Origin of the sequence: Stenotrophomonas sp. DR822, assembly GCF_019793815.1 — a bacterium.
Lineage (GTDB): Bacteria > Pseudomonadota > Gammaproteobacteria > Xanthomonadales > Xanthomonadaceae > Stenotrophomonas > Stenotrophomonas indicatrix.
Map to the genome: position 1 here is coordinate 800,369 of NZ_CP081826.1, position 57,075 is coordinate 857,443.

The 57,075-nt window shown below is 65.4% G+C and carries 53 protein-coding genes (2 of these 53 only partly in view); 21 read left to right on the top strand and 32 right to left on the bottom strand.

The features are described from left to right. The 3 genes in view from K5K93_RS03605 to K5K93_RS03615 are tightly spaced (at most 50 nt apart) and all read left to right on the top strand, a layout consistent with a single transcriptional unit that may run on beyond the window. Positions 1-303, top strand: the 3' portion of a protein-coding gene (locus K5K93_RS03605; RefSeq protein WP_222389816.1) for a quinone-dependent dihydroorotate dehydrogenase. The gene continues 753 nt to the left of window position 1, outside the view; 303 of the gene's 1,056 nt are visible here — the last part of the coding sequence; its start codon lies off the left edge, out of view; the stop codon is at positions 301-303. An 8-nt stretch (positions 304-311) separates the two neighbouring features. After that, positions 312-1,376, top strand: a complete 1,065-nt coding sequence (gene murB / locus K5K93_RS03610; protein ID WP_222389817.1) for a UDP-N-acetylmuramate dehydrogenase — start codon at positions 312-314, stop codon at positions 1,374-1,376. Between the two features lie 50 nt (positions 1,377-1,426). Then, positions 1,427-2,296: a DMT family transporter gene (locus K5K93_RS03615; protein ID WP_177177057.1), complete on the top strand. Its 870-nt coding sequence runs from the start codon at positions 1,427-1,429 to the stop codon at positions 2,294-2,296. A gap of 738 nt (positions 2,297-3,034) precedes the next feature. Here K5K93_RS03615 and K5K93_RS03620 read toward each other — a convergent pair. The 4 genes from K5K93_RS03620 to K5K93_RS03635 all read right to left on the bottom strand — a co-directional run bounded on the left by K5K93_RS03620 (position 3,035) and on the right by K5K93_RS03635 (position 6,708). Beyond that, positions 3,035-4,042 (bottom strand): aminoglycoside phosphotransferase family protein, encoded by a 1,008-nt coding sequence (locus K5K93_RS03620; RefSeq protein ID WP_093819729.1) that lies wholly within the window; start codon positions 4,040-4,042, stop codon positions 3,035-3,037. Between the two features lie 99 nt (positions 4,043-4,141). Further along, positions 4,142-5,176, bottom strand: a complete 1,035-nt coding sequence (locus tag K5K93_RS03625; protein WP_222389818.1) for a DUF418 domain-containing protein — start codon at positions 5,174-5,176, stop codon at positions 4,142-4,144. Next, positions 5,173-5,757 carry a TetR/AcrR family transcriptional regulator gene (locus K5K93_RS03630; protein WP_222389819.1) on the bottom strand — a complete coding sequence of 195 codons (585 nt, stop codon included), beginning with the start codon at positions 5,755-5,757 and terminating at the stop codon, positions 5,173-5,175. Before K5K93_RS03630 ends, K5K93_RS03625 begins: the two co-directional genes overlap by 4 nt. Positions 5,758-5,904: 147 nt before the next feature. Next, on the bottom strand, positions 5,905-6,708 hold the full coding sequence (locus K5K93_RS03635; RefSeq protein WP_222389820.1) for an APH(3')-II family aminoglycoside O-phosphotransferase: 804 nt from the start codon (positions 6,706-6,708) through the stop codon (positions 5,905-5,907). A 71-nt stretch (positions 6,709-6,779) separates the two neighbouring features. On the opposite strand from K5K93_RS03635, the gene K5K93_RS03640 reads away from it, so the two are divergent. Both K5K93_RS03640 and K5K93_RS03645 read left to right on the top strand, forming a co-directional pair. Further along, positions 6,780-7,496 (top strand): SDR family NAD(P)-dependent oxidoreductase, encoded by a 717-nt coding sequence (locus K5K93_RS03640; protein ID WP_222389821.1) that lies wholly within the window; start codon positions 6,780-6,782, stop codon positions 7,494-7,496. A 104-nt stretch (positions 7,497-7,600) separates the two neighbouring features. Continuing rightward, positions 7,601-9,541 (top strand): bifunctional diguanylate cyclase/phosphodiesterase, encoded by a 1,941-nt coding sequence (locus K5K93_RS03645; RefSeq protein WP_222390962.1) that lies wholly within the window; start codon positions 7,601-7,603, stop codon positions 9,539-9,541. Between the two features lie 7 nt (positions 9,542-9,548). Here the strand turns inward: K5K93_RS03645 and K5K93_RS03650 are convergent, their stop codons facing one another. Beyond that, positions 9,549-10,208: an O-methyltransferase gene (locus K5K93_RS03650; RefSeq protein WP_222389824.1), complete on the bottom strand. Its 660-nt coding sequence runs from the start codon at positions 10,206-10,208 to the stop codon at positions 9,549-9,551. A 103-nt stretch (positions 10,209-10,311) separates the two neighbouring features. Between K5K93_RS03650 and K5K93_RS03655 the strand changes: the two genes are divergently transcribed. Continuing rightward, complete coding sequence (locus K5K93_RS03655) at positions 10,312-10,944, top strand: TetR family transcriptional regulator (RefSeq protein ID WP_222389825.1); 633 nt, start codon at positions 10,312-10,314, stop codon at positions 10,942-10,944. Between the two features lie 15 nt (positions 10,945-10,959). Here the strand turns inward: K5K93_RS03655 and K5K93_RS03660 are convergent, their stop codons facing one another. Beyond that, positions 10,960-11,571, bottom strand: a complete 612-nt coding sequence (locus K5K93_RS03660) for a TetR/AcrR family transcriptional regulator (RefSeq protein WP_032976163.1) — start codon at positions 11,569-11,571, stop codon at positions 10,960-10,962. 103 nt (positions 11,572-11,674) lie between these two features. Between K5K93_RS03660 and K5K93_RS03665 the strand changes: the two genes are divergently transcribed. Further along, entirely contained in the window at positions 11,675-12,751 is a 1,077-nt protein-coding gene (locus K5K93_RS03665; RefSeq protein ID WP_140227073.1) for an MBL fold metallo-hydrolase, read from the top strand. A 21-nt stretch (positions 12,752-12,772) separates the two neighbouring features. On the opposite strand, the gene K5K93_RS03670 is transcribed toward K5K93_RS03665, so the two are convergent. The 3 genes from K5K93_RS03670 to K5K93_RS03675 all read right to left on the bottom strand — a co-directional run bounded on the left by K5K93_RS03670 (position 12,773) and on the right by K5K93_RS03675 (position 14,463). After that, positions 12,773-13,273, bottom strand: coding sequence for a DNA-binding protein (locus K5K93_RS03670; protein ID WP_049465731.1), 501 nt, complete (start codon positions 13,271-13,273; stop codon positions 12,773-12,775). Positions 13,274-13,306: 33 nt separating this feature from the next. Beyond that, the gene (locus tag K5K93_RS20235; RefSeq protein ID WP_261311917.1) at positions 13,307-13,549 is read right to left on the bottom strand and encodes a hypothetical protein; all 243 of its coding nucleotides are present in this window, start codon (positions 13,547-13,549) and stop codon (positions 13,307-13,309) included. Between the two features lie 116 nt (positions 13,550-13,665). Continuing rightward, entirely contained in the window at positions 13,666-14,463 is a 798-nt protein-coding gene (locus K5K93_RS03675; RefSeq protein WP_222389827.1) for an NAD(P)H-dependent oxidoreductase, read from the bottom strand. Positions 14,464-14,547: 84 nt separating this feature from the next. Here K5K93_RS03675 and K5K93_RS03680 point away from each other — a divergent pair, with 84 nt between their 5' ends. After that, positions 14,548-15,444, top strand: a complete 897-nt coding sequence (locus tag K5K93_RS03680; RefSeq protein ID WP_222389830.1) for a LysR family transcriptional regulator — start codon at positions 14,548-14,550, stop codon at positions 15,442-15,444. Between the two features lie 114 nt (positions 15,445-15,558). Next, a complete protein-coding gene (locus K5K93_RS03685) occupies positions 15,559-18,678 on the top strand; it encodes a discoidin domain-containing protein (RefSeq protein WP_222389832.1) in 3,120 nt (1,039 codons plus the stop codon). 195 nt (positions 18,679-18,873) lie between these two features. On the opposite strand, the gene K5K93_RS03690 is transcribed toward K5K93_RS03685, so the two are convergent. From K5K93_RS03690 to K5K93_RS03730, 9 genes are all read right to left on the bottom strand, one after another. Next, a complete protein-coding gene (locus tag K5K93_RS03690; RefSeq protein ID WP_222389835.1) occupies positions 18,874-19,848 on the bottom strand; it encodes an ABC transporter substrate-binding protein in 975 nt (324 codons plus the stop codon). A gap of 19 nt (positions 19,849-19,867) precedes the next feature. Next, positions 19,868-21,604 (bottom strand): amino acid ABC transporter permease/ATP-binding protein, encoded by a 1,737-nt coding sequence (locus K5K93_RS20315; protein WP_222389836.1) that lies wholly within the window; start codon positions 21,602-21,604, stop codon positions 19,868-19,870. Then, positions 21,601-22,161, bottom strand: coding sequence for a GNAT family N-acetyltransferase (locus tag K5K93_RS03700; RefSeq protein WP_222389838.1), 561 nt, complete (start codon positions 22,159-22,161; stop codon positions 21,601-21,603). Before K5K93_RS03700 ends, K5K93_RS20315 begins: the two co-directional genes overlap by 4 nt. Then, positions 22,158-23,378, bottom strand: a complete 1,221-nt coding sequence (locus tag K5K93_RS03705; RefSeq protein ID WP_222389840.1) for a M20 aminoacylase family protein — start codon at positions 23,376-23,378, stop codon at positions 22,158-22,160. Before K5K93_RS03705 ends, K5K93_RS03700 begins: the two co-directional genes overlap by 4 nt. Before the next feature lie 4 nt (positions 23,379-23,382). Next, positions 23,383-24,726: an LLM class flavin-dependent oxidoreductase gene (locus K5K93_RS03710; RefSeq protein WP_222389841.1), complete on the bottom strand. Its 1,344-nt coding sequence runs from the start codon at positions 24,724-24,726 to the stop codon at positions 23,383-23,385. 16 nt (positions 24,727-24,742) lie between these two features. Then, complete coding sequence (locus K5K93_RS03715) at positions 24,743-25,720, bottom strand: LLM class flavin-dependent oxidoreductase (protein WP_222389843.1); 978 nt, start codon at positions 25,718-25,720, stop codon at positions 24,743-24,745. Between the two features lie 14 nt (positions 25,721-25,734). Next, a complete protein-coding gene (locus K5K93_RS03720) occupies positions 25,735-26,097 on the bottom strand; it encodes a DUF3088 family protein (RefSeq protein WP_025874933.1) in 363 nt (120 codons plus the stop codon). A 148-nt stretch (positions 26,098-26,245) separates the two neighbouring features. Further along, positions 26,246-26,827 (bottom strand): FMN reductase, encoded by a 582-nt coding sequence (gene msuE, locus K5K93_RS03725; RefSeq protein WP_093819753.1) that lies wholly within the window; start codon positions 26,825-26,827, stop codon positions 26,246-26,248. A gap of 51 nt (positions 26,828-26,878) precedes the next feature. After that, on the bottom strand, positions 26,879-29,455 hold the full coding sequence (locus K5K93_RS03730) for a TonB-dependent receptor (RefSeq protein ID WP_222389845.1): 2,577 nt from the start codon (positions 29,453-29,455) through the stop codon (positions 26,879-26,881). Positions 29,456-29,703: 248 nt separating this feature from the next. On the opposite strand from K5K93_RS03730, the gene K5K93_RS03735 reads away from it, so the two are divergent. After that, a complete protein-coding gene (locus K5K93_RS03735) occupies positions 29,704-30,705 on the top strand; it encodes a helix-turn-helix domain-containing protein (protein WP_222389847.1) in 1,002 nt (333 codons plus the stop codon). Between the two features lie 93 nt (positions 30,706-30,798). Here K5K93_RS03735 and K5K93_RS03740 read toward each other — a convergent pair whose 3' ends face one another. After that, positions 30,799-32,568, bottom strand: coding sequence for an oleate hydratase (locus tag K5K93_RS03740; RefSeq protein ID WP_222389848.1), 1,770 nt, complete (start codon positions 32,566-32,568; stop codon positions 30,799-30,801). Between the two features lie 120 nt (positions 32,569-32,688). Further along, positions 32,689-33,783 carry an NAD(P)/FAD-dependent oxidoreductase gene (locus K5K93_RS03745; protein ID WP_222389851.1) on the bottom strand — a complete coding sequence of 365 codons (1,095 nt, stop codon included), beginning with the start codon at positions 33,781-33,783 and terminating at the stop codon, positions 32,689-32,691. Positions 33,784-33,865: 82 nt separating this feature from the next. On the opposite strand from K5K93_RS03745, the gene K5K93_RS03750 reads away from it, so the two are divergent. The 6 genes from K5K93_RS03750 (at position 33,866) to K5K93_RS03775 (ending at position 37,412) form a co-directional block, all read left to right on the top strand. Beyond that, positions 33,866-34,321 (top strand): MarR family winged helix-turn-helix transcriptional regulator, encoded by a 456-nt coding sequence (locus K5K93_RS03750; RefSeq protein WP_222389854.1) that lies wholly within the window; start codon positions 33,866-33,868, stop codon positions 34,319-34,321. Positions 34,322-34,522: 201 nt separating this feature from the next. After that, a complete protein-coding gene (locus tag K5K93_RS03755; RefSeq protein WP_032976137.1) occupies positions 34,523-34,978 on the top strand; it encodes an SRPBCC domain-containing protein in 456 nt (151 codons plus the stop codon). 9 nt (positions 34,979-34,987) lie between these two features. Further along, complete coding sequence (locus K5K93_RS03760; protein ID WP_222389858.1) at positions 34,988-35,302, top strand: metalloregulator ArsR/SmtB family transcription factor; 315 nt, start codon at positions 34,988-34,990, stop codon at positions 35,300-35,302. A gap of 2 nt (positions 35,303-35,304) precedes the next feature. After that, on the top strand, positions 35,305-35,763 hold the full coding sequence (locus K5K93_RS03765; RefSeq protein WP_222389860.1) for an SRPBCC family protein: 459 nt from the start codon (positions 35,305-35,307) through the stop codon (positions 35,761-35,763). A 75-nt stretch (positions 35,764-35,838) separates the two neighbouring features. Next, positions 35,839-36,378, top strand: coding sequence for a chemotaxis protein CheW (locus K5K93_RS03770; protein WP_222389863.1), 540 nt, complete (start codon positions 35,839-35,841; stop codon positions 36,376-36,378). 266 nt (positions 36,379-36,644) lie between these two features. Next, complete coding sequence (locus K5K93_RS03775) at positions 36,645-37,412, top strand: hypothetical protein (protein ID WP_222389866.1); 768 nt, start codon at positions 36,645-36,647, stop codon at positions 37,410-37,412. Here the strand turns inward: K5K93_RS03775 and K5K93_RS03780 are convergent. Next, entirely contained in the window at positions 37,409-38,191 is a 783-nt protein-coding gene (locus K5K93_RS03780) for a 3-hydroxybutyrate dehydrogenase (protein ID WP_222389867.1), read from the bottom strand. The two genes, K5K93_RS03775 and K5K93_RS03780, sit on opposite strands and share 4 nt — an antisense overlap. 209 nt (positions 38,192-38,400) lie before the next feature. On the opposite strand from K5K93_RS03780, the gene K5K93_RS03785 reads away from it, so the two are divergent. The 3 genes from K5K93_RS03785 (at position 38,401) to K5K93_RS03795 (ending at position 42,400) form a co-directional block, all read left to right on the top strand. After that, positions 38,401-38,748 carry a hypothetical protein gene (locus tag K5K93_RS03785; protein ID WP_261311919.1) on the top strand — a complete coding sequence of 116 codons (348 nt, stop codon included), beginning with the start codon at positions 38,401-38,403 and terminating at the stop codon, positions 38,746-38,748. A gap of 101 nt (positions 38,749-38,849) precedes the next feature. Continuing rightward, positions 38,850-39,191: a hypothetical protein gene (locus tag K5K93_RS03790; RefSeq protein WP_261311920.1), complete on the top strand. Its 342-nt coding sequence runs from the start codon at positions 38,850-38,852 to the stop codon at positions 39,189-39,191. 5 nt (positions 39,192-39,196) lie between these two features. After that, on the top strand, positions 39,197-42,400 hold the full coding sequence (locus tag K5K93_RS03795) for a zeta toxin family protein (protein WP_222389868.1): 3,204 nt from the start codon (positions 39,197-39,199) through the stop codon (positions 42,398-42,400). Positions 42,401-42,488: 88 nt separating this feature from the next. Here the strand turns inward: K5K93_RS03795 and K5K93_RS20250 are convergent, their stop codons facing one another. The 3 genes from K5K93_RS20250 to K5K93_RS03810 form a co-directional block, all read right to left on the bottom strand. Continuing rightward, positions 42,489-42,989: a hypothetical protein gene (locus K5K93_RS20250; RefSeq protein WP_261311921.1), complete on the bottom strand. Its 501-nt coding sequence runs from the start codon at positions 42,987-42,989 to the stop codon at positions 42,489-42,491. A 64-nt stretch (positions 42,990-43,053) separates the two neighbouring features. After that, positions 43,054-43,791, bottom strand: a complete 738-nt coding sequence (locus tag K5K93_RS03805) for a hypothetical protein (protein WP_222389869.1) — start codon at positions 43,789-43,791, stop codon at positions 43,054-43,056. 98 nt (positions 43,792-43,889) lie between these two features. Continuing rightward, positions 43,890-44,729 (bottom strand): type 1 glutamine amidotransferase domain-containing protein, encoded by an 840-nt coding sequence (locus K5K93_RS03810; protein WP_222389870.1) that lies wholly within the window; start codon positions 44,727-44,729, stop codon positions 43,890-43,892. A 96-nt stretch (positions 44,730-44,825) separates the two neighbouring features. On the opposite strand from K5K93_RS03810, the gene K5K93_RS03815 reads away from it, so the two are divergent. Continuing rightward, positions 44,826-45,749 (top strand): LysR family transcriptional regulator, encoded by a 924-nt coding sequence (locus tag K5K93_RS03815; RefSeq protein WP_222389871.1) that lies wholly within the window; start codon positions 44,826-44,828, stop codon positions 45,747-45,749. Between the two features lie 551 nt (positions 45,750-46,300). Then, positions 46,301-46,657 carry a hypothetical protein gene (locus tag K5K93_RS03820; RefSeq protein WP_222389872.1) on the top strand — a complete coding sequence of 119 codons (357 nt, stop codon included), beginning with the start codon at positions 46,301-46,303 and terminating at the stop codon, positions 46,655-46,657. A gap of 186 nt (positions 46,658-46,843) precedes the next feature. On the opposite strand, the gene K5K93_RS03825 is transcribed toward K5K93_RS03820, so the two are convergent. The 8 genes from K5K93_RS03825 to moeB form a co-directional block, all read right to left on the bottom strand. Beyond that, positions 46,844-47,761, bottom strand: a complete 918-nt coding sequence (locus K5K93_RS03825; protein WP_222389873.1) for a hypothetical protein — start codon at positions 47,759-47,761, stop codon at positions 46,844-46,846. A gap of 448 nt (positions 47,762-48,209) precedes the next feature. Continuing rightward, entirely contained in the window at positions 48,210-49,121 is a 912-nt protein-coding gene (locus K5K93_RS03830; RefSeq protein WP_222389874.1) for a hypothetical protein, read from the bottom strand. Positions 49,122-49,421: 300 nt separating this feature from the next. Next, positions 49,422-50,987: a glutamine-hydrolyzing GMP synthase gene (gene guaA, locus K5K93_RS03835; RefSeq protein ID WP_222389875.1), complete on the bottom strand. Its 1,566-nt coding sequence runs from the start codon at positions 50,985-50,987 to the stop codon at positions 49,422-49,424. Further along, a complete protein-coding gene (locus tag K5K93_RS03840; protein ID WP_261311922.1) occupies positions 50,984-51,382 on the bottom strand; it encodes a hypothetical protein in 399 nt (132 codons plus the stop codon). The genes guaA and K5K93_RS03840 overlap by 4 nt, the downstream gene beginning before the upstream one ends. Before the next feature lie 188 nt (positions 51,383-51,570). Continuing rightward, positions 51,571-53,028, bottom strand: coding sequence for an IMP dehydrogenase (guaB, locus tag K5K93_RS03845; RefSeq protein ID WP_032976170.1), 1,458 nt, complete (start codon positions 53,026-53,028; stop codon positions 51,571-51,573). Between the two features lie 297 nt (positions 53,029-53,325). Continuing rightward, positions 53,326-54,204 (bottom strand): bifunctional methylenetetrahydrofolate dehydrogenase/methenyltetrahydrofolate cyclohydrolase FolD, encoded by an 879-nt coding sequence (gene folD / locus K5K93_RS03850; protein WP_117310191.1) that lies wholly within the window; start codon positions 54,202-54,204, stop codon positions 53,326-53,328. Positions 54,205-54,596: 392 nt separating this feature from the next. Beyond that, a complete protein-coding gene (locus tag K5K93_RS03855) occupies positions 54,597-56,432 on the bottom strand; it encodes a monovalent cation:proton antiporter-2 (CPA2) family protein (RefSeq protein WP_059063917.1) in 1,836 nt (611 codons plus the stop codon). Positions 56,433-56,652: 220 nt separating this feature from the next. After that, positions 56,653-57,075, bottom strand: partial view of a molybdopterin-synthase adenylyltransferase MoeB gene (moeB, locus tag K5K93_RS03860; RefSeq protein ID WP_222389876.1) — the final stretch only. The gene runs 714 nt beyond the window's last position; only the last 423 of its 1,137 coding nucleotides appear in the window; its start codon lies beyond the right edge, outside the window — the gene reads right to left on this strand; its stop codon occupies positions 56,653-56,655.

Consider the following 57,075-nt stretch of genomic DNA (forward strand, 5'->3'; position numbering starts at 1 on the left):
AGCCGGGTTGCCGGCGATCCGCTGGCCAATGAAGCCGGCGGGCTGTCCGGCGCACCAGTGCTGGAACAGTCCACCCTGGTACTGCGTCGCCTGCGTGCACGCCTGCCCGAAGCGGTGCCGCTGGTCGGTGTCGGCGGCATCCTGTCCGGTGCCGACGCCGTGGCCAAGATGGCCGCCGGTGCGGCGCTGGTGCAGTGCTACAGCGGCCTGATCTTCAAGGGCCCGGCATTGGTCGCCGACTGCGTGGAGGCGATCCGCCGCCGACGCGAGGCGCCCAGCCGCGGCGCGGTGGCACCCCTGTGAGCACGCCCATGGACGACACCAACAACGCTGCAGCACCGCTGCGCTGGACCCTCACCCACAACGCGCCACTGCAGGCCCTGAACACGTTCCACGTGCAGGCCAGCGCAGCGCAGTTGCTGGAACTGCACGACGCCGCGCTGCTGCCGGAGGTTCTGGCCTTGCCGGAAGTGGCCAATGGCCCGCTGCTGGTGCTTGGCAGCGGCAGCAATGTGCTGATCGCAGGGGACCTTCCCGGCACCGTGCTGGTGTTCGGCAACCGCGAAATCAGTTTCCTCGAACACCGTGCCGACCATGCGGTGATCCGCGCCGGCGCCGGCGTGTCCTGGCACGGGCTGGTGATGTGGTCGCTGCAGGAAGGCCTGTCCGGCCTGGAAAACCTGGCGCTGATTCCCGGCACCGCCGGCGCATCGCCGATCCAGAACATCGGTGCCTATGGCGCGCAGGTCGGCGAGTTCATCCAGACCGTAGAGGCCTGGGACTGCCAGGAAAAAACCTGGGTACGGCTGGACAACGAACAGTGTGGCTTCGCCTACCGCGACAGCGTGTTCAAGCAGCAGCCGGACCGCTACCTGATCACCGCCATTGAACTGAAACTGCCGCTGCTGCACGACCTGCGCATGGGCTACGCCGGCATCCGCGAAGAGCTGCAGGCACAGGGCGTGGAACTGCCGAGCGCGGTGGACGTGGCCAATGCGGTGATCGCGATCCGTCGCCGCAAGCTCCCCGACCCCGACGTACTGGGCAACGCAGGCAGCTTCTTCAAGAACCCGGTGCTGCCGCTGGAACAGGTGGAGGTGCTGCTGCAGCACTTCCCCGAGCTGCCGGTGTTCCCGGCAGACCGCGATGACCGCCGCAAGGTCTCGGCGGCCTGGATGATCGAATCCTGTGGCTGGAAGGGCTTCCGCGAGGGTGATGCCGGCGTTGCGCCCAGCCACGCGCTGGTGCTGGTCAACCACGGCAATGCCACCGGCACTGAACTGCTGGCGCTGGCACGGCGGATCTCCGCCTCGGTACTGGAGAAGTTCGGCGTGCCGATCGAACCGGAGCCTCGCCTGCTCGGCGCACAGTGGTGAGCACACCCGCCCTACCCGCCAGCGCCACCCCATTGCGGGCGGCGCTGCTGATGCTCGGCAGCACCATGGCCTTCGGCCTGATGGCGGTGGCGATCCGCTACGCCACCCGCTACGTGCCGACCCAGGAAGTGGCGTTCTTCCGCAATGCCTTCGGCCTGCTCGCCCTGCTGCCGATGCTGCTGCGCCCCGGCCATGCACCGTTGAAGACCCAGCAGTTGCCGCGCTATTTCCTGCGCAGCGCGATCGGCCTGGGCTCGATGCTGTGCGCGTTCTGGGCATTGGGCCACCTGCCCCTGGCACAGGCCGTTTCGCTGTCCTACTCCACGCCGTTGTTCGTCACCATCGCGGCGGTGCTGTGGCTGGGCGAAACGGTACGCGTACGGCGCTGGGCAGCGGTGGTGGTCGGCTTCATCGGCGTGCTGGTGATCGTGCGGCCGGGCACGGCCGGCTTCACGGCCGGCAGCCTGATCGCCGTGGCCGCCGCCGTGCTCAGCTCGCTGGTGGCGATCCAGATCAAGCAGCTCACCCGGATCGACAGCGCCGACACCGTGGTGCTCTACACCTACGTGTTCTGGGTACCGCTGTCGCTGATACCGGCCCTGTTCGTGTGGGTGTGGCCCACCGGCATCGCCTGGCTCTGGCTGCTGGCCACCGGCGTGCTGGGCACCATCGGCCAGTTGCTGTGGACACGCGCACTGCGCCTGGGCGAAGTCTCCGCGCTGACCCCGATCAGCTTCCTGCAACTGCCGCTGGTGACCTTGTGTGGCTGGCTGTTGTTCGCCGAGACGGTGGATCGCTGGACCATCATAGGCGCCGGCATCATCCTCGCCGCCAACGCCTACATCGCCCATCGCGAAGCAGTGCTTTCACGGCGTGCAGCGAGCGTCGCCGCGAGCGCAGCGGCCAAGCCGGCAGAGTAAGGGTTCCGGCCGGGCTGCGCCCGGCATCCGTGGTAGTGCCGGCCGCTGGCCGGCAACCTCAACAGCAAAAGCAACAGCGGGCGTTCCGTGGGATGGCGGGGCGGTGTCGGATGGCGGGGACGCCGCAAGTACGTCCTTGTAGGCTTGGCCGCGGCATCCATGCCGCGGACACCCCGCAATCCGACACCGCCCCACCTTTGACAGTTTCCCGGTGTCTGGTAGATCCACGCCATGCGTGGATGAATCTCCATCGAAATCGAATATTTCGACAATTGATCAAATGATCGAAGAGCATCCACGCATGGCGTGGATCTACCGTGTCGACCAAGGTCGACAGCCACCAAGAGCAGGCCATGCCATCCCGACAGATTACGGAGATCTGTCGAAGGCGGGGTGGGTCCGGTTGTGGGGGCGTGAGCGCCATGGGCCCGAGGCATGCCTCGGGCGGGTTGGGCAGGACGCCCAACCCCGGCCTTGCTCGTGTGCGCAGGACAGCGCACACGAGCAAGGCGCGACCGAGCCTCCATGGGTGAGGGCGCTTTGATTGCGAAGCACTGCTTCGCAAGCGCCCGAACGCACAGCCGCCAGCGGCTGGGCCGGTCTGGGGATTCACGACGCCCCCCGCAACCGGACCCGCCCCGCGATCCCACGGAATGCCCGCTTTTGCCGTTGCTGTTGCTTCGGCTGTTGCAGTTGCTTCGGCCTCTGCAGGTGCCGGGCGCAGCCCGGCCGGCCCCCCTACAGCACCTGGTACGCGCGCTCGGCCGCATCGAACACATTGCCCGGCGCGAACTGCTCGCCCAGGTAATGCAGTGCTTGCCGGTGCTGCTGCAACGAGCGCTGCGCCGCGCCGGGGCCCAGCAGCATCTGCTCGAATTCGATCAAGTCCTGCAGGATGCGCCAGTGCCGATACCACGCAATCCAGCGCGGATCGCCCAGGTCGCTGCCATAGCCTTCGGCGAAGCCGAGTGGATGCTCACGCCCCCAGCGACCACCTACCGCGGCGCCGACAAACATCAGGTCGCGCTCGCGCGGGGCCAGTGCCAGGCCGTCCCAGTCGATCAGGTGCAGTGCATCGTCCTGCCCCATCAGCAGGTTGCCCGCGTGCAGGTCGGTGTGGCACAGGCGCAGCGCCGGTGCCTCACCCTGCAATTGGCGATGCAGCGCTTCGGCACGCTGGTGAAGTTCGGCGATGCGCGACCGCTGCTGCTGCCATAGCGCCAGGAACGCACCGCCGGATCGATCCTGCGCCTGCGCCAGCGTCGAGGGATCGCGCAACCACGTTCCCACCGTGTCGACCGCTGCGGTTTCAAGCCGCAGCGTCGGCAGGGCCTGGCGCAACGCGGGCGGGATCTCGGCCTCATGCAGGCGACGCAGCACTTCGCCCAGTTGGCGCCATTGCGCACGGCTCAGCGGCGCCTCGAAGCCCGACTGCCCTTCGATGTAGGGGAACAGCGTGAACTGCAGGCCCCAACGCTGCACCGACGCGCCGCCGCTCAGGGCCGGCCACGGCGCAACAATCTCTCCGATGCCCAAGGTGCCACGCAGCCAATGCAGGCTGTCCCACACCGCGGGCGCCACCTGGAAGTTGCGGCATTTCAACCACCAATGGTCGTGGCGGGCATCGATGCGAAACACGCACGCGTTGGCGTCGGCGCCCACCGGGCGCGGCACCACCGCCGTCGCGTTGATGTCGTAGGACTGCTGCAGGACTTCAACGATCTGCTGCGCCGAAGCGAATGACATGGATGCAGGCGTGCTTTGGTGACGACACCTACTATCGCAGATGGCCTTGCATCCGCACAGGCAAACTGGTCACAACATCGCTCTCCTGCGACAAAAGAACTAGCCGGCAATGCGTCGCATGACTGCTTCCAACGGACCGCGCGCGAACCGCCACGACCACAACCAGGCCGCCGCGGTCGCCAGCATCACGAACAACAACGCAGCCATCAGTACCCACGACAGGCTGGCACTGCCATCAAGCAGTCCAAGCGATTCCAGCACGCCCATGCCGATCAGGATGTGCGCCACGTACAGGCTCAGCGTCATCCGTCCGGCCGCAGTGAACGGTTCCAGCCAACCGCCAGGATGCAGCCGCACCAACCACAGGCATGCTGCGATCAGTGCACACGCCGCGCCTGCGCCGGTCAGCAGATAGGCCGGGCCGGGCGGCATCGGCTGTGTCGCCAGCCACACCTGCCACGGCGTGCCATGACCCCACTGCTGCAACACCTGGCCGGCCCCCATCAGCAGCAGGCCGAGCAGCAGCAAGGCACGCTGCACCCGGGGTTGCGACAGCGGCAGCTGCGCCAGCAGCATGCCCAGCAGGAAGAAGCACAGCCACGGCAACACCGGATGGAAGCCATTGAACAGCAGGTTGCGCATCGCCCCCGGCCATTGCCACAGCCCCTCGTAAGCCAGCGTCTGCCAGTTCCAGCCCTGGCTGTAGTCCCAGCGCAGCAGGGCCCAGAACCCGACCATCGCCAAAGCCACCATGCTGCCCAGCAGAACACGGGGCGACGCGCGCAGCCACAGCACCGCCAGCGCGAAGTACACCGCGTAGTAATGCAGGATATCGGCAGGAAACACGGTCAGGTTGAGCAGGCCGAGCACGGCCAGGAACACGGCCCGCCGCCAGGTCTGCACGCTTGCCTGCCACCACGCCAGTCGCTGCGAGGCCAGCATCAGGCCCACCCCGGCCAGCGTCACGAAGGTCGCCGAGGCCTTGCCTTCCAGCAGGTGGAAGCATCCGTCAAGCCAGCCGCCGCCGTTGGTCTCGACGGCCATCGCCAGGCGGAAGTTGACCAGCACCATGCCGGCCAGGGCGAGGTAGCGCGCCAGGTCCAGCCCGTGCAGGCGTCGATCGCCAGGGCTCACGCACGCGCCCCAAGCAGTGCTGCCAACAGAGAGGGATCAAGCACGTCGGCATCGCTCGCCTCGCCCAATCCCTGCCGCAGCGCATCGCTCTCGATCGCATCCAGCAGCACCTGCGCCTGCAGCGCGGGCGCCAGCACGGGCCGGCGGCGCTCACGACGTGCGACCTCCTGCAACGCCTCGGCCAGGCCGCGCTGCAACTGCGCGCGGTTGCCAGCGAATGCCGCTGCCACCGCCGGATTACGTGCGCTCTCGGCCAGCACCTCCACGCTCAGCAGCGCCCATTCCGGTTGCCGGCACAGGGCGTGGAAGTCCTGCAGGAGCCCCTGCACCTGCGCACGTTCGCCATTGCACCCCGCCAACCGCTGCAGCAACGGCTGCAGTTCGTCCTGTTCGGCCTCGGCCGTCGCCAGGATCAGCGCCTCCTTGCCGGGAAAGTGGTTGTAGAGATTGCCCAGGCTGACACCGGCCGCCTGCGCGATGTCGCGCATGCTGGTCTGGTGGAAGCCCTTGGACAGAAAGCACTGCAGGGCCGCCTGCAGGATCTGCGAAGCGCGTTGCTCATTGCGGTCGGTGCGGTTCATGCGGCAAACAATGAACGAACGTTCGTCCATTTGAAAGCCGAATCCAAGCCGTCGGCCAGTCACCATTCAGGCCGTCGCGCTTGACCTCAACCGCTGTTGAGGACCGATCCTGCCGCGCCCTGCTGCAACTGCGCACCCTGCATGCACCTAGAAGAACTCGTCCAGCAGGCGGTAGAACGCGAGTCGGCGTTCATCGGCACCCATGCCATAGCGGGCCAGCAAGGGCGCAACCCAGCGGGTGTCGTCATAGTTGTGGACCAGGCTGCGTGCGGCCAAGGCCAGATCCTGGCAACGATCAGCCACACCCAGCCGGCCACAATCGATGAAACCACTGAAGCGGCCGTTGACCGCCATCAGATTCGGCAGGCATGCATCGCCGTGCGCTACCACCAGATCCTCATCCGCCGGGCACGTTGCGATCAGCTCGGCAAGCACCTGCTCGGCGTTCTGGCCCAAGCGCTCATCGTCGAAATCATCCGCATCGATCAACCCTGCGGCAACGCGCGCAGCGACCTCCGGCAAGCGCGATGCAAGGCGATGATCGAACGGACAACCGGCAACCGGCAGTGCATGCAGGGCGCGCAGCGCGTCAGCCAGCAGCATGACCACCTGGGCGGGCGCCAGCGTCGGCGACGATGCCAGGTCATGGCCGGGCAACGCGCTCATCAGCAGCCAACGCCGGCCGCCCTCCTCCGTTGTGTCCAACACCGTTGGCACCGGCTGTCCCTGTGCCCGCAGCCAACGCAGGCGCAGGATTTCGCCCTCCAGTTCGCTGAAGGCATCGATCACTTCCGATTTCAGGAACGCATCCGGCAACCCCTGACGTCGCACCCGCGCTACATCGGCGCGCGACACGCCGATGCCCTGCATCTCGATATCTGCATCACGCAGCATGCTGCGCCAACGCGACGGCAAGGGCATGGCACCGCCATCGCTCGATCCTGCTTCCATCTTCGCCGCTCCGGCTCCGCTGACACCTTGGATTCTCTCCGAAGCGCACACTCCACAGCAAAGGACATCGCATGAAACTCATGATCATCGGCGCCAGCAAAGGTCTTGGCCGCGCCTTCGTGGAGGGCCTCTGCCGGCCCGGCGATACCGTCGTCGGCGTATCGCGTACGCGCCCCACGCAGCTGGACTGCGGCGAGGGCGTCGATGTGCACTGGATCGAGGCAGACCTGAGCCAGCCAGCACGGGCCGCCGCCAGCATCGCAGCGCAGGCGCCGCCGGATCTCGATGTGCTCATCCATAACCTTGGCATCTGGGAGGAGACCGCATTCAGTGACGACTACGATTTCCTCAACGAAACTGACAGCGCGCTGGCGCAGCTGGTGGACGTCAACATCACCGCCCCCCTGCTGCTGCTCAAGCAGCTGCTGCCGCGCGTGCTCGGCGGGCGCCGCCCGCAACTGGTGTTGACCGGCTCCACCTCGGCGCTGCCGCGCAGTGGCCGCCCCGAGGTGGCCTTCGGTGCGTCCAAGTTCGCGCTCAACGGCATTGCCGATGCCCTGCGCGAAGGCTTCCGCCAGCAGCGGCTGGCCGTGACGACGCTGCAGCTGGGCCACCTCAATACCGAAGATGCACTGTCGGTGCCGCTGCAGCAGGTGGCCGCACGCGGCAATGGCGAGTACGTGCCGGTGCACGACGTGGTGTCGATGGTGCGCGCCCTGCTGCAGCTGTCACCGTCCAGCTTCGTGCGCGAGCTGGTACTGCCCGCGATCGCCGATCCGCGTTACTAGACCAGCGCTCAGCACACACTGGCAGCCCCGGTTTGGCCATACACGCGGCCGTGGTTTACTCTGCGTCTACTGGCAGTTGGCCGCACACGAGACCGGCTATGGCTATCGATGCGCTATCGAGGCTCTCGACCCGGGTTCTGGACAGCGCCCTGCCCAGCCTGCCGCTGTACCTGCTGCAGGCCACTGCGGTGATCGGCATGATCGGCGTGTTCCTGATCGCCACCCGCCGCGGCGGCCATGCCATCGAAGGACGCCGCGTCTACATCGGCGCGATCCTCGGCCTGATCTACCTGTTCAATTCATGGTTCGTGGCCGGCTACGCGCAGGGCGTGGTCAAGCTCAACCTCGGCATCGACATCCTGCTGATCAGCGGTCTGCTGGGCGGCTGGCGCGGCGGCGTGACCTGCCTGCTGGCCAGCCTGCTGGCGCGCTACCAGTTCTCCGGCACGCAGTATTTCCTGCCCGCCAGCCTGGAAGCGGCGCTGCAGGTGCTGGCAGGCATCTTGCTGCGCGGGCGGATGTACCCGCGCATGCTCACCCACTTCTCGCTGCGGTTGATCCTGCAGGCCTGGGCGGTGCGCATCGCGGTGACCTTGATCGGGCTGGTGTTGGGCGTGGCGATCATCGGCAGCGCGCAGCTGCCCCTGCTGGAACTGGCCACCCAGCGCGTGCTGGCCCTGCCGGTGTCACTGCTGGTGCTGGTAGCCGTATTCGCGCTGGTCTACAACGATGCGCAGATCGATGCCCAGCGCCAACGCGAACATGCGTGGTTGCGCATCGACCCGGTGAGCGGCCTGCCCAACCTGCGCGCCCTCGACGAGCGTCTGCAGCGTCATTGGCGCAGCAGCGACGACCGCGGCAACGCGTGCCTGATCGTGACCGAGATGGGCAACCTGCAGGACCTGCTGCTGCGCTATGGCCCGCTCAATGACAGTGGCCTGTGGAACCGGCACAACGCCGAGGCCGTGCGCCGCACCCTGCTGCATGCGCGACCGACCGATGCGATGGAGATCTATCAGTTCGGTGACAGCGCGCTGGCGATCCTGCTGCCTGACGCAAGCCTTGCCGATCTCCGCGCGGACATCGAACTGCCTGCGTTGGCCGACCGCCTGTCCACGGTGATCGGCAATGACTGGCCGGGCTTCCGCCCGGTGTTCCGCTGCGCGGTGGTCGAGCTGCAGCCGCCCACGCAGGACGACAGCTCCATCCCGTTCCGCGCGGTCACCCTGGCCTTGAACGCGATCGAGTCAGGTGTTGTGTTCTTCGATGATCCGATCCAGCGCGACAGTGAAGTGGATGCCCTGATCGAGACCGCGCTGGACCACTGGCTGCAGCACGCCGATGCACCACTGTACTACCAACCCAAGTTCCGCCTGCAGGACCGCCACCTGGTCGGCGCCGAGGCGCTGCTGCGGATGCGCGATGGCGATGGCCACCTGATTGCACCGATGCGGGTGGTTTCGCTGCTGCGCCGTCGCGGACGCCTGGCCGAACTGGAATGGGCCACGCTGCAGGCGGCCACCGCCTTCCTTGGCCACTGCAGGGATGACGGGCATACGCTGACGATCGCAGTGAACGTGTCCGCCGAATCGCTGCGCCAACCCGGCTTCGGCGCACGCCTGTGCACCCTGCTGGAACAGCAGCGCATACCCGGCGCGATGCTGCGGCTGGAGATCGTCGAGTGGACCGAAATCGTCGAGCGCGACGTCGTCGATGCCAACGTCGTCGTTCTGCTGGCCGCTGGCATGAGCCTGTCGCTGGACGACTTCGGCGCCGGCTATTCGACCCTGATCCTGCTGTCGCAGCTGTCGGTGGCGGAAGTCAAGATCGAGCGGGCATTGATCGCCACGCTGTCCGATACCAAGTCGCAGTCCATCGTCCGCTTCATCGTGGAGGTAGCCCACCGCTGCGGTGCCATCGTCGTTGCCGAAGGCACCGAGACCCCGGCGCAGGAGCAGCTGCTGCGTGCGCTGGGGGTGGATGTGGGCCAGGGTTATCTGTATGCACGGGCCCTGCCACCGGAGCAGTTCCGGCAGCTGGCCTGAGCGGCCTTCAGGCCAGCCGCATCGACAGCTCCACATCGTCGGCGAAGGGCACAGACAGATAGCCTGCATTGCCCGAGCGCATGCGCTGCTGGTAGCGCGGGCTGTCGTCGGCGTTGTCGGCGATCACCACTGCGCCCGGGCGCAGCCGCTCGTGCAGCAGCTCCAGCACATCGTCGTACAGCACCTTGGCACCATCGAGCAGCACCAGATCGATCGTATCGGGCAGGTCCACCGCCAGGGTCTCCAGTGCGTCGCCCACGCGGATCTCGACCAGATCGTCCAGGCCCGCTTCACGCAGGTGGCCGGCGGCACGGCGCGCCTTCTCCGGTTCGAACTCGGTGGTGATCAGGCGGCCGCCGCCGTTGTCACGCAACGCCGCAGCCAGATGGATGCTGGAGATGCCGAACGACGTACCGAACTCAACGATGCTGCGCGCGCCACTGCTGCGCGCCAGCAGGTACAGCAGGCGGCCGGTGTCCGGCGACACCGGCAGCCACAGGTCCTTCAGCAGCTCGCCATACAGGCGCCGGTATTCGGTGCGGCTGCCCAGCAGGCGCTGCCGCTCTTCGGGGGAGACGGAGGTCAAGGCCGGGCTGAGCGCGCTGTCAGCTTCGATGAACAGGCGTGCCAGCAGGGGCGCGACCGGGGTTGAGATCAGGGTGGACATGGGCGGGTGTTCCTTGCGATGACGGGGTTAGAATGCGAATGATTCGTCGCAATCAAGAATACGGACGATCCCCGGCTCCGCCTATTCGCATTGGAAAAGCCCCATGTCCGAACGTCGTCCGCCGCAGATTTCCTCGAGAAAACAGCCTCGCCAGTCACGATCGAACGACCTGGTCGCGGCCATTCTCGAAGCCGCTGCTCAGGTTCTGAAGCACGAAGGCGCCCCCCGGTTCACCACCGCGCGGGTGGCCGAACGCGCCGGCGTCAGCGTCGGCTCGCTGTACCAGTACTTTCCCAACAAGGCGGCAATCCTGTTCCGCCTGCAGCGCGACGAGTGGCAGCAGACCGGCGCGATGCTGCGCGACATCCTGCAGGACACACGACAACCGCACCTGCAGCGCCTGCGCACGTTGGTGCATGCCTTCATCGTGTCGGAATGCGAAGAAGCGCAGACCCGTGGCGCGTTGAACGATGCCGCGCCGCTGTACCGCGATGCGCCGGAAGCGCAGGAAGCACGCAGCGAGACCGACGAAGCGATGCTCGTGTTCATGGCCGAGCTGCTGCCGCAGGCCTCGGCGGGCACGCGCCAGCTGGCGGTGGATCTGATCGATACCACGCTGGGTGCCACCGGTCGCGAATTTTCCAGTAAACCGCGCACTGCCGCCGAGATGCGCATCCATGCCGATGCGGTCGCGGATATGTTCTGCGCCTATCTCAGGCAGCTGGGCGCGCACTGACGTGCAGCCGCCGGCTTACACCGCGTAGAAGCCCAGGAACATCGCCACCGCCGACTCGGCCACGCGCGTGCGTTCGGCCTGCGCCAGCGGCGCCTGGCCCATCGTCACCTGCGGCCAGAACGCGAAGCTCTTCACCAGGCCCTGCAGCTGATGGCCGGCGAATTCCGGATCGACCTGGCGCAGCCGCCCATCGGCAATCGCCGCACGGATCCACGCGCTGACGCCGCTCTCCTTCTCGCCCATGCGGCAGACGATCGCCTGCGCACGCTCGGGCGAATGGATGATCTCGGCCATCGCCACCCGTGCCAGGTCGATGAAGTTGGCATCACCCAGCAGGTCCAGCTTCTGCCGCAGCAGCTGCAGCAGCTGCACATCCAGCGGCTGGTCGGCGCGGTACGGCAGCTCGACGCTGGCCACGCTGCTCTGCCACAGCTCTTCCAGGATCAGCGCGAACAGTTCTTCCTTGCTCGGGAAGTGGTTGTAGACGGTGCGCTTGGAGACACCAGCCACCGCCGCGATGCGGTCCATGCTGGTCGCCTCGTAGCCGGCCGAACGGAACTCTTCCACCGCCGCGCGGACGATGGCCTCGCGCTTGCGGTCGGTAAGGCGTTGCGGGGTACGGGGCATGGCGGAACCAGACAGCTGAACGGATGCCACCATTTTACACCCAGCAGTGTACTTTCTGAAATCCGGAAACTACACTGTGCAGTGTACCCTGCGGACGTCACCCATGAAGCGCCTGCTCCTTGTCCTCCTGCTCGGAATCCTCGCCGTGACCGCTTATACCTTCTGCAAATCCTGGTCCCTCCCCGACTTCCCCGATTCGCCGCAGTACCGCGAAGGCAAGTTCCGCAATGCCCTGCCGAAACCGGCAATGGGCCTGCGTGATGGCCTGGAGATCTGGTGGACCTTCCTGTTCAACAAGCCCAAGGGCACCGTGCCCGACCACCCCATCCCGGTGCAGGCGCTGGACCGCGCCACCCTGGATGCGGCGCCCGATCGCAGCCTGTTCCGGCTGGGGCATTCGACGATCCTGCTGAAGCTGCGCGGCCAGTACTGGCTGACCGATCCGGTGTTCTCCGAACGCGCCTCACCGGTGCAATGGATGGGCCCGGCGCGCTTCCATGCACCGCCGATCAGCATCGACGAACTGCCGCCGATCGCCGGCGTCATCCTCTCGCACAACCACTACGACCACCTCGACCACGCGGCGGTAATGAAGCTGGCCGGCAAGACCGCGCGCTTCATCGCACCGCTGGGTGTGGGCGACCAGCTGATTGCCTGGGGCGTGGATGCAGCCAAGGTCGAGCAACTGGACTGGTGGCAGTCCACCGAAGCCGCTGGCCTGCGCCTGACCGCAACCCCCGGCCAGCATTTCTCCGGCCGCGGCCTGGGTGACAGCGATCGCAGCCTGTGGGCGTCGTGGGTGATCCAGGACGGCGACTTCCGCATCTTCTTCAGCGGCGACACCGGCTACTTCGATGGCTTCAAGGCCATCGGCGAGAAGTACGGCCCGTTCGACCTGACGATGATCGAAACCGGTGCCTACGATCAACGCTGGGCGTTCGTGCACATGCAGCCCGAACAGACCCTGCAGGCGCACCTGGACCTGCGTGGCAAGTGGCTGCTGCCGATCCACAACGGCACCTTCGACCTGGCCCTGCACGAGTGGCAGCAACCGTTCGAACGCATCAGCGCATTGGCTGCCGCAAAGAACGTGCCGGTGGCCACGCCGATGATGGGCGAGGCACTGGACATGCAATCACCGACCGCTGGTACGCGCTGGTGGGAGCGTGTGCAACTGTAACGGCCTGTCGCGCAGCGACCTTCAGCCGGGATGCTGAACCAGCCGTTCCTGCTCCTTCGCTACATTGATCTGCAGCGCCGCAGCAGCGAGCTCCGCCAGCTCGCTGCTGACCTTCTGGCTGCCGCGCGCCTGCATCCACGAAAGAATATCGGCCAGATGCCAGATCGACGCGCTGCCTTCGTGCACCGGTGCCGGAAACGTCTGCGGGTGCGCGAGCAGCAACTTGCGCATGTTCTGCCGTGACATGCCCAGCAGATCAGCGACATCCGTCAGCCCTACCAGGTCGGGACTGACTTCGATCAGCTCTGCATCGGGTACGGCTTGCCGTACATCTGCAAGCGCGGAAAGCACGGCCTCCCGGGCGCTGGTCGCCTGACGGCAGAATTCCAGCGCCAACCTGCCCGGCCTGCCAATGCCCAGCAGCGCATCATCACAGCCGGCATCGGCAAGGCGTTGCTCAAGCGAACCAGCATCGGTACCTGTATCCGGCAGACGGTATTTCAGAATGAAGGTGAATTCCATCATCGGTGTGTCCTTGGGAGGATGGCGGCTGCGTCATCGCTCACGGCTGCAGTTCTCGACAACGCGACACAAGGCCCGCGCATGGTTCAAGGCATTCCGGGGCGTGCTCCATACGCTCACCACACAGAATTCCCCGCATCGGCACTCCTTGTCGTTGTAGGGACAGTACATTCGTCCCCAGGCATGACTGCCGCCGATCCGCAGCCACCATCCACGCGACTCGGCGAAACGGAGGGCAGCTTCAATGTCTTTGTCCGGATGGCGCGAACGGGGCATTCCTTTCCCTCGGAGTCTGGATGCGATCGCATTGGTTGTCAAGTGACAACCACTGGTGATGCGATCAGTCGCTTCGACCCTACAGCCTCTCCGCCATGGGTCCAGAGCCATCCGCGTCAGTGATCCGGGTGCACCTGTTCCTGCAGGTGAATTCCCAACCCACACTCCTTCGCCGAGATCCCAGGTCGCAGCTCAAGCGATGGGATCAGATAATCCCCAGCGTTCTGCCGCCGGTAGGCAATCACCGGATCGCTCGCCAGCCCATCCAGCCGCGCGCCCAGCCCCTCCAGCACGCCAGGCAAGGACGCCTCATCGATACGGCTGCTGCGGTAGATCACATGCGCGGGCAGCACGTCAAAGCCGGGATAGAACAGGATGCCGTGCTGGATCGGGAACAGCACATCGTCGATCGGCCCATTGATGCCGCGCGGACCGTAATGCGACTCCCAGCCACCGGTGGTGACCACCAGCATCGCGCGCTTGCCGGACATCGCGCCCTCGCCATAGCGGTCGCCCCAATGCCGGTCGGAATGTTCGCCCACGCCATAGGCAAAACCATAGGCATACACGCGATCCACCCAACCCTTCAGGATGGCCGGCATCGAGAACCACCACAGCGGGAACTGCAGGATCACCGTGTCGGCCCAGCGCAGTTTTTCCTGCTCGGCGGCGATGTCGGCGCTCTGCCGGCCCGTCCTGAAGGCATCGCGCGAATCCAGTGACGCGTGGAACGGCACCGAAGGATCCCGCCCGGGGTGATCGTCGGCATCGATCTGCGCCTTCCATTGCATGGCATGCAGGTCGGACACCTGCACGGTGTGGCCGGCGCGTTGCAGGTGCTCGACGGTGAAGGCCTTCAGGGTGCCATTGAGCGAGGTGGGTTCGGGGTGGGCGTAGACAAGCAGAACGTTCATGGTGGCGCCAGGGAGGGAATGCCGGCCATGTTGGCTGCCGCCACGCTATAGTTGAAATGAATTCCTGCAATTCCCGGCATTGCCATGGACAATACCCTGCGTCGCATCGACCTCAACCTGCTGGTAACCCTGCAGGCCTTGCTGGAAGAGCAGAACGTCACCCGCGCGGCCGAACGCCTGCATCTGGCCCAGCCCACGGTCAGCGTGCAGCTGGCGCACCTGCGCCACCTGTTCGATGATCCGTTGCTGCTGCCGGGGCCACGCGGCATGCGTGCCACCGCACGTGCCGATGCGCTGCGCGAACCATTGGCCGAAGCACTGGCTGCACTGCAGCGTGCGGTCGCACCGGTGCAGGCGTTCGATCCGGCCCAGGCCAAGCAGACCTGGCGGATCATGGCGTCGGACTTCGGCGAAACCACGATCGTCCTGCCGGCATTGGCCGACCTGCGCGTGCGCGCACCCGGCACGCGCCTGGCCGTGGTCAGCCTGGCGCCGGCGCAGATGGTGGCGCAGAGCGAACGCGGCGAGATCGATCTCGCCCTCCACATCACCGCCGACGCGCCTGCCTCCCTGCACCATCGTCCGCTGTTCCAGGAACGCTACGTGCTGGCCGGGCGTCGCGACCATCCACGACTGAAGCGGCGGCCGACGCTCAAGCAGTTCTGCGCGCTGGACCATGTGATCGTGTCACCCGATGGCGGCGGTTTCCATGGCGGCACCGACAGCGCGTTGGCGCATGTAGGCGCGCGTCGCAACGTGGTGCTGTCGGTGCCGCACTTCCTGTTCCTGCGCAGCGTGCTGCTGCGCACGGACCTGGTGGCGATGATGCCCTCGCGCCTGGTCGCGCAGGACCCGGCCTTGAAGGCGGTTGCGGCGCCCATTGATGTGCCCGGGTTCGAGATGGTGATGCTCTGGCACGAACGCGTGCATCGCGATCCGGCACATCGCTGGCTGCGCGAGCGTATCTGTGCGCATTCATGAAACCTCGTGCCAAGACCCGCCCGGGAAATATTGCGACGCGTCATGTAACCGGTTACATCCCTTGCTAGCGTAGGCCGGCCCGTTCCCGGGCCCTGCCGATGTGAGGCCTTCGCAATGACGTTGTGCGCTGACCGCTGGACCGCTCCCCGCCTGCCGAACCGGCGCCTTGCCGCGGCCCTGCTGCTCGGCCTGTCACTGGCCGCCACCGCCACCGCACAGAACCTGCCACCGCGCGCGCAATGGCAGGCCAGCGCGTCGTCGCAGCAGGTTCCGGCGATGGCGATCAGCCACCTGATCGACAACGATCCGAAGACGGTGACCGGCGGCGCGTTCAGTCCCGGCCACTGGTTCCAGGTCGATCTCGGCAAGCCTGCGATGCTGGCCGGTGCACGCCTCACCTGGGATGTCTCCAACCCCGAAGGCTATTCGCTGCAGACCTCGCTCGACGGCAAGCAGTGGCAGAGCGCCTACGTCATGGGCGATTCGCTGGGTGGCATCGAAACCCTGTACTTCGCGCCGCGACAGGCCCGCTACCTGCGCCTGGCCAGTCCGCAGCGCACTTCCGACTGGGGCGTATCCATCTTCGAAATGGAACCGCTCGACACCACGCTCAGCGCACGGGTGACCGGGCTGGACGCCACCCGGTCCGCTGCGCTGTGGCAGGGCGGCGGCACGGTTGCCATCCCCGCCGGCAAAGGCGGCATCCACACGCTCGACATCACCCTGCCCCGTGCGCAGCCCAGCACCGGGCTGGCGGTGGACTGGGCCAACGTGCACGGCGCTGCACGCCTGCAGGCGCAGGACGCGCAGGGCCGCTGGCACGAACTGGCGCGCGATGCACAGGCGGCGACCCGGCAGCAGAGTTGGCTGGCGGCCGACGCGCCACTGGACATCCAGGCACTGCGGCTGACCGTGGAAGGCGATGCACCCCAGGTCAAACGCATCCGCCTGCTCGGCCCGAAGGCGGTGATGACGCCGATGAAGCGCTACCAGATCGCCGCCAGCGGCGCGCAGCGCGCGTTGTTCCCTGCCTCATTGCACATGCAGCAGACCTACTGGACCGCAGTCGGCGTGCATGCGGGCCGGCAGAAATCGATCTTCGACGAATACGGCAACATCGAAGCCTACAAGGGCGCACCGCTGGTGCAGCCGATCTGGCGCAGTGCCGATGGCCGCGCGACCGGTGCCGCCGAACAACCGGTGCAGCACGCACTGCGCGATGGCTGGAAGCCGATGCCGTCTGCCACGTGGTCACCGCAGCCCGGGCTGGAACTGCGCAGCGAAGCCTTTGCCATCGAGCGCGACGGGCAACCGGTCACCTTCGTGCGCCATCGCCTGCGCAACACCGGCAGCGCGGCCATCGAAGGCACGCTGACCCTCGCAGTGCGACCGATGCAGATGAACCCGCCGTGGCAGAACGGCGGCCTGTCGCCGATCCGCCAGGTGGCCGTCGAAGGCAACAGCGTGCGCGTCAATGGCCGCACGCTGCTGCAGTCACTCAGCGCAGTGGATGCCGCTGGCACCGCCCCCTTCGGCAACGAAGGCGACACCGAGATCACCACGGCCATCGCCAACGGACAACTGCCTGCCGCACAGCAGTCCAGCGATGCCGCAGGCCTGGCAGCGGCGGCGTTGAGCTACCGCGTCACCCTGGCCCCCGGTGCCAGCGACGCGGTGGTGGTGGCCTTCCCACTCGGTACCGCCACCGTCGATGCCAATGGCGCGCTGCCGGAAGCACCGGCCCTCAACCTCGCCTCGCTGCCGCGCGACGGCGACAAGGCGTTCGACACGCTGGCCAGCCGCGCCTCCGCTGATTGGCAGGCGCGGCTGGGCCAGGTCGGCCTGCGCCTGCCCGACCCTTCGCTGGTGGACATGCTGCGCGCACAGGCCGCCTACATGCTGATCAACCAGACCGGCCCGGCCATGCAGCCCGGTCCGCGCAACTACAACCGCTCCTTCATCCGCGATGGCATGGCCACCTCGGCCGTGCTGCTGCGCATGGGCGAAGCCAAAGTGGCACGCGACTACCTGGCCTGGTACAGCGAACACGGCGTGCATGGCAATGGCCTGGTGTCGCCCATCCTCAACGACGATGGCAGCGTCAATACCGGCTTCGGCTCGGACATCGAGTACGACAGCCAAGGCCAGTACGTCACCCTCGTTGCCGACGTCGCCCGGCTCGATGGCGGGCCGGAAAGCGTGCGTGCCTACCTGCCCAAGGTGAAGGCCGCGCTGCGCTTCCTGCAGGAACTGCGCGAACGCACGCTGGTGCCGGGCTACATGGCCGACCAGCCCTCGCCGGAGCGCTTCGCCGGCATCCTTGCGCCGTCGATCAGCCACGAAGGCTACCCCTCACCCACCCACAGCTACTGGGACGACTACTGGGGCCTGAAGGGCTGGCATGACGGCGCGTGGCTGGCCGAATCGCTGGGCGACCACGAAACCGCCACGTGGGCGCGCGAACAGTACAAGGCGCTGTATGACGCGCTGCATGCCTCGATCCGCGCGACGATGGCATGGAAGGGCATCGACTTCATTCCGTCATCGGCTGACCTCGGCGATGGCGACCCGACCGGTGTATCGATCGCGCTGGATCCCACCGGTGCGCAGAGCGTGCTGCCGGCCGAAGCCCTGCGCACCACCTTCGCCCGCTACCTGGACGATGTGCGCAAGCGCAACCAGCCCGGTGCGCTGTATGCCTACACGCCGTATGAAATCCGCAACGTGCTGAGCTACGTGCACCTGGGCCAGCCCGAAGCGGCCGACGAGCTGCTGCAGGGCCTGCTGCACGATCGCAGGCCGCTGGAATGGCAGGTGCTGGCCGAGGTCGTGCACTCGCGGTTGCGCTTCCCGCGCTATCTGGGCGACATGCCGCACACCTGGATCGGCGCCGAATACGGCCGCACCCTGTTCGGCATGCTGATGCGCGAGGATGACGATGCGTTGTCGCTGCTGCCGGGTACGCCCCCTTCGTGGGTCGCTGGCGAGGGCCTGGCCGTGGACCGCTTGCCCACTGCCTATGGCACCCTGCAGATGCAGGCACGCCAGCGCGACGGCAACCTGACCGTGTCGCTCGGCAAGGGGCTGCGCAAGGGCACGCCGGTACGCGTATGGTGGCCCAACCGTACCCTGCCCAAGGACGTGCGCGTGGATGGGCGATCGGTACGGAACTTCGACAAGGACGGCGTGCTGCTCGATGGCCCGTTCCGCACCCTGGAGGCACGTTGGCAGTAATGCCGATGCAGGAACCGAAGTGATCGAACTTGTACTCGATGGCAGCGCTGACCCCGGTAGAGGCCGACCTTGGTCGGCAGCCCTGCCTCGCATTCCGGTGGGTGCCAACCGTTGGTTGGCACGCCCTCCGGTAGATGCCGACCTTGGTCGGCACGCCTTCCGTCGAGCAAGCTCGACGCCTACCAAGCGGCATCGCTAGAACCCCGGCAACCCCGGCGGATTGGTCTGCGACTGCGGCACCGCTTCTTCGGCCACATTCCAGCGCGCCAGCACCTTCGCGTAGGTACCGCTGCTGATCTGGGTGTTCAATGCCTGGGTCACCGCATCGGCCAGGCCACTGCCCTTGCGGGTGGTCACCGAAATCGCCGCTGCGTCCGGCCAGCCACCCGGGAACAGGCCGACCCGGCGCACCTTGCCGTCGCGCGCCGAATAGGCGCCGGTGGCATTCGGCTCGAACGACACGTCGGCGCGGCCGGTGATCACTGCCAACCGCCCGATCACCGCATCATCGAAGTACTGGTACTCCACCGGTTTCAGGCCTGCGGCGATGTTCTGCTTGTCCCATTGGCGCAGGATCTGGTCCTGGTTGGTGCTGGCCCCCACCACCACTTTCAGGCCTGCCACGTCGGCCGGTGTGGCGATCTTCTGGATCGGGCCATCGGTGCGGGTATAGATGCCCAGCAGGTCGAAACGATAGCTGGAGAAATCGAACTTCTTCTTGCGTTCTTCAGTGACCGTCACGTTCGACAGCACCGCATCGTACTTGCCCGATTCCAGCCCCAGCGGCCAGTCGGCCCAGGCCACCGGCACCACCACCAGCTTCAGGCCCAGGCCATCAGCAATCAATCGTGCGATGTCCGGCTCCACGCCCACCACGTCCTTGCTGTCGGCACCGTAGTCGGCCAACGGCAGCTGGCCGGGATGGGTGGCGATGGTGAACGCGCCGGGGGTGACGAAGCGATAGCCGGCCGGAATCAGCGCCTGCGCCTTCGGATCGGGCGTGCCCTTCAGTATCTGCGCGTTGCTGGCCGCCAGCGAGGTCGCCGCAACGGGCACGCCGTCGGGGCCCTGGCGCACGCGCGAATAGACGATGCCGGCAATGCCGATGACCAGTACACCGACGATCAACAGGGTGCTGCGGGCGGGGCGTCGCTGCGATGCTGGGCTCATGGCGGTTCTCGAAATGGGGTTACAGGGTCTTGGCCAGGAAATCGGCGGTGCGTTGCTGGCGCGGGTGTTCAAACAGCGCGTCCGGCGTGCCCTGCTCGATCACCCGGCCCTGGTCCATCATCACCACGTGGTCGGCCACGCGGCGGGCGAAGCCCAGTTCGTGGGTGACGATCACCAGCGTGGTGCCGGAACTGGCCAGTTCCTCGATCACGCTCAGCACCTCCGACACCAGCTCCGGGTCCAACGCGGAGGTCGGCTCGTCGAACAGCAGTACCTTCGGCTGCAGGGCCAGCGCGCGGGCGATGGCCACACGCTGCTGCTGGCCGCCAGACAGCTGGCGCGGGAAAGCATCGGCCTTGTCGGCCAGCCCCACCCGCTCCAGCAGGGTGCGTGCCTGCTGCTCGGCCTGGGCGCGCGAAATGCCGCGCACCGCGATGGGCGCTTCGATGATGTTCTCCAGTGCGGTCATGTGCGGGAACAGGTTGAAGCCCTGGAACACCATGCCGACTTCCGCGCGGCGACGGCGGATCTCGCCTTCCGGCAGCTCGTACAGGGTGTCGCCGTCGCGGCGGTAACCGATCAGCTGGCCGCCCACGGTGACGAAGCCGCTGTCAGCGCGTTCAAGATGATTGATCAGCCGCAGCAGCGTGGACTTGCCCGCACCGGACGGACCGATCAGCACCGTCACGCTGCCGGCCCTCAGTTCCAGATGCACGTCATCAAGCACCGTCTGCTCGCCGAAGGCCTTGCCCACCCCCTGCAGGGACACAGCCGCGCCCATTCCGGCCTCGATCGGCACGGCAAATGCCGCCCGGCTGGGCACGCGTGCAGCGGTCGCCGCCCGCGGTGCTGCAGACGATACCCGCGACACGTTGCGCTCATGCTGCAGCTGGCCGCGGGCAAAGCGCTGCTCCACCCGCCGCTGCAGCAGCGAAAGCACCGTCAGGATCACCAGGTACCAGACGGTAGCCACCATCAGCAGCGGCACTACCTCCAGGTTGCGCCGGTAGATCACCTGCACGGTGTAGAACAGCTCCGGCAACGCCAGCACGTAGACCACCGAGGTGCTCTTGGCCAGGCCGATCACATCATTGAACGCTGCGGGCAGGATCGAGCGCATCGCCTGCGGCAGGATGATGCGGCGCACCTGGCGCCCACGCGGCAGGCCCAACGCTGCGGCCGCCTCGTACTGGCCGTGGTCGACCGACAGGATGCCACCACGGATCACCTCGGCCGAGAACGCCGCCTGGTTCAAGGTGAGGCCGAGCACGGCGGCAGTGAACACGCCGATCAGCTGCGTGGTCGGGTACGAGAACAGGCTGATGCCGGTGAATGGAACGCCCAGTTCGATGGTGCTGTACAGGTAGCCCAGGTTGTTCAGCAGCAGCAACAGCACCAGCAGCGGAATCGAACGGAACAGCCACACGTACCCCCACGACACCGCCGACAACAGCGGTGAACCGGAGACCCGGGCCAAGGCCAGCAAGGTGCCCAGCGCGAAGCCGAGGCCGGTACCGAGTGCGGTCAGCAGCAGCGTTCGCCCCAAGCCTTCCAGTACCGGCCGGGCAAAGAACCACTCGGCGAACGTGCCCCAGCCCCAGCGCGGATTGCCCAGCACCGACTGCAGGCCGATCAGGATCAGCGCGAGTGCCAACACCGTGCCGATCACCTGCAACGGATGCCGCGCCGGCACGATCTTCAGCGCCGTGGCCGGCTGGCGGACAATGCCCTCGATGGCAGTGGAAGGCGTACTCATGCCGCCGCTCCCTGCAGTGCGAGGGCGGCTGCGTTGCCCGCCTGTGGCTGTGGCACCAGGTGTTTCTCGAACGGCAGATGCGCGATGGTTTCCGGGTCCGCATGCAGATCGAACAACGCGGTGTAGCCGTGGCTGAGGTACAGGCCGACCGCCTCGGGCTGGCGGAAGCCGGTGGTCAGGAACACGCGCCGATAGCCCTGCCGTGCAGCCTGGTCTTCCAGTTCCTGCAGCACGCGCCGGGCGATGCCCTTCCGACGCAGGCCAGGCAGCGTCCAGATGCGTTTGAACTCGGCGGTGTCCTCATCGCGATGCGGCATGAAGGCGCCGCCGGAAATCGCCACGCCGTCGCACAGCAGCAGCACGAATGCACCGACCGGGGCAGCGAAGGCTTCGGCCGGATAGCGCTGCAGCTCCTCGCGGGCACTGCCACCGATACGCCGGCGCACGTCCGCATAGCGGTTGTCGTACTCTTGCTCCAGGCCGTCGAACAACGGGCGCGCCAGCGGGTCGTCCACCGAGGTGTACAGGAAGCGATCATTGTCGTACCGCACGCTCATGCCACGTCCTCCACCAGATAGTGCTCGGCCAGACGCGCCCACAGGCTGGCCGCCGGGGCGATGGCCGCGTCGTTGAACACATAGCGCGGGCTGTGCAGCGGCGCGCTGTCGCCGTTGCCGACGAACACGAAACTGCCCGGCCGTGCCTGCAGCAGAAAGGCGAAGTCCTCGCTGGCGGTACGCGGTGCGAAGGCCTCCACCACCTGCCCTGCACCGAACCCCTGTACCGCCACCTCGCGGACGTAGGCCGTCTGCTCGGGGTGGTTGATCACGCTGGGGAAGCCACGCGGGAATTCGATCTCGGCACGCGCACCGAAGGCAGCGGCGGTCTGCTCGGCAAGTTCGGTCACCCGCCGGCGCAGCGTATCGCGCACCTCCGGCAGGTAGGCGCGCACGGTCAGCTTCAGCTCCACCACGTCGGGGATGACATTGGCCGCCTGCCCACCGTGGATCGAGCCGACGGTGACCACGCCCATCTGCCGCGGATCGACATTGCGCGACACCACGCTCTGCAGCGCGGTGATGATGTGCGCGGCAGCCAGGATCGGATCGACGCTGCCCTGCGGCTCGGCGCCGTGGCCGCCCTTGCCGATCACCCGTAGACGCGCCCAGTCTACCGAGGCCATCGCCGGTCCGTCGACGAAGCCGAAGTGCCCCACCGGCACGCCCGGCCAGTTGTGCAGTCCATAGATGGCATCGACGGGGAAGCGTTCGAACAGGCCATCGGCGATCATCTTCGAAGCGCCCGAGCCGGTTTCCTCGGCCGGCTGGAACACCAGCTGCAAGGTGCCATCGAAACGCCCGTGGTGGGCCAGATAGTGCGCGGCCGAGAGCAGGATGGCGGTGTGGCCATCGTGGCCGCAGGCGTGCATCAGGCCTTCGCGCTGGCTGGCATAGGCCAGCCCGGATTCTTCGTGGATCGGCAGCGCATCGATGTCGGCGCGCAGACCCAACCGGCGACGGCCCTGGCCGCGCTGCAACGTACCGACCACGCCGGTGCCACCGATGCCGGTGCTGACCGCATAGCCCCATTGCTGCAGCAGCTCGGCCACGCGGGCGCTGGTGCGGTGTTCTTCGAAGGCCAGTTCCGGGTGCTGGTGCAGGTCGTGGCGGATCGCGATGGCCTGTTCGGCACGTGCCGCGATTCCCGGCAGCACGCCAGTCGTTGGGGAACTCCGCCGGGCATGGCCCGGCGCTACCGCGTTTTCTCCGCTCATCGCCCTACCCCGCCTTCCGCGCCGGTTCGGCGTCGCTTGCATGGCGGCTGGCCTTGTACGGCAGGCCCAGATGCTCGCGCAGGGTCTGTCCCTCCAGCTCGCGCTGGTGGTAGCCGCGCGCCTGCAGGATCGGCAGCACGTGGCTCACGAAATCGTCCAGGCCTTCGCGCTGCGCCGCGAAGCCGAGGATGAAGCCATCGCTTGCACCGGCGTCGAACCAGCGGATCAGTTCGTCGGCCACATGCTCCGGCGTGCCGATGAAGTTCGGCCGCGGGCTCACCGCCTGCAGTGCCACCTGGCGCAGGCTCAGGCCCTGCTCGCGCGCATCCTGCTTGATGCGGTCGGTGGTGGAACGGAAGGAATTGGCGCCGATGTCACCCAGCTCCGGGAACGGTGCATCCGGGTCGTACTGGCCGAAATCATGGTGGTCGAAGAAGCGGCCGAGATACGCCAGGGCATCGTCCAGCCCGGCCAGCGCGGCAATCGCCTGGTACTTGGCCTCGGCGTCTTCCGCCGTGCGGCCGACGATCGGGCCGATGCCCGGGAAGATCTTGACGTCACCGGCGCTGCGGCCATGGGCGATCGCCGAGTTCTTCACCTTCTGGGTGAACGTACGGGTCTCCTCCAGCGACGGCGCGTGGGTGAACACCGCATCGGCGTACTTGCCAGCCAACGCAATGCCATCGTCGGACGAACCGGCCTGGAAGATCACCGGCTGCCCCTGCGGCGAGCGCTGGATGTTGAGTGGGCCTTCCACCTGGAAGAAGCGGCCCTTGTGGTCGAGGCGGCGGAACTTCTCCGGCGCGAAGAACGTGCCGCTGTCGCGGTCACGCACGAACGCATCGTCATCCCACGAATCCCACAGGCCCTGCACCACCTCCAGGTATTCGTCGGCAATCTGGTAACGCAGCGCGTGTTCCGGATGCGGACGCCCGTAATTGCGGCCCGAGCCTTCCAGCGGCGAGGTCACCACGTTCCACCCTGCACGGCCACCGCTGAGCAGATCCAGCGAGGCGAACTGGCGCGCCACGGTGAACGGATCGCTGTACGAGGTGGAGAGCGTGCCGGCCAGGCCGATCTTCTTCGTCGCCGTCGCCAGCGCCGACAGCAGCGAGATCGGCTCGAAGCGGTTGAGGAAATGCGGGATCGACTTCTCGTTGATGTACAGCCCGTCGGCAACGAAGCCGAAGGCAATGCCGTTGTCCTCGGCGGTACGCGCGATGTCGATGTAGTAGCCCAGGTTGACGCTGGCATCGGGCACGTTGGACGGGTGCTTCCACGCATGCATGTGGCTGCCGGGGCCCTGCAGCATGATGCCGAAGGGGATGGGACGCGGGGTCGTGCTCATGGGGTGGCTCCAGCAGTCAGGCCACCGCCGCGCGGGGCGCGGGCGACAGCAGTTCAAGGGACGTCAGGCGTGCGTCGAGGTCGGCCACCGGCGCGTCGAGGATGAATTCACCGACGCCGAAGCGGCGGTGCAGCGCATCCAGTTCGCTGCGTACATGCTGCGCATCGCCAGAGAGCACGCTGGGGCGTGTCTCTTCGATGCGGAAATCAGCAACCCCCACCTGCCGCGCGTATTCGGCAGCGGCCTCGGGACTGGGCAGGTTCACCGTCTGCCCTGGGGCGAGGTGCAGCTTGTAGACCCGCAACGCGCCAATGTGACGAGCGGCGGCCTCGCTGGTGGGCGCGGCGAAGGCCACGGTCGCCAGCAGCGGTGCATGCGTGGATACCGCGCGATAGGCCTGGAAGGCGGCCTCGATGTGCTTCGGGTCGCCATCGAAGTGCGCGGCGTAGACGAAGCGCCAGCCGAGCTCTGCGGCCTGCCGCGCACTCTGTGGACTCGCGCCCAGCAGGAAGCGCTCCGGCGGCGTCTGCGGAATCGGTCGCGCCTGAGCGTCTGCCTGCGCATCGGACAGATAGCCTTCCAGGTCGCGCAGCTGCTGGTCGAAATCGGCGAATGCCGGGCGACCGGCGGCCAGTGCGGCAGTCGATGCCGGCAGACCACCCGGCGCCTTGCCCACGCCCAGATCCACGCGTCCGGGCGCAAGGGCGGCCAGCAGATTGAAATTCTCGGCCACCTTGTAGGGGGCGTAGTGGCGCAGCATCACCCCGCCACTGCCGATGCGGATGCGCCGGGTCTGCGCCAGCACCCACGCCGCCAGCACTTCCGGTGCCGGGCTGGCCAGCGTCGGCGCGGCATGGTGTTCGGCAAACCAGTAGCGGTGGTAACCCAGTTGCTCGGCGCGCTGCGCCAACTGCAGGCTGTTGCGCAGCGCTTGTTCGGGCGTGCTGCCGTCGGCCACCGGGCTCTTGTCCAACACGCTGGTGAGGTAGCTCATCGTCACGTCCTCGCTCAGGGATGGGCCACGGGAATGCCGAGCAGGCCATTCAGTGCCGCCAGGATCGGCTCGGCACCGGAGATATACTGGCGTTGCTGGTACTCGCCACTGGCGTGCTCGTTGACCACGCCCTGCGGCAGCACCAGCTTCGGCAGCGACTGATCCTGCTCACCGATCTCGGCGATCACCTCGCGGCGCGGCCGGCTGAAGCCGATGCGGCGCACATCCAGCTGTGCGTCCAGGCCCTCGATGCTCGACAGCGCACCTTCCAGCAGCAGGCTGTGCCGGCAGAAGAAGCGTTGGCCGGGCAGCTGGCCGTCTTCGAACTCGCGGTCCAGCAGGAACAGGATGGGTTTGTGGGTTGCGTCTACAGCCACGGAATCGTCCTCGTAGGGGCCGGCAATGCACTGCCGCTTCGATATCGATGCTAGAGAAGGACGGCCCGATGCCAGCGCCGGAACTCGACAATCCACGGTCGGATCCGGCCATGCAGATGCAGGTTGGCAATAAGGTCATGGCGCGGCGCTAGGCAATCCGTCGCAGTGGCGGTGCTGCGGATGCCGCCAGCGGCGTCAGGTGGCCAGCCGCGCGCTCGGCCGCCAGCTGGATGCGCGCCTGCAGTGCAGCGCTGTTGATCCGGTCGCCGTCGAAGTCGGCTGGCGTGGCATACACCCCGATCGGCAACGTATGCGCCTGCAGGAAGCTGAAGAGTGGACGCAGCTGATGATCGATCACCAGCGCGTGGCGCTCGCTCCCACCAGTAGCCGCCAGCAGCACTGGCGTATCCACCAGCGCGTCCAGCCCGATGAAGTCGATCAGGTGCTTGAACAGGCCCGGATAGGACCCGCGATACACCGGCGCGGCCGCCACCAGCAGCTGCGCCGATTCAATCGTAGCCAGCGCGCGCTCCACCTGCGGCTCCACTTCACTGCGCTGCAGCGCCTGCCCCAGCGAGCGCGCGATCGGCGCCAGCTCGACCAGCTCCACGCTGATGTTGATCCGCTCACGCAGTTCTTCCAGCAGATGCCGCACCAGCAGCAACGTGCGCGACGTCGCCGAACTGGTCGGCGACCCCACCAATGCAACCACCTTCAATGCAGAAGACATGACCCCTCCTCGGTAGCGCCGGGCCATGCCCGGCGACGTTTCACATGAACCTCAGAACCGGTAATTGACGCGCCCGTACCAGAACGTCCCGACGTTGCTCAGCACATCACCGCTGTCCCAGGTGGTCTCGATGCTGGCCACATCGGTGGCGCTGCGTGCGTACGCGGGCACCCTGCGGGTGCGCTTGTCGAACACGTTGTTGATGCCCAGCGCCGCGCTCCAGCCCGCGCCCAGCTCCACGCCACCGGACAGGTTGGTCACCAGCACCGGCGGCTGCTTGTACTCCACGCCGTTGTTCAGGCGCTTGATCGGGCCGTAGTAGGTGAAGTCCACGTTCGAACGCCAGCGCCCGTTCTGCCAACCCAGCCCCGCCACCTGCGTGTACGACGGCGTGCGGAAGCGCAGCGCGTACTCGCTCGACTTGGTCAGCAGGTTGATGTTCGGCAGCCCCTGCAACGCCTGCGGAATCGCGCTCACCTTCTGGATGGTGGTGCGGCCCACGTTGGCTGCGTAGCTCCAGCGCAGCTTGCCCCACTGCGTTTCCTGGTTCGCTTCCAGCGTCAGCTCCACGCCGCGCGTGCGGGTGTCGCCCACGTTGGTGAAGTAGCTGGCATAGAACGCATCACCGGGCAGGATGCTGATGCCGGCCGTGCCCAGCAGCGCATCGATGGTGTTCTTCTGCGCGGCGGTCAGCACGGTGCCACTGTTGTCGGTCACCCGCGCCGGGTCCTGCGCGTTGTAGCCGATCTGGCTGGACTGGCCCAGCTGGCCACGGATGTCGATCTGGTACGCATCCACCGCCAGATGGAAGGCCGGGCTCGGGTCCCAGGTCACGCCGAGGCTGTAGTTGGTGGCCTTCTCCGGCTTCAGCGGCGTAGCGCCCAGCGCCACTGCCGCCGGCGAAGCGACCTGCGCCACCAGCGTGGTACCGCACGGGCAGCTGCCGGTGGCCTGGTAGAACTGCGCGCCCAGGCTCGGCGCGTGGAAGCCATTGCTGACCGTGGCACGTACGCCCAGCGCATCGGTGAAGTCGAAGCGCGTGGTCAACCGACCGGTCGACACCGTGCCGAAGTCCGAGTGGTCTTCCCAACGCGCAGCGGCATCCAGGTACCAGCGCGAGGTGATGTTGGTGGCTGCACCGGCGTACACCGCCTTGCTGTTGCGGGTGGCCTTCACCGCATCGGCGGTCGAATAGCCGACGAAGGCAGCCGCACCAAAACCGGTGTACGACTCCCACTGCCCTGCCCCGCGTTCGTATTGTTCGTGCTGGTACTCGGCACCGGCACTCACTTCCAGCGGCGATGCGAAAGCCGCCACCTCGAAGCCGCGACGCAGATCAAGGTTGGCGATGCCCTGCTGGTAATCCAGCTTGCCGTCATAGAAGTCGGTCGGCGAGCCGGGGTATGGCAGCGAGTAGTTCACCGAATTGCGGGTGTAGGTGCGCACCGTGTTGCGGTTGCCGGTCAGGCTGAAGTCGTAGTCCCAGCCCGCAACCTGGCCCTTCACCCCAGCCGTGCCGGTGTACTGCTTCTCCTTGGTTTCCAGCACCGGCAGGAAGCCATCGGGAAACACGCTCAGCACGCCCGGCGCCTTGTAGGTGGTGAAGATCGTTGCCGGCAGGCGGAAGTTCTGGATCGCCTGCGCGGTGCGGTCGCTGGCGGTCGCATTGGCGTAGAACTGGGCGTTCTCGCCCAGGCCATGGCCCACGTTCACCGCGAAGGCCTTCAGCGCATACGACGGCGAGCTGAGGATGATGTTGGCCTCGGCATCGCGCCCGGCCTCGGCCGGGTTCGGCGTCGCTCCAGCCGGCAAGCGGTTGTTTGGACGCAGCGCCACCAGGTTGCCGTTGCCATCCACGGCGGGATAACTCAGGTAGCCGTCGATGTAGCGCCGCGTGCGGATCGCATGGTGCTGGCGCGTGCTCTCGCCGGACAGGTTGATGAAGCCGTCCTCGCCCCACGGCAGGCCGATGTTGGCGCGCACGCTGGTGCGGCTGCCGTCGCCGTCGGTGCTCTGCCCGCTCTCCACCGAGACATCGCCACCGTGCGCCTGCGATTTCAGGATCACGTTGATCACTCCGGTGATCGCGTCCGAACCATAGATGGCCGAAGCGCCGTCGCGCAGCACCTCCACATGGTCGATGGCCGACACCGGAATCAGCGCCAGATCGGCCCAGGCGTGGCCGGGATAGCCGCCACCGTTGGCGCCACTGACATACGCGCTGGCGTTGCGGCGCTTGCCGTTCACCAGCACCAGCGTGTAACCCGGCGACAGGTTGCGCAGCTGGTAACCGCGGATCAGGCTTTCCTGGTCGCTCTGGTAACCGCCGATCTGGCTCAACGATGGCAGGCTGCGCTGCAGCGCTTCCAGCAGGTTGGCCTGGCCGGTCGCGGCCAGGTCCTCGGCGGAGATAACGTCGATCGGTGTCGAGCTGTTCTTCACCGTTCGCGTGCTGGTGCGTGAACCGGTCACCACCACCGCATCCAGCGTGGACGCGGCAAGGTTCGCAGAAGTGGCAGTGGTCGCCGACGGTGCATCGGCCTCAGCCGCGTACGCCGGGGCAGCGGCAAGCGTGGCGGCAATCAGCAGGGAGAGCGTGGACAGCGCAGGAGTGTGGGCAGCAGGCATGGGGGCTCGTGGGGGTGGGCCGGAGACACGCCTCCATTCAAGAGCCCACGCCCAACACGCAACAGCGGATATCGCGTCATGTGACCGTCACATCGCGCCAGCCACATGACTGCTGGTAATGACCTTACGCAGCAACGTGCGCGCGTCCGGCGCCAACGAAAACCGGCCACCGGCCATATGCCGCACGGGCATCACCTCATGCCGCCACGACACGCTGGCGCAGGCACCTTCATCGGTAGCATCAAGCCATGCCCACCCTGCCTGCCGATCCGACCGCGCCCACCGTCGCCATCGTGGCCTGCCACGGCCAGGGCCTGTTCGAATTCGGCTGCGCGGTCGGCCTGTTCGCGCCCATCCGCCCTGAACTGGGCGTGGCCTGGTACCGCACCCAGCTCTGCGCTGGCGAGCCCGGTGCACTGCGCATGCTCGGCAGTGCACAGGTGCAGCTGCCCTACGATCTGAGCGCCGTCGACGACGCCGACATCATCGTCATTCCCGGTTGGCGCGAACCCAGCGAGCGCCCGCCGCAGGCGTTGCTTGATGCCCTCACCCGCGCCCATGCGCGCGGCGCACGCATCACGTCCATCTGCTCCGGTGCATTCGTGCTCGCCTGGGCCGGTTTGCTCGATGGCCGCCAGGCCACCACCCACTGGCGCCTCACCGAAACGCTGGCCCGCGAATTTCCACGTATCCACGTGCGCGACGATGTGCTGTACGTGGACGCCGGCAGCATCATCACCTCGGCCGGCTCGGCCACCGGCATGGACATGATGCTGCACATGGTGCGCAAGGATTACGGCGCGCGCGTGGCCAATCTGGTGGCCGAACGGCTGGTGCTGGCGCCCTGGCGCGATGCCGAACGCAGCCAGCGGGTCAGCCGCGCGATCCCGCTGGGCGAGCCCACGCGGCTGGCGAAACTGATGGAATGGATGCGCCGCAACCTGCGCGAGCCGCATTCGTTGGGCAGCCTGGCCGAACAGGCCGCACTCAGCCAGCGCACCCTGCAGCGGCAGTTCCTGGAAGCCACCGGCCTGTCGCCCATCGACTGGCTCATCCGCGAACGCGTGACCTACGCACGCGAACTGCTGGAAACCACCGACCGCCCGCTGCAATGGGTGGCCGAACAGGCGGGGTTCGGTTCGCAGGAATCGTTCCGCCGGCACTTCCGCGGCATGGTCGACGCCAGCCCCATCGAATACCGCAACCAGCACCGCAGTGGCCTCAGCGCCGACCGGCTGGTGGGTTGCTGAGTCCCGGTAGCGCCGGGTCATGCCCGGCGAGCGAAGCGGCCACTGCAGCGCGGGACGCCGGGCATGACCCGGCGCTACCTGCGCCCCGCTACCTCAATCGTCCTGCACCAGCCCGAACTCGCGCAGCAGCCCACCAATCTGGGTCTTGTCCAGCTTGTTCATCAGCAGGTTGCGCAGGAACGCCGGCCCCGGAATGTCCAGTTCCTTGCCATCGCGAAGACGCCCGGTCGCTGCCAGCAGCGTGCGCACGTCGTAGGTGGAATTGAACACCTCCGGCACGCCGCGCTCGATGCCCAGCAGCGTGTACACCGCTTCCATCGGCGTGCGCACCGAATACTCGGTGGTGAAGATGCAGTCGCGCTGCTTCGATTCGGCAAACTGGCCGATGAAGGCGAAGTTCACCGCACCCTCCGGCACCACGTCCGGGCGGTCACCGGCCTGGCGCGGCATGAAGAACGCGGTGATGTACGGCATCATCACCGGCACTGTCTTCGCCCCGGTCGCCGCCAGCGCGTCGATCTCCTCCACCGGCACACCCAGGTGGTACAGCCATTCGCGGGTGATCTCCTCGCCCGTGCAGTCCTGCATCGGCTTGTTCACGTAATCGCCCGGCGTATCCACGAACAGCGAATACACCCACACCACGATCTGGTCCTTCGGCTGGTTCTTGAAGTGCGGCTGGCGGTTCACCGTCCAGCTCATCAGCCAGCGCGAGTCACGCACGCTCACGATGCCGCCGGTCACCACCTTGCCGCTGAACGGATCGCGCTTGGCAATCTTCTCGATGTACGCCGGAATGCGCGCGTCCAGCGTGGTCACCGTCGCCGATTCCCACTTGGTTTCCGGTATATGCGCACCGAATACATCCGGACGCCCGAACGCCGCATCCTTGGCCGCGATGCGTCGCCACAGGTCCCACGCCGGTGCCGGGCCTTCATTCAAGCGTGCGGCGGTGTGGTGGTCGCCGTTGTCGGAATTCTCGGTCAGCGAGCCGATCGTCATGAACACCAGATCGTCCGCGCCCAGGTCCACGCCACCGGCCTGGCCGTCCCGCGTCCAGTGGATGCGGGTGGCCTGTTTGCGGCCCTCATGCAGCGCGAAGTCCACATCGGTCACTTCAGTGCCGTACTGGAACCGCACGCCGCGCTCCTGCAGCCACTTCACCAGCGGCAGCACCAGCGATTCGTACTGGTTGTACTTGGTGAACTTCAGCGCCGAGAAATCCGGCAGCCCGCCGATATGGTGGATGAAACGATGCAGGTACAGCTTCATCTCCAGCGCCGAGTGCCACTCCTCGAACGCGAACATCGTGCGCCAGTACAGCCAGAAATTGCTGTCGAGGAAATCGCGGCCCAGTACCTCGTTGATGCGCTTGTTCTCCATCTCCTGCCGGGTGGCCAGGAACAGCGCGACCACGTCCTTCTGCGCCTGCTCGCTCAGGGTGAACAAGCCATCGGTATGCGCATCTTCGCCGCGATTGATCGTGGCACGCTGCAGCGAATAGTTCGGGTCGTCCTTGTTCAACCAGTAGAACTCGTCCAGCACACTGGCATCGTCGATTTCCAGCGACGGAATCGAACGGAACAGATCCCACAGGCACTCGAAGTGGTCTTCCATCTCGCGGCCGCCGCGGATCACGAAACCCTTCTCCGGCACCTTCAGGCCATCCAGCGCGCCACCGGCAATCTGCTGCTGTTCCAGGATGGTGATGCGCTCGCCGGGCATGCGCCCATCGCGCACCAGGAACGCCGCACCGGCCAGCGAGGCCAGGCCCGAACCCACGAACCAGGCCGTCTTGTTGTCCACGCCCGCCGGCTTGCGCGGGCGCGCGAAGGCCTCGTAGTTGCCACTGCTGTAGTACATGCGCGTCTCCTTCCTGGATGGGGTAGCCCCCACTCTAGCGCCGAACCGATGTACCGCATCCTGCAGAGAGACTGCGACGCAGTGACGCAGGTGCTTGCTGTCCCCGCGTTTCCAGCGGCCTCAACCGCCGTCAGCCGTCGTCTCGGTAGTGAACCAGCGCTGGAACCCGTCGATGGCGTCCGGCATCAGCGCGCTGGCGCGCTCACGCACAATGGACTCGGCGTGGCGAATGGCACTCACCGCATCCGGCTGCGCGCACAACGCCATCGCCACATCCGACGCGTCCAGCATCGCCAGGTTCACGCCCACGCCCACCGGCGGCATCAGATGGGCAGCATCGCCGATCAGCGTCACGCCGTTGCGCGGTGTCCAACGGAAATCCGCCGGCAGGCTGTAGATCGGCCGCCGCACGAAATCGTTACACGCCTCCAGCAGCCGCCGCAGGTTTGGTGCCCAGCCGGTGTAGCTGCCGGTCACCAGCGCGCGCATGCCTTGTTGCGCGATCTGCGCATCAAGCCAATCAGAAGGCCGCTTCAGCGCCGCATACACGCAGAGGCGATCACCGCTGTTGCGCTGCACGAACAGCGCCTCCTCACCGCCAAAGCAGAACAGGCTGCCCTGCCCCACCATGGCCGCGATATCCGCCGCAGGCTGCGCGATCCATCCTTCGAAGAAGGTAATACCAGTCGACAGCGGCTGCCACGCACTCAAGGCAGCGCGCACCCTCGACCACGCACCATCGGCACCAATCACGATGTCCGCCTCGGCCTGTACACCATTGGCGAAGCGCAGGCTGTGGGGTCCTGCCTGTGCAAGCGCCAGCTCGGTCAAGCAGTGACCCCACTGCACCGCGTCGGCCGGCAGCGCATCCAGCAGCAACTGGCGCAGGTCGCCGCGGTCGATCTCCGGCTTGTCCATGCTTCCCTCCGGCCCGAACCCACCTGCGGCAATCGCCCCGGTCCACGGATCCCCCACCCGCGCCTCCTGGCCTTCATGGCGCGCTACCGCCCGGAACGCCTCCAGCAGACCGGCGCGCTGCAACGCCACCTGGCCGGAATCCTCGTGCAGGTCCAGTGTGCCGCCCTGGGTGCGCTGCTGCCCGGACGACTCCCCCTCGTACACGCTCACGCGATGGCCGCCGCGATGCAGGATGAGCGCCGCGGTCAGGCCGGCGGGGCCCGCGCCGATGATGGCGATACGTGGAGGGTGCGGCATGAGGCGACCTGCTGGATGGTTGATATATCAACCGTAGAACGTTCAAGTTGACACGTCAACCAACCACGGGCAACCTGAGCGCATGACCTCACCCACCATCACCCCTGACGAGTGGGCCGCCTGGCGCGGCTTCCGGCGCATGGCCGAGATCACCTCCGGCCGCATCGTCCACGACATCACCCGCAGCACCGGGCTTTCCAGTGCCGACTTCGTCGTGCTGATGGAACTGAGCAAGGCCAAGGACCGCTGCCGCCGCCAGCGCGACCTGCAGGACTACCTGGAATGGGACAAGACCCGGCTCTCGCACCAGCTCACCCGCATGGCTGGCCGTGGGCTGATCGAGCGCGACACCGACAGTGACAACGTGGTGGTGATCCGCATGACCGCAGAAGGTCGCACCCAGCTGAGCGCAGCACGGCCGGTACACGTCGCCAGCGTGCGCCGGAATTTCCTCGACCATCTCTCAGCCGATGACCTGGCCGCGCTGCAGCAGATCACCGGCAAACTGCATGCGGCACTGCAGGACGCGGAAAACTGAAACATCGCCAATCGCACGCGGCCTCCCGGTAGTGCCGGCCGCTGGCCGGCAACTGCAGTCCCCCACTTCCCCCAGGCTGCCGGCCAGCGGCCGGCACTACCCCGGTTGAAAATCCACGTCCGCACAGTTGACATGCAGGCATTTACCTGCCTATTGTGACCCCACGGACGGCACCCCGCCGCCCACCGTGGAGCCACAGTCATGGTGGATATCGCTCACAGAGTCGGCATCAACGCCCCATCAGCCCAGGTCTACCAAGCCCTGGCCACCCCCGAAGGCATCGCCGCCTGGTGGGCCGAGGACACCACCGGCGATCGCCACCCCGGCGGCACCGTCACCGCCCGCTTCACCGCCAACGGCCAGGAAATCGGCGCCATGCAGATGAAGCTGCTGCAGCTGCAGCCGAACGAGCGGGTGCTGTGGGAATTCATCGACGGCCCACCGGAATGGATCGGCACCACCGCGCGTTTCGCCCTGCACCAGGACGGCGACTACTGCATCGTGCTGTTCAGCCATGAAGGCTGGAAGGAGCGCGTGGAGTTCATGCACCACTGCAGCACCAAATGGGCCATCTTCCTGATGAGCCTGAAATCCCTGCTGGAAACCGGGCGCGGCCAGCCCAGCCCGCACGACGTCAAGATCGACAACTGGAATTGAAGGCACCCCATGGATGCAGACAAGGTGTTCAAGGCACTGGCCGACCCCACGCGCCGCACGTTGTTGGACCTGCTGTGCGAGCGCAACGGGCAGACGCTGGGGCAGCTCTGCGAGCACCTGCTGATGGCCCGGCAATCGGTTACCCAGCACCTGGGCCTGCTGGAAGACGCCAACCTGATCAGCGCCGTCAGGCGTGGCCGCGAGAAGCTGCACTTCATCAACCCGGTGCCGCTGCACGATGTCTATACGCGCTGGGTAAGCAAGTTCGAGCAGCAGCGCCTGAGCCTGCTGCATGACCTCAAACAGGAACTGGAAGGACAATGACGATGAGCGCTGAATCCACCCGTTTCATCCACGTGATCTATATCGCCTCCACGCCGCAGAAGGTGTTCGAGGCCATCACCCGGCCGGAGATTGCCCGCACCTACTGGGGGCACGAAAACGTATCGGACTGGAAACCCGGCTCGCGCTGGCAGCACGTGCGCGCCAATGACGAGCGCAAGGTCGAACTGGTCGGCGAAGTGGTGGAAAACACCCCACCCTCGCGACTGGTGATCACCTGGGCGGCCCCCTCGCAGGCGGACAACCCCAAGGCCTACAGCCGGGTGACCTTCGAAATCGTGCCGTATCAGGACATGGTCAAGCTGACGGTGACCCATGACGAGCTGGAACCGGGCAGCGGCATGGATACCGGTATCCGCCAAGGCTGGCCGATCGTGCTGTCGAGCCTGAAATCGCTGCTGGAAACCGGCAAAGGCCTGGACGTCTTCGCCAAGCCCCAGTAGTGCCAGCCCATGGCTGGCAATCTGCCCACGGCCCAAGCCAACCCGTGAAGGCGCCTTGATCCCGCTGAACGACGCATGCAACGCGTGCTGGCCGCTCATCCGCAAAGTACGCGTTACGTCACCTCAACACGGCATCATTGCGTTGCAGTTTCAATACCCTTCCACAGGTTCCTCTTGCAGCCCTCTTCCCCTTCGGCCGGTGAACCGGCCCCGTCGTCGCCAGCCTTCATTGAAGTTGTTGTTGTGCGGGCCGGTACCCACCTGTTTGCCATCGATGTCGAAGCCGCGATTGAAATCCGCGGCCCGGAAACCTTTGATCGCCCCGGCAGTGGCGCGCGCCCGCACCTCACCGTGCGCGGCCACGCCCTGCCGGTGGTCGACCTGCGCCAGGCCATCGGCTTGAGCGGGTTTGCCCATGGCTGCCCGGCCATGCTGCTGGTACAGAACAGCGCGGAGATCGTTGCCTTGGCCGTCGACGAAGTACGGGACATCGAAAGCGTGCCACGCCACAACGTGCGGCCCGCCGCGGACACCCCATTCGGGTTCTGCGGCCATCGCATCGCGTTGGAAGCCCTCGGCGAGATTCCCCTGATTGACCCCACCCGGCTTCGATAACGCGGTTCACCGCACACGGTCTCGCCGGGCCACGCCCCACAGCACCGTCTCGTCGCGCCATGCCCCACACCACCGTCTCGTCGCGCCATGCCCCGCACCACGGTAGCGCCGGGCCATGCCCGGCGAGCGCAGCGGCCGCCGTAAAACCTCCGCGCCGCCATCAACTGAACGTCCCCCCTCCCGCCCACCCACACCCAACCCTGTTCCGACCGCGTTCCGACGCTCTCAATCACAGCATCGCCCGCATACATCCCAGGCAACCCACGATGAGCGTTTCAGGCACAGACTCCCTGCATAGCAAAGTGGCCGCGGTCACCCTCGCCTTCTGGGTGATGAAGATCGCCGCCACCACGCTGGGCGAAACCGCAGGCGATCTACTGTCGATGACGTTGGGGCTGGGCTACGTCACCAGTTCCGCCATCCTGCTGGCGATCTTCGCCGGCCTGCTCGCGCTGCAGCTTTCCGCGCCGCGCTTCCACCCACTGCTGTTCTGGTTGGTGGTACTGGCCACCAGCACCGCCGGCACCACCATCTCCGATCTGCTCGACCGCACGCTGGGCCTGGGCTACGCCACTGGCGCCAGCCTGCTGGCCGGCTGCCTGGCCCTGGTGCTGCTGGCATGGCGATGGTCGGAAAAATCGATCTCGGTCAGCCACATCGCCTCGGGGCGCGCTGAGGTGTTCTATTGGACCGCCGTCCTGTTCTCGAACACGCTGGGCACCGCGCTCGGCGATTTCCTCGCTGATGATTCCGGGCTGGGCTTCATCGGTGGTGCGTTGCTGATTGGCGGGCTGATCGCGCTCACCGCACTGGCCACCCGTATCAAGGGCATCAACCGGGTGGTCCTGTTCTGGATCGCCTTCGTGCTGACCCGCCCGTTCGGCGCCACGTTCGGCGATCTGCTGACAAAGCCACTGGAGAAAGGCGGTCTTGGCTTCGGCACCGTGGGCTCATCGCTGGTGCTGTTCGCCATCCTTGCCACCTTGCTGGCACTGCCGATGCTGCAGCGGCGGGCACAGCCGGCCAGCAGCTAGCGCGCCGTCCAGCCGCCATCCACCGGAAGCGCCGTGCCGGTAATCTGCGCCGCCGCATCCGAGGCCAGGAACACCACCATTTCCCCCAGCTGCTCAGGCGTCACGAACTGCAACGAGGGCTGTTTCTCGGCCAGCAGCGCGCGAGCGGCGGCCTCCTGATCCGTTCCCTCGCGCTCCGCCAAAGCGGTGATCTGCTGCTCGACCAGCGCCGTTCGCACCCACCCCGGGCAGATGGCATTGGCGGTGATGCCCGTGCCCGCGTTCTCCAGCGCGGTAACCTTGGTGAATCCCACCACGCCATGCTTGGCCGCCACATAGGCCGACTTGTTCACCGAGCCAACCAGTCCATGCACCGACGCGATATTGATGATGCGGCCGGATCCCTGCTGCTTCATGTAGGGCAACGCCGCCGCCGTTGAGTGGAACACCGCCGAGAGATTCAGCGCGAGGATCGCATCCCACTTCTCGACGGGAAATTCCTCGATCGGCGCGGTGTGCTGGATACCTGCGTTGTTCACCAGAATGTCGATGCGGCCCATCTTGGCAACGGCGTGGGTGATCATTTCCCGCACGGCCTCACCACGCGAAAGGTCGGCGCCATCATGGGCCACCCGTACACCGAACTCGGTTTCCAGGTTGGAACGGATGCGTTCGATTTCCTGCGCATCGCCGAAGCCATTCAGTACGATGTCAGCGCCCTGCCGCGCCAGTGCAGTGGCAATGCCAAGACCGATACCGCTGGTGGAGCCGGTGACTACCGCGACTTTTCCGTTGAACATGGGCAAGCTTCCATCGGGCGTAGGCAGCCAGTTTACCTTCGTAGATCCACGCCACGCGTGGATGCTCTGCCCCTCCGGCCCCAACGAAGACGCTCCTCGATCAAGGCGTCAGGCAACCCGCCCAACCGCTGTCGCAAATGACATTGGCCCCAGAGAGTCAAGTGCGGATAATCTTGAATCCGCATGGATCTGCAGAAAAGGTGACAGTCGTGGCCCCCTCTTCCCCTCCCGTTCCAGCAAAACTCCGGGAAATGCTTAAAGACTATCCGGAGCATATCGAACGGCTGCAGGAGGCTCTCAACTCGGTAGAGCACAGAAGAATCAAGTCCGACCCGCCTTTTGAGACAGCGGTAAGGCTATTGGAGGACTGCCTTGATGGCTTTACCAGCGAAGCCCGCATTCACCTGGCCGCCGTTGAGGCATCGTGCGAAGCTCGATCTATTGCGAAAGCAGATGAGAAGTTCAAACTGATGTTCCGGGCGCGCTCCGGCAACGGGGGAATGAAGGGCCTCCATGAGCTTTACGAGTACTTTCAAGTCAACCCCGGAGAGATCTGACCACTCCTCTGATGCCCAGCAGGACCTGGATGGCGTTGAACTCATACCTGCAAGTGCAGATACTCATGAAAACGTGTCAAACCGCTGACCAGGTGAAACCCATGCCTCATTCCCCTCCCCCGGTACCGGCAAAGCTCCTTGAATTGCTCAAGGACTATCCGGATCACATCGAACAACTGCAGAGGGCTCTCATTTCAGTGAGCGACGGGCGGCAGAGTTACGCCCCTCCCTTTGAGGCCGCAGTCTGGCTGTTGGAGGACTGTCTTAGTGCATTCAAGAGTGAAGCGCGCGCTGAAATTGATGCCGCTGTGGCATCAGGCGATCCGCAAGCCATCGAACGCGCCAAAGAAAAGGAACGACTGATGTCATTTGCCAGATCCAGCAACATTGGCCTAGCGAATCTCAGTGAGCTGCGCGCCTACTTTGAAGCCAATATGAGGTAACGCTGATGGCCTCCATGGATGGTCAATTGCCAGCAGATGTGCACCAGTCGGCTCTTCGGGAAAAGATCATTCCGGAGAGTGGCTTGAGTCACCACACCTCACAGACAACACCGAGGGCCATCCTCCTCGCAGGACAGCCTGGCTCAGGAAAAAGCACACTTAAGGACTTCGGCAAAGCGGAACTTGGCGGAGTAGTTGTCGTGGATCCCGACGAGCTACGCGATGCATATCCAGGCGTAGAACGGCTGTATGAGCGGCACCCATACACCTGGGCCGGTCATACCCACGAGGACGCCAGCCAATGGGCCAAAGAATTGCGCTCCGCGGCAGTTGAGGGTCGTAGGAATCTCATCCTCGATACCACACTGGGCAACGGTGATAGCGCAATCAAACTGATAAAGGACCTTCAGGCCAAAGGCTACGATGTTGAGATTCGAGGCGTCGTCGCACACCGACTGGAAAGCGAGCTGGGCGTCGAAGGTCGCTTTACCAAATCCATGGATCGCACTGGCTTCGGCCGCTACGTCCCCGAAGAAGTGCGCAAACACGTCTACGAAGCCTTGCCCGGCAATCTGGACAAGGTCCAGGCCGAGACCGGCATCCAGATTCGGCTCTACGGACGCGAAGGCGCGCAGGTCTACGACAGCCATAGCGACACCCGCCTACCGGGCGCAGCACTGGAAGCCGAACGCGAAGCTCGACTGAAAGACCCTCGAATCACCCAATCACTGCGCGATGGCTGGCGAGCACAAGGGCGCTGGCACGCCGAGCTTGGGGACACCCTGCCCCTCAACGCCAAGGTCAGTCCGCCAACGGCGGCAGCCGTTTTCGATGAGCGCGCAACGCTCAAGGTTGTTGAAGGCATTACGCCCAACATCCAGGAAGCACGCGGCATCGACCACACCATCCGCGTGCGTCCAAACATGGTGCGGGGCGCCGTCGTCGGTGGCGCCGCAGCGACGGTCTTTGAAGCCGCCACGGAAGGAACAAGGATCGCCGACCTGTACGCGCGCGACAACCGGACGGGCGCGGAAGCCGCGCTGTTGGACTTCGGTACACGCAGCGTCGGCGGTTGGACCGGCGCGGTGCTGGGCGCCAAGGTCGGTACGCTGCTGGGCATCGAGTCCGGCCCCGGCGCCATTGTCACCGGCATCATCGGTGGCGGGTTGGGCGCGTGGGGTGGCAGTGAGATCGTCGATTGGATCGAGAAATACCAGATCAACAACCAGGCCGACAGCACCGGCAGAATCTGGACGTTTGACCCGGCGCATCCTGAAAAGGGCTGGACGCACAGCGATCGGGAAATCATAGGCACCGTCGGCACGCTGGCCGATCGCCCGATCTACGGCGCGACCACGCAGCTGACCGCCGATGCCGAATTGACCCAGCAACTGAACTACCAGGCCTCAAGCCGGGCCGTCGGGCTGCGGTTGTCCGAGCCTGATCAACCGATAAATCCTTTCAGCATTGCCGGCGACGCCAGCGATACACCCAGCGCGCTCCCACGCTCCTGGGAGCGCAACCCGGAGAACGGCGAATGGCGGCGCGAAGTCGTCCACCAGGTCCTCGAACACGGCATCAAGAACACCACGGTCGAAGTAGCCGACGCGACCAAGGCGGCCCATCTCGATGAGACCGCTCAAGGCATCATGGCCTTCAACGCCGCCCGGAGTTCAGCCGCCTTCGCCAAGCAGTACGCGCAGGTATACACCACGCAAGGCTGGTCCCAGTACGGCGAGATTCCGGAGGAGGTGGTCTTCGCCCGGAACCATCCAGATCACGTTCTGGCATCCGATGGGCGCACCTATCAGCGCCAGCACGATGGCGAATGGCTGCATGACGGTTGGATCTACGATTCGCTGGCCGAGGGCAACATCCGCGACGAGTTGAATGGCACCTACCCGCAGATCCGGGCGATCCAGCAGCAGGAGGCTCCCACACCCGGCTCCCATGAGCGACGTATTGAAGCCCTGACCGCAAACGAGCGCGATGCCTACGATCAGGCCACGCAGGAAGCGAACCGGCTGGGCGTCGCGGCTCCCCAGGCGCAGCAACTGGCCGCCGCAGCCGTAGCCGAAGTGCGCGGCGAACACGCCGATGAGCGCCTGACGCCGCAGGCGGTAGTCGATGCGCACGCCGAGGAGCGAGCTGCGCCGGCGCCCAGCGCACCACCCCTGGTGCAGGAGCACCGCACTCCCGCGCCTGCAGCGCCGACACCGCCGGATCGTGCCGAACCGGTACAGGAGTCGGCGCGCCCGGAAGCAGCACGACCCGAGCCAACTGCAGCTAAGGCGCCCCCAACGCGGGAAGATTCGAGCGAGCAGAAAGTGCGCACGGACGCAGACACTCCTGCGCAGCAGACGCCGTCTGCGCCCGTGCCATCACCCTCCATTCCCGCGGCTGAGCAATCTCGCGCCCAGCCCGAGGCGAGTGCGTTGCCTACGCCGGGCGTCGAGCGCCCCGTGCCCGCGCAGGATCCAGTTGCGGCTCACGCCCACTCCCCGGCCCCGGCGAACCAGACCGAAGTGGTCGACGCCGCGCCAGTGACTGCTCGCCTCCACGAAACCGACGCAAAGCCGGCGCCGATCCAGCCCGAGTCAGAAATTCCAGCTAACCGCGCCGCTGTCGAGCCGGCTGCGCCCCCGCCGGCAACAGACGCCGCGCCCAAGGTCTCGGAGCACGAGCATCCTTACACGCCATCGCCAGTGGACGTGCAGCCCACCCCGCCGTCCAGCGCAATGGCCTTTCAACAGCCTGAAGCACCGCCCGCTCCCCTGCTGCCGACCCAGCCCGAGCATCCCGATCACGCCCTCTACCAACAGGTACGAGAAGGCGTGGCAAGGTTGGACGCCAAGCACGGCCGCACCTTCGACGAAGCCAGCGAGCGCATGACCGCCAGCCTGCTGGTGCTGGCCAAAGACAACGACCTGGACCGTGTCGACCACGTGCTGCTGAGCAACGCCACAGCAGACAAGCCCACCGGTCACACCCTGTTTGTGGTCCAGGGCGAGCCCAGCGACCCCGCACACCAGCGCGCCGCAATGCCCACCGAGCTGGCCGCACAGACCTCGGTTGAAGAATCAATGCAGCAGTTCGACGCGGTCAGCCGCGAGGCGCAGCAGCGCGCCATTGCCAACCAACTTGAGCAGCAGCTGGAAGATCAGCGCGTGCAGCAGGATATCCAGATCCGCGCCGCCAGCATGGGCTGAGTGGGTGAGACACGTGCGAAATCATCTACGACAACCGTCCACCTAGTCCCTCTGTTTACCAATCGGCGCCGCTGATGTCGCCGCGCGATTAGAAGCGCAGGCCCGCTCGATCAACCGTCGCTAGCGGATTGGCTTTCCGCACCGCCTCCAGGAAGAGCAGGAAGTCGCGGTTGAACAGCGTCAGGTTGTTGGTGAACGTTACGCACCTTCTGCCCGCTGCTTTGCTGAAGCACACCTGCCAGACATAGCGCTCGTAGATCATGTCAGAGGTTCGGGTGACGGAGGTGATCTGCGAGAGCCGCACCGCCGTGGGCACTGGGCCCCGCTGCAGATAGAAGGTATCTGTATCAAAGAAGTAGTGCTCTCGATCCTCTTTCCCATTAACCATCACCAAGGTCATGGACGTACCGGAAATCCGCCGAGGCGGGTTCAAGCGCAGCCCAGATTCCAACGCGGAACGGGCGCTCTGGGTCCTTCGCCGCTGGATGAACCAGATGGTCAACAACGGAAGCACCGCAAGGACAATCAAGCCTACGGTCTTCAACACAGTTTCCAATGTGCTTGGCACACAGATCTCCAGGATGAACATTCAGGCATTGGCAATGCCCGGGTAGATCCACGCCACGCGTGGATGGCGCTCTCTCCACACCCCATCACTTCCAATGATCCGGCCCCAGAAACGGCAGGCTCAACACAAACACCGGAACCGCCACAGGTACCAACGCCGCACCCAGCACCTTGCCGGTCGCCGTACCCGCCCCTGGCTTATCCGCCTCCTCCGGCTGGATCCGCTCAGCCCGTGCAGTAATCGACTGCGGCAACTTCGCCTTCGCGGCCAGCGCAGCAGCGTCCGGCAATTGCACCCGCTCGCCATCGCCCTCGAACAGCGCGCTGTAATAGCTGCCGCCCTTCCTGGAAAGATTGCAGTCCGGGTTGGCCGCCAGTTCATAGCGGGTCCGGGCTTCAAGAATGTATGGCCGGCGCGTCAACTCGTCGATGGCCTTGGCCACTCGTGGGCTGATCTCCAACCGCTCCAGCTTGAACTGGGCAGCTTGCTCCGGCGTCACCTGCTCGGGCCGCAGCAGCAGCGCGTAGCTGCCATGCACCTTGGTGCGGCCAGCCGGAACGCGCCAGTCTTCACGGATGTACAGCTGCGCGCAGACCACGGCCTCGCGCAGCGGGCTGTCCATCAGCGCGCGGTAATCACGGAACGGCGCCGCATCAAAGCGCATCGGCTCGTCATAGACCGGCAGCAAGTACAGCTTGCCGTCGTCGGCCACGAACGCGCCGGTGATCTCGCGACTGTAATGGTGATACTCCGGCCCACTGGCGCAGCCAGACAACAGGGTCAGACACAAGGCGGAGAGAATGAAGAGGACGGACGTTCGCATGTCGTAGTGGCTGGCTTCCCTGGGTAACCGACCTCGCACACAAGGACGAGGCCAGTCCACCATGGTGCCATGGCACCGCATGCGATGCAGACCCCGCCTTACTTCAACCGCTCCACCAACAGCTGCCCCACTTCCAGCGCCGAAGCCGGGTTCTGCCCGGTAATCAGCTCCCGATCCACCACAACATGCCCCGTCCACGGCGTGGCGTTGCTGCGGAACTTCGCACCCGCCCGCTGCAACGCGGTCTGCGGGTAGAACTTCATCTCGCCGCCGCCCAGCAGCGGCTTGGCCTGCTCTTCTTCCTGGTTGCTGATCACCGTCATCTGGTAGCCGCTGTAGATCCACTTCGGCGTGGCCGGCAACGCACCGGCTTCCAGCTTCGCCACGAAACCCTCAGCATCCGGCAGCGTGGACAGCAGCGCGATCGGCCCGTGGCAGACCAGCGCGGTGGTCTTGTTGCGCTGGTGGAAGTCGGCCAGCAGCCGGCCCAGCGCCGGGCTCTTCAGCAGGTCCTGCATTGGCGCGTGGCCACCGGGAATGTAGACCGCATCGAAACGCGCGTAACCCTGCTGCTCCACGCGCGCCAGGCTGACCACCGGCGACGCCGTCGGCGAGGTCAGCGCCAGTTTCTCCAGCAGATCCTTGTGCAGCGTAAGCTGCGCGGCATCGTTGCCGAAGTACGCCGCCGTCACCGAGGACGCATCCACCGTCGGCGCCCGCCCCTGCGGCGTGGCGAAGGTCACCTCGTGGCCCGCGTCCAGCAGCAGCTTGACCGGCTGCATCAACTCGTTGAGATAGAAGCCAGTGGACAGCACCTTGCCGTCCTTCAGGTCCAGGTGGTTTTCGTCGGACAGCACCACCAGCACGTTGGCGGCCTGCGCGCCGCTGGCGGCCAGGGTCAGGGCCAGCGCTGCGGCCAGCCGGGTCATCAGGTTCATGGGGAGCTCCAATCGGGGAATGGCCGCCACTTTATTGATCGCCCCAGCGGCGATAAATTGGCCCCATCGCAAAAGATCTGTTCCCCGGAGAGCCAAATGAGCCGCAAGTTCGACTATCTGGGCGATGTGGAGGTGTTCCTGGCGGTGGTCGAGCACGGCTCGTTCACGGCCGGCGCAGTGGCGCTGTCCACCACGCCCTCGGTGCTGAGCCGCGCGGTCACCCGTCTGGAAGCGCGGCTGGGTCGCCAGCTGCTGCAGCGGACCACCCGCCGCGTGGGCCTGACCGACGCCGGGCGGCTCTACCGGGAACAGGTGCGTACCGCCTTCGGCCTGCTGGACGACGCCGAGCGCGACGTACTGGCCCAGGACGGTGCGCTCGCCGGCCGCGTGCGCCTGAGCGTGCCCACCACCTATGGCCACTACCGCCTGCCGCCCGTGCTGGCGCGCTTTGCGCAGCAGTACCCGCAGGTGCAGGTGGAACTGAACATCACCAACCGCAACGTGGACCTGGTGGCCGAAGGCTTCGACCTGGCCATCCGCCTGGGCCAGCTGCCGGACAGCGGGCTGGTGGCGCGCAAACTGGAAGACGCCCCGCTGCTGCTGGTGGCCGCGCCGGACTACCTGCAGCGCCGCGGCACGCCGCAGACGCTGGACGATCTGCAGCAGCACCTGTGCCTGCCCTTCGTGATGCCACGCACCGGGCGGCTGGCGCCGTGGATCTTCCGCGACGACGGGCGCGACGTGGACTGGCTGCCGCGGTCGTCCATCGAGACCTCCGACGATGTGCTGGGCGTGGTGTCGCTGGCCGAACAGGGGATCGGCATCTGCCAGAGCTATGAGTTCATCGTGCGCGAGCGGTTGCAGCGCGGGCAGCTGGTGGAAGTGCTGCCGCAGCTGCGGGGGCGGTCAAGGCCGTTCTCGGTGATCTATGCGCCGCATCGGCGGCAGTCGGCGGCGGCGCGGGCGATGATTGAGTTGCTGGTGGGGAATGCGAGCACGGCTGAGGACGGCGCTGGTTGAGGCTGCGAGGTTCGCTGGCGTTGTCGGGATTGAACCTATTTTCGGGGTGTGCGGTCGGTCGGGCGCCGCGATCTGCCGATGCGGACTAAGAACTGTTGCAAAGAAGGCCATCGCACTATTCGCTTGGGGCACGGGCGATTGCGCCACTTTGATTCGCAATAAGCAGAGCATCTGCACGAATGCGTCTTGTGGCGTCGCGTGCTGCACGAATGGTGCGTGCAACAATAGTTCTTCGCTCTCGAATCGCAAGATTTCTTCGCGAATTTCAATTTGCATTCGAAGCGACCACGTAAACACCATGGCGCGCCACCGACAACGGGTGGCCGGGTCTGCAAACCCGAAGAATGCGACGTCTGTTGTTTACGCTTGCCCGTCGGCACCGTCCTTAACCGGTGCCGGCGGGCAATCCGTCGGCCTTTATGGCGGGCGGTGCGTGGGAGTCCTCGGGCTCACCGGCTTATGACGTCGCTTCATCCGGTTTGCAGCCACGCATCGTCCGCCACCCCACCTACGCGGTGGCGCTGTTAAGCACAGCCAAGGAAACCGACGCCATGAGCGAATCCGAAACCTTCTCCTCGTACGCCGCTGTTGAGCCCATCAACGACGACACTCCCCTGCCGGACCTGAGCACCTTCTTGGGTATTCTCAAGCGCATGCGCGGATGCGAGGGGGCTGATGGGCTGCCTTGGCCGGAGAACGACGTGTCACCCGGCCGCCGCGTGAGCCTGGCAAGAACCGAGCGCGCGTTGGTGGGGCTGCTGACGGTGCTGGAGGTGCTTCACTCGGCCGACCGCTGCCGGGTCGCTGCCGAGCCAGAGCGGCATTTGGATGAGGGGGTTGTGGATGGGTTGTTTCTGGCTTGCCGGGGATTGGCTGAGTGGGCTTGTCACGAGGTAAGGCCGGAATAGTTGTGCTTGATGCGAACGCAGCTGCAAAGTTCTTTGGTAGAGCGAGGGATCTGCCAAAGTCCGCTCCAGATAAGGAGACGAAAATCAGATGAGTCAGCAACCGTGAAATTTCGCTGGGCTAGTTACTCTTACGGTCACCCATACTCCATTCAAATCAATTCCAATTAAAAACAATTCTCAAGAGAGTCAACTGACGTAGCCGCTGAAGGGGGCGGATGCATCCACCTTTTGATCGGCGCCCGCAATGTGTAGAGTGACAGAATCCCCTTTTATAGAAATAAAATCAGCCTCATCTGACATCGCCATGTGCTTTTCACGAGCTCCCTTCATTGAGCCAAAAGCGGTACGAAGCACAATCCCGTCCGACAACGAATAACTGTAGCCGGTGTAGCCTACGCTGTAATTTCCATCCTTTCCCTTTGGATAATTCGAATAAAGTTGCTTGTTGTAGGGCGGCTTGAGAACTGCAATGAATGCTTTCTCAGCATCTTTCACGAGTCGCTCATTGCTATACGTCATCAGAACGTCTTCGCCCTCGATCTCATCTTCTTTGCCCCAGGATTTGATAAGCAGAGGATCGGCCCTGAAGAGCATCAGAAATATTTCATCACTAACCCTTGCGCCCGGATAGCGCTGCGGCTCCTCCGAAAGAATCTGCTGCCTGGCAGTATGACCCTTTTGAATAAGACGAGCATAACTATCTGTTCCTGTTGCGATTCCAACGTACAGCAAGTCATAGCACGCCAGATCAAGGTGATTGTCAAAGCCCTCGACGAATGACTCCTTCCTTCCCCGATGCCATAGTATATCCTCGGTGCCGAAAGCAGCGCGCAGTGTCTCCTTTGAATCCTCATCGAATGTGCAGAAAGAAATAAATTCTTCAGTGTGCCTAACCCCCACCCTTGCACCATCCTCAAGGCTCCTCAGTGACGGCAATTTAGAAATTCTAATTCCACCCAAGCCTACCGCACCACCGCGAACATTAATTCTAAATTCAAGAAGATCCGGCTCAACAAATCGGAACCCACCAAATCTTGCTTCAGCCCTTCCGCCAATCATGTAGAAATCACTAGTCCTGAGCAGCCGAATAGCATTCTCATTCAACATCGCATCTTTGGCCCGCCCGTTTGGGATTGGACCACATATGAGATCAAGGGTTGAAATTATCGCATTTACTCCTGGGGCCATTGAAGCGATACTCCGTGCGCGCATTAATTGGTTTTGATGGGATCCCCGCAACTCATCGGTAATGCAACACCAAAATCCAGAGGATTCTACCGAAATCGCACGATTAATTTTCGGGGCAATTCGGATGGGAAACCACTATATTCGGCACCCAACATGGGCATTGCTGGTTGTGGACAGCTATCCAGTCACGTTCATGCGCATGAACTGACATGCGCATGAACCGATCGTGCACTCGTGTCGGTGCCGATGTGCGAACCGCTCCTCAACGGCCGAATCATCCACTCCTCAATTCAGCTCCACTGCGGGCAGCGTAGGAACGGTGGGCTTTTGCTTTGGGCGGGGACTACCGGAGAAGGGGTACCCATCAACTCTCGCTGCCGTCATCCCCCAACTCTTCTTCGACCGCAAAATAATCGTCAATCTTCGCTTTAATTCTCAATGATGCCTTCCGACGCACTGAATCAGAATGTGTAGTCCTTCGCTCCATTTCTGAGATTACCGCACCTTTAACTGCAGGCAAAATAACCTTAATCCTCGTGGAATCAAGCGTCATAGAGCCCCCCACGCCTTCAAATTTTGCGACCCCGGAACACGTAACTCCAACCAAGAATCCCCAAATGTATTCGGAATCACGATCACCAAATAGGGCTTGATAGTTTATATACCTATCCATTTCTTTAGCGCGCAAAGCACCATAGACGGCTGCAACCCCCTGCAGACTTGCTGTGTAAAAGAACTGCTTCAATCCAGCCTCAGTCCATTCAGGATGCTCCGCTTCACGAGCCACCTGCCTAGAGGATCCCTCGGGCTCGCGAACGACCCCCTTCTGAAGCGCATCAATCTTAGGAGATATTGATTCAACTGACCCTGCAATATTTAGCGTTGTTTTCTGCAGTGAATCCAACCCCACCCTCAAATCACCAATAAGCCTATGCAACTCTTCCGTACGCATCTCCGCTCGAGACTGCAATGACTCCCCTGAATTCAGAACCGTGGCGAGCTCGTTAGCTACACTCGCCACCCGCTCAGCTTGACTATTAATTGAACCCACGGATTTACTGAACGTTCCGGTCGAGACAAATGAATAGATAATGGCAAGAATGCCAAGAACCAGCGATGTCACACCCGAAGCCACGCTCAAATAATTAACAAATCCATCGACCTCAGTCCACTTTTTCGTCACTAGTACCGCAATTGTTCCACCGAGAATGAGAACAACGTAGAAGAAGTGAACCTTAATTCGAGAGCTATCGACATCCTTATCACACTCCACCATACCCCCCCCCTTTTAGACGCTCATTGGATTTCAATAAAGAAGAATTCACTCGTTGCAACAATCCAAGCAATACAGATAACACTGAACCAATTTATGGAATGGCCACTCCATTCGGATGATAGTACTCAGCGCTCTTGAGTCAACACTTTGAAGTTGCGGGGACTCAGGCTTCAAGTGGCCCCACCCGGGCGGCGGACCAAACAAGCTTGAAAATCCTGCCTCCGAACAAGAAAAACCTCGTTCCTGCTAGTGCGAGAGGAATAGAAAAAGGGCGCCTCTCGGCGCCCTCGTTCTTTCAACTCATTCCCACTCAATGGTCGCCGGCGGCTTCCCCGAGATGTCATAGACAACCCGCGAAACCCCCCGCAACTCATTGATGATCCGGTTGCTCACCGCACCCAGGAACTCATACGGCAGGTGCGCCCAATGCGCGGTCATGAAGTCAATCGTCTCCACAGCCCTTAGCGCAATCACCCACTCATAAGCCCGCGCGTCGCCCACCACGCCCACCGACTTCACCGGCAGGAACACGGCAAACGCCTGGCTGGTCTTGTCGTACAGGTCCGCCTTGCGCAGCTCGTCAATGAAGATGGCATCGGCCTTGGCCAGCAGTTCGGCGTACTCGCGCTTCACTTCGCCCAGGATACGCACGCCCAGGCCCGGGCCCGGGAACGGATGGCGGTAGACCATGCTGCGCGGCAGGCCCAGCTCAACGCCGAGGCGACGCACTTCGTCCTTGAACAGCTCGCGCAGCGGCTCCACCAGGCCCAGCTTCATGTGCTCCGGCAGGCCACCCACGTTGTGGTGGCTCTTGATCACATGCGCCTTGCCGGTCTTGCTGCCGGCCGACTCGATCACGTCCGGGTAGATGGTGCCCTGCGCCAGCCACTTGGCGTTCTTCAGCTTGTTCGACTCTTCGTCGAAGATCTCAACAAACAGGTTGCCGATGATCTTGCGCTTGGCTTCCGGGTCGCTCACGCCTTCCAGCGCGTTGAAGTAACGGTCGGCGGCATTCACGCGCACCACCTTCACGCCCATGTGCTCGGCAAACATCGCCATCACCTGGTCGCCTTCCTGCCAGCGCAGCAGGCCGGTATCCACGAACACGCAGGTCAGCTTCTCGCCGATGGCCTTGTGCAGCAGCGCGGCCACAACGGAAGAATCCACGCCGCCGGACAGGCCCAGGATCACTTCGTCATCGCCCACCTGTTCGCGCACGCGGGCGATCTGGTCGTCGATGATGTTGGCGGCGGTCCACAGGGTCTGGCAGCCGCACACGTCCACCACGAAGCGGCGCAGCAGCGCCTGGCCCTGCAGAGTGTGGGTCACTTCCGGATGGAACTGCACGCCGTACCAGCGCTTTTCTTCGTTGGCCATGGCGGCCACCGGAATGCGATCGGTGGTGGCGGTGATGGTGAAGCCCGGCGGCGCAACGGAGACGTGGTCGCCGTGGCTCATCCAGACATTCAGCTTCGGCTCGCCGCCGTGGTCGCTCAGGCCCTTGAACAGCGCATCGGGGTTGATCACGTTCACTTCGGCATGGCCGAATTCGCGCTGGTCAGCCGCTTCGGTGGCACCGCCCAGCTGCGCGGCCAGGGTCTGCATGCCGTAGCAGATGCCGAAGATCGGCAGGCCGCTGTCGAACACTTCCTGCGGTGCTGCCGGCGCGCCCGGCAGCGTGGTCGATTCCGGGCCACCGGACAGGATGATGCCCTTGGCGCCGAACGCGGCGATCTCGGCCGGGTTGTGGTCCCACGCCCAGATTTCGCAGTAGACGCCCAGCTCGCGGATGCGGCGGGCGATCAGCTGCGTGTACTGCGCGCCGAAATCGAGGATGAGGATCTTGTCGTTATGGATGTTGGTCATGGTGCCGTTCCAGTGGTGTTCTTCGCCGCGCCTGAAGCTTCAAGGCTCTGCGTCAACGAGGCGATGAGTGCCTCGCGTTGTTGAATATGTGAGGCATCTGCCTCGTCCCAGCGCAGCATCAGCAGCGCGTGCGGCGCACCGGCCGGATCTTCGACCATGCGCGGCAGCTCGACCGCTTCCTGCACTTCCGAGCCTTCCATCCAGCGCCGTTCGATTGCCACTGCCTGATGGCGCGGCTCGGTGGGCGTGCCCCAGTAGATGCGCTTGGCATTCATGGCCGCCGTATCCAGCGGGCCCAGCACGGGCTCCAGCACCGGGTCGGCAGGCCCATCGAGCGAAAGCGTCCGGCACTGCAGTGTTACCTGCAGCGGGCGCGCGCCGGTGCCGTGCAGCATCCAACGCTCCTCGCCCAGCGGCTGCACGCGCCATCCGGCGGGCAGCGAAAATGCCGTTGAACACGCCTGCACGTCCTGCAATTGCGAAACCGCCGCGCCCGGAGACCCGGAGCGCGGCGGCGGTTCGGACAACGAGCAGCCTGCCATCAGCAGGCTGCTCGTGACCGCAAGGACGGTGCGGAATCGCATCAGGAGCGGTAGTTCGGCGGCTCTTTGGTGATCGTCACGTCGTGGACGTGGCTCTCACGCTGGCCGGCGCCGCTGATCTTCACGAACTTGGGCTTGCTGCGCATGTCCTCGACGGTGGCGCACCCCACGTAGCCCATGGTGGCGCGCAGGCCGCCCATCAGCTGGTGGATGATGCCGCCCACCGGGCCGCGGTACGGCACGCGGCCTTCAATGCCTTCGGGCACCAGCTTGTCGGCGGTGGCGGCGTCCTGGAAGTAGCGGTCCTTGGACCCCTTCTCCATCGCAGCCAGCGAGCCCATGCCGCGGTAGCTCTTGTACGAACGGCCCTGGAACAGCTCGGTTTCGCCCGGCGATTCCTCGGTACCGGCCAGCAGGCCACCAATCATGATGGTCGAAGCACCGGCGGCCAGCGCCTTGCCGATGTCGCCGGAGTAGCGGATGCCACCGTCGGCGATCAGCGGGATGCGGTCCTGCAGCGCTTCGGCCACCAGGTCGATCGCGGTGATCTGCGGCACGCCCACGCCTGCCACCACGCGGGTGGTGCAGATCGAGCCCGGGCCGATGCCGACCTTCACTGCGTCCGCGCCGCTGTCCAGCAGCGCCAGCGCGGCTTCACCGGTGCAGATGTTGCCACCGATGACCTGCACGTTCGGGAAGTTCTTCTTGACCCAGCTGACGCGGTCCAGCACGCCCTGCGAATGGCCGTGCGCGGTATCGACCACGATCACGTCCACGCCGGCAGCCACCAGCGCTTCCACGCGGCGGTCGGTATCGCCGCCCACGCCGACGGCCGCGCCGACCAGCAGGCGGGTGGCGATGTCCTTGGCAGCGTTCGGGAAGTCGGTGTTCTTCTGGATGTCCTTGACGGTGATCAGGCCACGCAGGGCGAAATCATCGTTGACCACCAGCACCTTTTCGATGCGGTTGCGGTGCAGCAGCTGCAGCACTTCATCAGACGCGGCGCCTTCCTTGACCGTGATCAGGCGATCCTTCTTGGTCATGATGTGGCGGACCGGATCGTCCAGCTCGGTCTCGAAGCGCATGTCGCGATGGGTCACGATGCCGGCCAGCAGGCCGTCGCTGCCCACCACCGGCACGCCGGAGATGTTGTGCGCCTGGGTCAGGGCCAGCACGTCGCGGATGGTGGTTTCCGGGCCAACGGTGATCGGGTCGCGGATGACGCCGGCCTCGAACTTCTTGACCTTGGCCACTTCGGCGGCCTGCTGCTCCACGCTCAGGTTCTTGTGGATGATGCCCATGCCACCCAGCTGTGCCATGGCGATGGCCAGGCGTGCTTCGGTGACGGTATCCATGGCGGCGGACAGGATCGGAAGCTTGAGCTTCAGGTCGCGCGTCAACCGCGTTTCGAGGTTGACGTCCTTGGGCAGGATGGTCGAATGAGCGGGGACGAGCGAGACGTCGTCGTAAGTGAGTGCTTCAGCCTGGATGCGCAGCATCGGCATACCCGAGATGTGGGGAAGCGCGACATTTTACCCTGTTTTCGCGGCCTGTGGCAGGGGGTAGATGCGACGCAGTGTCGCGCGGGCGAAGATCTGTTCAGGACCTCCGCCCTTGGTGGGTGCACTCCGCCCTTGGTGGGTGCGGACCGTTGGTCCGCACTGTCCATCAGACACCCATACCCCAGCAGGAATCCCACCTTCTGGCATTGTGCCGACCAACGGTCGGCACCCACCCACAAAAGACACCCACCCTACAAAAGACACCCATCCACGGAAGAACAGTCCCAGGCGCGGTCAGTTCCCGGCTTCCGCCGCTTCCAACGTGTTCTGCATCAGCGTGGCCACGGTCATCGGGCCTACTCCACCCGGCACCGGGGTGATCCAGCTCGCCCGCTGCGCTGCGGCCTCGAACCCGACATCGCCCACCAACCGGCCGTCATCCAGGCGGTTGATGCCAACGTCGATCACCACCGCGCCCGGCTTCACCCACTCGCCCGGCACGATGCCCGGCCGGCCCACCGCCACCACCAGGATGTCGGCGTTGCGCACGGCCTGTTCCAGCACGTCCTTGGGGGTGAACTTGTGGCAGCTGGTCACGGTGCAGCCGGCAATCAGCAGCTCCAGGCCCATCGGCCGGCCGACGTGGTTGCTGACGCCGACGATGGTGGCGTTGCGGCCGCGCACCGGTTGGTCGGTGTGGCCCAGCAGCGTGGTGATGCCGCGCGGGGTGCACGGGCGCAGGCCGAACTCGCGCAGGGCCAGATGGCCGACGTTTTCCGGATGGAAGCCGTCCACGTCCTTGCGCGGGTCGATGCGCTGGATCAGCCGGCGCGCATCGGGAATGCCCGGCAGCGGCAGCTGGATCAGGATCCCGTTGATCTTCGGGTCGGCGTTGAGCTGGTCGATCAGGTCGAGCAGCTCGGCCTCGGTGGTGCCGGCCGGCAGGTCGTAGTCATAGGCTTCGATGCCCACCTTCTCGGCTGCGCGGCGCTTGTTGCGCACGTACACGGTCGAGGCCGGGTCGCCCCCCACCAGCACCACGGCCAGGCCCGGGCGGCTGCCACCGGCGGCGACACGGGCGTCGACCCGCACCTTCAGGCTGTCGAGCAGGTCCTCGGCGATACGGCGGCCATCGAGGATGCGGGCAGGAAGCTGGGGGGCGGAGTCGGTCATCGGGTGCGGGCGTGGGGCGGCGGGGACGCTATTGTCCCCGATTCACGCCCCCTCGCCCACCGCTGCGCTCGCCGGGCATGGCCCAGCGCTACCGGATTGCTGCGCCCGCTGCGCTCGCCGGGCATGGCCCGGCGCTACCGGATTGCTGCGCCCGCTGCGCTCGCCGGGCATGGCCCGGCGCTACCGGATTGCCGCGCCCGCTGCGCTCGCCGGGCATGGCCCGGCGATACCGGATTGCTGCGCCCGCTGCGCTCGCCGGGCATGGCCCGGCGCTACCGGATTGCTGCGCCCGCTGCGCTCGCCGGGCGTGGCCCGGCGCTACCCACGGAATCGCGCGACGCCCCGGTAGCGCCGGGCCATGCCCGGCGAGCGCGAAGCGCGGCGCGTGACGGTCATTCCTCTTCTTCTTCCGGCACTTCATCCGCATTGAGCGTGCGTGCCTTGCGCTTGGGCGCGGTAAACGGCGTCGGCGTCGGCACACCGGGCAGCGCGCTGCCGAACACCATGTGCGCGCCGGCCCTCAGGCTGCCACCGGCCATTTCCAGTTCGAAGCGCTCGGCATCGCGCTCGCGGATCTGCTCGGCGATCTCGCGCGCATCGTCTTCGTCCGCGCCCAGTTCCACCAGTGCCGCCTGCCCGAACAGCAGTGCCGACTCGAAGGTTTCGCGGATCTGGAAGTCCACGCCGGCATGGATCAGCCGCAGCGAATGTTCGCGGTCGAACGAGCGCACCAGCAGCTTGGCCTGCGGGAATTGATGGGCCACCAGTTCGACGATGCGGTCGGCATCCTCGGCATTGTTCACGCACACCGCAATCGCCCGCGCACTGCCCGCGCCGGAGGCATGCAGCACGTCCAGCCGGGTGCCGTCGCCGTAATAGATCTTGAAACCGAAACGCTCGGCGTTGTGGATCATCTCCACATCGTTGTCGATGATGGTCACGTCCACGTCGCGGGCCAGCAGCGACTGGCTGGCCACCTGGCCGAAGCGACCGAAGCCGATCAGCAGCACGCTGCCGGACAGGCCATCGGCGGTATCCACGCCTTCCAGGCTGACGGTCGGCGTGGGCGCCACGCGCTTGTAGACCAGCACCACCAGCGGCGTCAGCGCCATCGACAGCACCACCACGGCAGTGAAGTTGGCATTGATGTCCAGGCTGATCACCCCGGCACTCGCCGCTGCCGAGAACAGCACGAAGGCGAACTCGCCGCCCTGCGCCATCAGCACGCCACGGTCCAGCGCCTGCGCGTGGTCACTGCCCATCAGGCGCGCAACCACGTAGATGCACAACGCCTTGGCCGCCATCAGCGCCACTACCAGGCCAAGGATCATCGGCCAGTTGCCGGCCACCACGCCCAGGTCCAGCGCCATGCCCACGCTGAGGAAGAACAGGCCCAGCAGGATGCCGCGGAACGGTTCGATGTCCGCTTCGATCTGGTGGCGGAAGGTCGATTCGCTCAGCAGCACGCCCGCCAGGAACGCGCCCATCGCCATCGACAACCCGGACAGCTGCATCAGCAGCGCCGCGCCCAGCACCACCAGCAGCGCGGCGGCGGTCATCACTTCGCGCGCTTTCGACTCGGCCAGCACGCGGAACAGCGGATTGAGCAGGAAGCGGCCGACCAGCACCAGGCCGACGATGGCGCCCACGCCGATCGCCACCGACATCCAGCGCGAGCCCTCGCCATCGGCACTGCCCGCAGCCGGCGCCATCCACGCGACCAGCGCCAGCAACGGCACGATCAGCAGGTCTTCGAACAACAGGATCGAGACGATCTTCTGCCCCGACGGCAGCGCGATGTCGCCGCGCTCGGCCAGCAGCTGCATGACCACTGCGGTGGAGGTGAGCACGAAACCGGTGGCGCCGATGAAGGCGATCTGCCACGGCAGCCCGAACAGCTTGGCGATGCTGGTCAGCACCAGCGCGCAGGTGACGATCTGCAGCGTGCCCAGCCCGAAGATTTCCTTGCGCAGGCTCCACAGGTGCGAGGGCCGCATTTCCAGGCCGATGACGAACAGGAACATGACCACGCCGAGTTCGGCGGTATGCAGGATCGCCTGCGGGTCGGAGAACCAGCCCAGCCCGAACGGGCCGATCGCCAGGCCGGCGGCGAAGTAGCCCAGCACCGAGCCCAGGCCGAGCCGACGGAACAGCGGCACCATCACCACCGCTGCGCCCAACAGGGCGACGACCTTGACCAGCTCGCTGGTCGCTGCTTCTACCGCCATGCGGTGGGTTCCCCGGAAATCGAAATCGGCCTCAACGATAGAGCAACACCGATGACGGCAATAGCACGTGTGTTGCGTTTTATTGTCTTGGAGATGGAACGATAGCGGGAGTGGCCCTGGGCATCATCCCGAAACCATAACCGGTAGCGCCGGGCCATGCCCGGCGGCTGTACCTGCGCGCGCCGCTGCGCTCGCCGGGCATGGCCCGGCGCTACCGGGTTCACCCGCCCCGGCAGAACGCGGCGTAATCGATATACCCCGGGAACGGCACGCCCGGCGCGCACACCGCGCACTGCGGGTCAGGGCTGATGCGGGTCTCACGGAAGCGCATGCCGAGCGCGTCAAAGCGCAGCAGGCGACCCACCAACGGTTCGCCGATGCCCAGCAGCAGCTTCAGCACCTCGGTGGCCTGCAACACACCCGCCAGCCCGGGCAGCACGCCCAGCACGCCGGCCTCGGAACAGTTCGGCGCGAACTCCGGCGGCGGCGGCTCCGGGAACAGGCAGCGGTAGCACGGCGCCACGCCGCGCTGGCGGCCGGCATCGAACACGCTCACCTGGCCGTCGAAGCGCTCGATGGCGGCGTAGACCATCGGCGTGGCGTGCTTGATGCAGGCATCGTTGAGCAGGTAGCGCAACGGGAA

Bases quoted from the DNA above. Each gene is read 5' to 3' on its own strand.
- K5K93_RS03770 (WP_222389863.1), top strand. From the start codon at position 35,839: ATGCAACGCGTGCTGGCCGCTCATCCGCAAAGTACGCGTTACGTCACC.
- K5K93_RS03790 (WP_261311920.1), top strand. From the start codon at position 38,850: ATGCCTCATTCCCCTCCCCCGGTACCGGCAAAGCTCCTTGAATTGCTC.
- K5K93_RS03805 (WP_222389869.1), bottom strand. From the start codon at position 43,791: ATGCGAACGTCCGTCCTCTTCATTCTCTCCGCCTTGTGTCTGACCCTG.
- K5K93_RS03685 (WP_222389832.1), top strand. From the start codon at position 15,559: ATGACGTTGTGCGCTGACCGCTGGACCGCTCCCCGCCTGCCGAACCGG.
- K5K93_RS03795 (WP_222389868.1), top strand. From the start codon at position 39,197: ATGGCCTCCATGGATGGTCAATTGCCAGCAGATGTGCACCAGTCGGCT.
- folD (WP_117310191.1), bottom strand. From the start codon at position 54,204: ATGACCGACTCCGCCCCCCAGCTTCCTGCCCGCATCCTCGATGGCCGC.
- K5K93_RS03710 (WP_222389841.1), bottom strand. From the start codon at position 24,726: ATGAGCACGACCCCGCGTCCCATCCCCTTCGGCATCATGCTGCAGGGC.
- K5K93_RS03715 (WP_222389843.1), bottom strand. From the start codon at position 25,720: ATGAGCTACCTCACCAGCGTGTTGGACAAGAGCCCGGTGGCCGACGGC.
- K5K93_RS03750 (WP_222389854.1), top strand. From the start codon at position 33,866: ATGACCTCACCCACCATCACCCCTGACGAGTGGGCCGCCTGGCGCGGC.
- K5K93_RS03680 (WP_222389830.1), top strand. From the start codon at position 14,548: ATGGACAATACCCTGCGTCGCATCGACCTCAACCTGCTGGTAACCCTG.
- K5K93_RS03660 (WP_032976163.1), bottom strand. From the start codon at position 11,571: ATGCCCCGTACCCCGCAACGCCTTACCGACCGCAAGCGCGAGGCCATC.
- K5K93_RS03760 (WP_222389858.1), top strand. From the start codon at position 34,988: ATGGATGCAGACAAGGTGTTCAAGGCACTGGCCGACCCCACGCGCCGC.
- K5K93_RS03670 (WP_049465731.1), bottom strand. From the start codon at position 13,273: ATGGAATTCACCTTCATTCTGAAATACCGTCTGCCGGATACAGGTACC.
- K5K93_RS03700 (WP_222389838.1), bottom strand. From the start codon at position 22,161: ATGAGCGTGCGGTACGACAATGATCGCTTCCTGTACACCTCGGTGGAC.
- K5K93_RS03755 (WP_032976137.1), top strand. From the start codon at position 34,523: ATGGTGGATATCGCTCACAGAGTCGGCATCAACGCCCCATCAGCCCAG.
- K5K93_RS03765 (WP_222389860.1), top strand. From the start codon at position 35,305: ATGAGCGCTGAATCCACCCGTTTCATCCACGTGATCTATATCGCCTCC.
- K5K93_RS03620 (WP_093819729.1), bottom strand. From the start codon at position 4,042: ATGTCATTCGCTTCGGCGCAGCAGATCGTTGAAGTCCTGCAGCAGTCC.
- K5K93_RS20315 (WP_222389836.1), bottom strand. From the start codon at position 21,604: ATGAGTACGCCTTCCACTGCCATCGAGGGCATTGTCCGCCAGCCGGCC.
- K5K93_RS03815 (WP_222389871.1), top strand. From the start codon at position 44,826: ATGAGCCGCAAGTTCGACTATCTGGGCGATGTGGAGGTGTTCCTGGCG.
- K5K93_RS03615 (WP_177177057.1), top strand. From the start codon at position 1,427: ATGCTCGGCAGCACCATGGCCTTCGGCCTGATGGCGGTGGCGATCCGC.
- K5K93_RS03705 (WP_222389840.1), bottom strand. From the start codon at position 23,378: ATGAGCGGAGAAAACGCGGTAGCGCCGGGCCATGCCCGGCGGAGTTCC.
- K5K93_RS03655 (WP_222389825.1), top strand. From the start codon at position 10,312: ATGTCCGAACGTCGTCCGCCGCAGATTTCCTCGAGAAAACAGCCTCGC.
- K5K93_RS03820 (WP_222389872.1), top strand. From the start codon at position 46,301: ATGAGCGAATCCGAAACCTTCTCCTCGTACGCCGCTGTTGAGCCCATC.
- K5K93_RS03810 (WP_222389870.1), bottom strand. From the start codon at position 44,729: ATGAACCTGATGACCCGGCTGGCCGCAGCGCTGGCCCTGACCCTGGCC.
- K5K93_RS20250 (WP_261311921.1), bottom strand. From the start codon at position 42,989: ATGTTCATCCTGGAGATCTGTGTGCCAAGCACATTGGAAACTGTGTTG.
- K5K93_RS03630 (WP_222389819.1), bottom strand. From the start codon at position 5,757: ATGAACCGCACCGACCGCAATGAGCAACGCGCTTCGCAGATCCTGCAG.
- K5K93_RS03730 (WP_222389845.1), bottom strand. From the start codon at position 29,455: ATGCCTGCTGCCCACACTCCTGCGCTGTCCACGCTCTCCCTGCTGATT.
- guaA (WP_222389875.1), bottom strand. From the start codon at position 50,987: ATGACCAACATCCATAACGACAAGATCCTCATCCTCGATTTCGGCGCG.
- K5K93_RS03840 (WP_261311922.1), bottom strand. From the start codon at position 51,382: ATGCTGCACGGCACCGGCGCGCGCCCGCTGCAGGTAACACTGCAGTGC.
- msuE (WP_093819753.1), bottom strand. From the start codon at position 26,827: ATGTCTTCTGCATTGAAGGTGGTTGCATTGGTGGGGTCGCCGACCAGT.
- K5K93_RS03640 (WP_222389821.1), top strand. From the start codon at position 6,780: ATGAAACTCATGATCATCGGCGCCAGCAAAGGTCTTGGCCGCGCCTTC.
- K5K93_RS03635 (WP_222389820.1), bottom strand. From the start codon at position 6,708: ATGGAAGCAGGATCGAGCGATGGCGGTGCCATGCCCTTGCCGTCGCGT.
- murB (WP_222389817.1), top strand. From the start codon at position 312: ATGGACGACACCAACAACGCTGCAGCACCGCTGCGCTGGACCCTCACC.
- K5K93_RS03775 (WP_222389866.1), top strand. From the start codon at position 36,645: ATGAGCGTTTCAGGCACAGACTCCCTGCATAGCAAAGTGGCCGCGGTC.
- K5K93_RS03745 (WP_222389851.1), bottom strand. From the start codon at position 33,783: ATGCCGCACCCTCCACGTATCGCCATCATCGGCGCGGGCCCCGCCGGC.
- K5K93_RS03740 (WP_222389848.1), bottom strand. From the start codon at position 32,568: ATGTACTACAGCAGTGGCAACTACGAGGCCTTCGCGCGCCCGCGCAAG.
- K5K93_RS03675 (WP_222389827.1), bottom strand. From the start codon at position 14,463: ATGAACGTTCTGCTTGTCTACGCCCACCCCGAACCCACCTCGCTCAAT.
- guaB (WP_032976170.1), bottom strand. From the start codon at position 53,028: ATGCTGCGCATCCAGGCTGAAGCACTCACTTACGACGACGTCTCGCTC.
- K5K93_RS03735 (WP_222389847.1), top strand. From the start codon at position 29,704: ATGCCCACCCTGCCTGCCGATCCGACCGCGCCCACCGTCGCCATCGTG.
- K5K93_RS03830 (WP_222389874.1), bottom strand. From the start codon at position 49,121: ATGGTGGAGTGTGATAAGGATGTCGATAGCTCTCGAATTAAGGTTCAC.
- K5K93_RS03690 (WP_222389835.1), bottom strand. From the start codon at position 19,848: ATGAGCCCAGCATCGCAGCGACGCCCCGCCCGCAGCACCCTGTTGATC.
- K5K93_RS03855 (WP_059063917.1), bottom strand. From the start codon at position 56,432: ATGGCGGTAGAAGCAGCGACCAGCGAGCTGGTCAAGGTCGTCGCCCTG.
- K5K93_RS20235 (WP_261311917.1), bottom strand. From the start codon at position 13,549: ATGCCCCGTTCGCGCCATCCGGACAAAGACATTGAAGCTGCCCTCCGT.
- K5K93_RS03665 (WP_140227073.1), top strand. From the start codon at position 11,675: ATGAAGCGCCTGCTCCTTGTCCTCCTGCTCGGAATCCTCGCCGTGACC.
- K5K93_RS03650 (WP_222389824.1), bottom strand. From the start codon at position 10,208: ATGTCCACCCTGATCTCAACCCCGGTCGCGCCCCTGCTGGCACGCCTG.
- K5K93_RS03780 (WP_222389867.1), bottom strand. From the start codon at position 38,191: ATGTTCAACGGAAAAGTCGCGGTAGTCACCGGCTCCACCAGCGGTATC.